The 57114-nt window shown below is 72.4% G+C and carries 50 protein-coding genes, 1 tRNA gene and 1 other RNA gene (1 of these 52 only partly in view); 21 read left to right on the top strand and 31 right to left on the bottom strand.

Annotated elements, in window-relative coordinates; all coding sequences use genetic code 11:
* The 5 genes in view from A6A06_RS11935 to A6A06_RS11915 are tightly spaced (at most 15 nt apart) and all read left to right on the top strand, a layout consistent with a single transcriptional unit that may run on beyond the window.
* A protein-coding gene (locus tag A6A06_RS11935; protein ID WP_073761201.1) for an Lrp/AsnC family transcriptional regulator crosses the window boundary here: on the top strand, window positions 1-405 show its 3' portion. The gene continues 63 nt to the left of window position 1, outside the view; 405 of the gene's 468 nt are visible here — the last part of the coding sequence; its start codon lies off the left edge, out of view; its stop codon occupies window positions 403-405.
* Window positions 406-420: 15 nt separating this feature from the next.
* Window positions 421-1068: an ABC transporter permease gene (locus A6A06_RS11930; protein WP_073761200.1), complete on the top strand. Its 648-nt coding sequence runs from the start codon at window positions 421-423 to the stop codon at window positions 1066-1068.
* Complete coding sequence (locus A6A06_RS11925) at window positions 1061-2314, top strand: betaine/proline/choline family ABC transporter ATP-binding protein (protein WP_073761199.1); 1254 nt, start codon at window positions 1061-1063, stop codon at window positions 2312-2314. The genes A6A06_RS11930 and A6A06_RS11925 overlap by 8 nt, the downstream gene beginning before the upstream one ends.
* A complete protein-coding gene (locus A6A06_RS11920) occupies window positions 2311-3207 on the top strand; it encodes an ABC transporter permease (RefSeq protein WP_073761198.1) in 897 nt (298 codons plus the stop codon). The genes A6A06_RS11925 and A6A06_RS11920 overlap by 4 nt, the downstream gene beginning before the upstream one ends.
* Entirely contained in the window at window positions 3204-4208 is a 1005-nt protein-coding gene (locus tag A6A06_RS11915; protein WP_073761197.1) for a glycine betaine ABC transporter substrate-binding protein, read from the top strand. Before A6A06_RS11920 ends, A6A06_RS11915 begins: the two co-directional genes overlap by 4 nt.
* Window positions 4209-4274: 66 nt before the next feature.
* Here A6A06_RS11915 and A6A06_RS11910 read toward each other — a convergent pair whose 3' ends face one another.
* The 4 genes from A6A06_RS11910 to A6A06_RS11895 all read right to left on the bottom strand — a co-directional run bounded on the left by A6A06_RS11910 (window position 4275) and on the right by A6A06_RS11895 (window position 9531).
* A complete protein-coding gene (locus A6A06_RS11910; protein ID WP_073761196.1) occupies window positions 4275-5054 on the bottom strand; it encodes a S16 family serine protease in 780 nt (259 codons plus the stop codon).
* 89 nt (window positions 5055-5143) lie between these two features.
* On the bottom strand, window positions 5144-5785 hold the full coding sequence (locus A6A06_RS11905) for an IclR family transcriptional regulator (RefSeq protein WP_073761195.1): 642 nt from the start codon (window positions 5783-5785) through the stop codon (window positions 5144-5146).
* A 374-nt stretch (window positions 5786-6159) separates the two neighbouring features.
* Window positions 6160-7956, bottom strand: coding sequence for a DEAD/DEAH box helicase (locus tag A6A06_RS11900; RefSeq protein ID WP_073761194.1), 1797 nt, complete (start codon window positions 7954-7956; stop codon window positions 6160-6162).
* Window positions 7957-7998: 42 nt separating this feature from the next.
* The gene (locus tag A6A06_RS11895; protein ID WP_073761193.1) at window positions 7999-9531 is read right to left on the bottom strand and encodes an MFS transporter; all 1533 of its coding nucleotides are present in this window, start codon (window positions 9529-9531) and stop codon (window positions 7999-8001) included.
* A 142-nt stretch (window positions 9532-9673) separates the two neighbouring features.
* On the opposite strand from A6A06_RS11895, the gene A6A06_RS11890 reads away from it, so the two are divergent.
* The 4 genes from A6A06_RS11890 to A6A06_RS11875 all read left to right on the top strand — a co-directional run bounded on the left by A6A06_RS11890 (window position 9674) and on the right by A6A06_RS11875 (window position 12709).
* Window positions 9674-10537, top strand: coding sequence for an alpha/beta fold hydrolase (locus A6A06_RS11890; protein WP_073761192.1), 864 nt, complete (start codon window positions 9674-9676; stop codon window positions 10535-10537).
* Between the two features lie 133 nt (window positions 10538-10670).
* Window positions 10671-10745 (top strand) — tRNA-Cys (locus A6A06_RS11885).
* Between the two features lie 732 nt (window positions 10746-11477).
* Entirely contained in the window at window positions 11478-12218 is a 741-nt protein-coding gene (locus tag A6A06_RS11880; RefSeq protein ID WP_073761191.1) for a helix-turn-helix domain-containing protein, read from the top strand.
* Entirely contained in the window at window positions 12215-12709 is a 495-nt protein-coding gene (locus A6A06_RS11875) for an NUDIX domain-containing protein (protein WP_073761190.1), read from the top strand. The genes A6A06_RS11880 and A6A06_RS11875 overlap by 4 nt, the downstream gene beginning before the upstream one ends.
* A 70-nt stretch (window positions 12710-12779) precedes the next feature.
* Here the strand turns inward: A6A06_RS11875 and A6A06_RS11870 are convergent, their stop codons facing one another.
* From A6A06_RS11870 to A6A06_RS11840, 7 genes are all read right to left on the bottom strand, one after another.
* Window positions 12780-15104: a xanthine dehydrogenase family protein molybdopterin-binding subunit gene (locus tag A6A06_RS11870; protein WP_073761189.1), complete on the bottom strand. Its 2325-nt coding sequence runs from the start codon at window positions 15102-15104 to the stop codon at window positions 12780-12782.
* Entirely contained in the window at window positions 15101-17506 is a 2406-nt protein-coding gene (locus A6A06_RS43505) for a 2Fe-2S iron-sulfur cluster-binding protein (protein WP_274535877.1), read from the bottom strand. Before A6A06_RS43505 ends, A6A06_RS11870 begins: the two co-directional genes overlap by 4 nt.
* Window positions 17503-18399: an FAD binding domain-containing protein gene (locus tag A6A06_RS11860; protein WP_073761188.1), complete on the bottom strand. Its 897-nt coding sequence runs from the start codon at window positions 18397-18399 to the stop codon at window positions 17503-17505. The genes A6A06_RS43505 and A6A06_RS11860 overlap by 4 nt, the downstream gene beginning before the upstream one ends.
* A gap of 469 nt (window positions 18400-18868) precedes the next feature.
* The gene (locus A6A06_RS11855) at window positions 18869-20548 is read right to left on the bottom strand and encodes a beta-N-acetylhexosaminidase (RefSeq protein ID WP_073761187.1); all 1680 of its coding nucleotides are present in this window, start codon (window positions 20546-20548) and stop codon (window positions 18869-18871) included.
* Between the two features lie 108 nt (window positions 20549-20656).
* A complete protein-coding gene (locus A6A06_RS11850) occupies window positions 20657-21508 on the bottom strand; it encodes a carbohydrate ABC transporter permease (protein WP_073761186.1) in 852 nt (283 codons plus the stop codon).
* Window positions 21509-21534: 26 nt separating this feature from the next.
* Entirely contained in the window at window positions 21535-22494 is a 960-nt protein-coding gene (locus A6A06_RS11845) for a carbohydrate ABC transporter permease (protein ID WP_073761185.1), read from the bottom strand.
* Window positions 22491-23789, bottom strand: a complete 1299-nt coding sequence (locus A6A06_RS11840; RefSeq protein WP_073761184.1) for an extracellular solute-binding protein — start codon at window positions 23787-23789, stop codon at window positions 22491-22493. Before A6A06_RS11840 ends, A6A06_RS11845 begins: the two co-directional genes overlap by 4 nt.
* Window positions 23790-24088: 299 nt before the next feature.
* Here A6A06_RS11840 and A6A06_RS40820 point away from each other — a divergent pair, with 299 nt between their 5' ends.
* Window positions 24089-24514: an SSI family serine proteinase inhibitor gene (locus A6A06_RS40820; RefSeq protein WP_199930839.1), complete on the top strand. Its 426-nt coding sequence runs from the start codon at window positions 24089-24091 to the stop codon at window positions 24512-24514.
* Window positions 24515-24703: 189 nt separating this feature from the next.
* Here A6A06_RS40820 and A6A06_RS11830 read toward each other — a convergent pair whose 3' ends face one another.
* Both A6A06_RS11830 and A6A06_RS11825 read right to left on the bottom strand, forming a co-directional pair.
* A complete protein-coding gene (locus A6A06_RS11830) occupies window positions 24704-24997 on the bottom strand; it encodes a DUF3039 domain-containing protein (RefSeq protein WP_073761183.1) in 294 nt (97 codons plus the stop codon).
* Window positions 24984-26165 carry an MFS transporter gene (locus tag A6A06_RS11825; RefSeq protein ID WP_073762084.1) on the bottom strand — a complete coding sequence of 394 codons (1182 nt, stop codon included), beginning with the start codon at window positions 26163-26165 and terminating at the stop codon, window positions 24984-24986. The genes A6A06_RS11830 and A6A06_RS11825 overlap by 14 nt, the downstream gene beginning before the upstream one ends.
* Window positions 26166-26379: 214 nt before the next feature.
* Between A6A06_RS11825 and A6A06_RS11820 the strand changes: the two genes are divergently transcribed.
* Together A6A06_RS11820 and A6A06_RS11815 are read left to right on the top strand one after the other, a co-directional pair.
* Window positions 26380-26745: a hypothetical protein gene (locus A6A06_RS11820; RefSeq protein ID WP_073761182.1), complete on the top strand. Its 366-nt coding sequence runs from the start codon at window positions 26380-26382 to the stop codon at window positions 26743-26745.
* A gap of 173 nt (window positions 26746-26918) precedes the next feature.
* Window positions 26919-27893 carry a LysR family transcriptional regulator gene (locus A6A06_RS11815; RefSeq protein ID WP_242440696.1) on the top strand — a complete coding sequence of 325 codons (975 nt, stop codon included), beginning with the start codon at window positions 26919-26921 and terminating at the stop codon, window positions 27891-27893.
* Window positions 27894-28284: 391 nt separating this feature from the next.
* On the opposite strand, the gene A6A06_RS11810 is transcribed toward A6A06_RS11815, so the two are convergent.
* Window positions 28285-28875 (bottom strand): YqgE/AlgH family protein, encoded by a 591-nt coding sequence (locus A6A06_RS11810; protein WP_073761181.1) that lies wholly within the window; start codon window positions 28873-28875, stop codon window positions 28285-28287.
* Between the two features lie 298 nt (window positions 28876-29173).
* On the opposite strand from A6A06_RS11810, the gene murA reads away from it, so the two are divergent.
* Window positions 29174-30520 carry a UDP-N-acetylglucosamine 1-carboxyvinyltransferase gene (murA, locus tag A6A06_RS11805; protein ID WP_073761180.1) on the top strand — a complete coding sequence of 449 codons (1347 nt, stop codon included), beginning with the start codon at window positions 29174-29176 and terminating at the stop codon, window positions 30518-30520.
* 490 nt (window positions 30521-31010) lie between these two features.
* Here murA and A6A06_RS11800 read toward each other — a convergent pair whose 3' ends face one another.
* The 5 genes from A6A06_RS11800 to A6A06_RS11780 form a co-directional block, all read right to left on the bottom strand.
* Entirely contained in the window at window positions 31011-31292 is a 282-nt protein-coding gene (locus tag A6A06_RS11800) for an HU family DNA-binding protein (RefSeq protein ID WP_004571953.1), read from the bottom strand.
* 306 nt (window positions 31293-31598) lie between these two features.
* Window positions 31599-33032 carry an NAD-dependent malic enzyme gene (locus A6A06_RS11795; RefSeq protein WP_199930838.1) on the bottom strand — a complete coding sequence of 478 codons (1434 nt, stop codon included), beginning with the start codon at window positions 33030-33032 and terminating at the stop codon, window positions 31599-31601.
* A 457-nt stretch (window positions 33033-33489) separates the two neighbouring features.
* Window positions 33490-35913 carry a HelD family protein gene (locus tag A6A06_RS11790; protein ID WP_079193964.1) on the bottom strand — a complete coding sequence of 808 codons (2424 nt, stop codon included), beginning with the start codon at window positions 35911-35913 and terminating at the stop codon, window positions 33490-33492.
* A gap of 317 nt (window positions 35914-36230) precedes the next feature.
* Complete coding sequence (locus A6A06_RS11785) at window positions 36231-36968, bottom strand: zf-HC2 domain-containing protein (protein WP_073761179.1); 738 nt, start codon at window positions 36966-36968, stop codon at window positions 36231-36233.
* The gene (locus tag A6A06_RS11780) at window positions 36968-37507 is read right to left on the bottom strand and encodes a sigma-70 family RNA polymerase sigma factor (protein WP_443333733.1); all 540 of its coding nucleotides are present in this window, start codon (window positions 37505-37507) and stop codon (window positions 36968-36970) included. The genes A6A06_RS11785 and A6A06_RS11780 overlap by 1 nt, the downstream gene beginning before the upstream one ends.
* A gap of 468 nt (window positions 37508-37975) precedes the next feature.
* Between A6A06_RS11780 and A6A06_RS11775 the strand changes: the two genes are divergently transcribed.
* Window positions 37976-38926, top strand: a complete 951-nt coding sequence (locus tag A6A06_RS11775; protein ID WP_079193963.1) for a DUF3455 domain-containing protein — start codon at window positions 37976-37978, stop codon at window positions 38924-38926.
* Here A6A06_RS11775 and A6A06_RS11770 read toward each other — a convergent pair.
* Window positions 38875-39507 (bottom strand): CGNR zinc finger domain-containing protein, encoded by a 633-nt coding sequence (locus A6A06_RS11770; RefSeq protein WP_073761177.1) that lies wholly within the window; start codon window positions 39505-39507, stop codon window positions 38875-38877. The genes A6A06_RS11775 and A6A06_RS11770 overlap by 52 nt on opposite strands.
* Before the next feature lie 142 nt (window positions 39508-39649).
* On the opposite strand from A6A06_RS11770, the gene A6A06_RS11765 reads away from it, so the two are divergent.
* Window positions 39650-40426 carry a class I SAM-dependent methyltransferase gene (locus A6A06_RS11765; RefSeq protein ID WP_073761176.1) on the top strand — a complete coding sequence of 259 codons (777 nt, stop codon included), beginning with the start codon at window positions 39650-39652 and terminating at the stop codon, window positions 40424-40426.
* Between the two features lie 63 nt (window positions 40427-40489).
* Here the strand turns inward: A6A06_RS11765 and A6A06_RS11760 are convergent, their stop codons facing one another.
* Both A6A06_RS11760 and A6A06_RS11755 read right to left on the bottom strand, forming a co-directional pair.
* The gene (locus A6A06_RS11760; RefSeq protein WP_073761175.1) at window positions 40490-41770 is read right to left on the bottom strand and encodes a uroporphyrinogen-III synthase; all 1281 of its coding nucleotides are present in this window, start codon (window positions 41768-41770) and stop codon (window positions 40490-40492) included.
* 140 nt (window positions 41771-41910) lie between these two features.
* The gene (locus A6A06_RS11755) at window positions 41911-43311 is read right to left on the bottom strand and encodes a nitrate/nitrite transporter (protein ID WP_073761174.1); all 1401 of its coding nucleotides are present in this window, start codon (window positions 43309-43311) and stop codon (window positions 41911-41913) included.
* A 318-nt stretch (window positions 43312-43629) separates the two neighbouring features.
* Here A6A06_RS11755 and A6A06_RS11750 point away from each other — a divergent pair, with 318 nt between their 5' ends.
* From A6A06_RS11750 to A6A06_RS11735, 4 genes are all read left to right on the top strand, one after another.
* Window positions 43630-43773, top strand: a complete 144-nt coding sequence (locus tag A6A06_RS11750; protein ID WP_199930836.1) for a lasso RiPP family leader peptide-containing protein — start codon at window positions 43630-43632, stop codon at window positions 43771-43773.
* 397 nt (window positions 43774-44170) lie between these two features.
* Window positions 44171-46042, top strand: a complete 1872-nt coding sequence (locus tag A6A06_RS11745) for an asparagine synthase-related protein (RefSeq protein WP_073761172.1) — start codon at window positions 44171-44173, stop codon at window positions 46040-46042.
* A 5-nt stretch (window positions 46043-46047) separates the two neighbouring features.
* Window positions 46048-46305, top strand: coding sequence for a lasso peptide biosynthesis PqqD family chaperone (locus A6A06_RS11740; RefSeq protein WP_073761171.1), 258 nt, complete (start codon window positions 46048-46050; stop codon window positions 46303-46305).
* Window positions 46302-46709, top strand: a complete 408-nt coding sequence (locus A6A06_RS11735; RefSeq protein WP_073761170.1) for a lasso peptide biosynthesis B2 protein — start codon at window positions 46302-46304, stop codon at window positions 46707-46709. Before A6A06_RS11740 ends, A6A06_RS11735 begins: the two co-directional genes overlap by 4 nt.
* 60 nt (window positions 46710-46769) lie before the next feature.
* Here the strand turns inward: A6A06_RS11735 and A6A06_RS11730 are convergent, their stop codons facing one another.
* Together A6A06_RS11730 and A6A06_RS11725 are read right to left on the bottom strand one after the other, a co-directional pair.
* A complete protein-coding gene (locus A6A06_RS11730) occupies window positions 46770-47291 on the bottom strand; it encodes a DUF4232 domain-containing protein (RefSeq protein ID WP_242440695.1) in 522 nt (173 codons plus the stop codon).
* A gap of 90 nt (window positions 47292-47381) precedes the next feature.
* On the bottom strand, window positions 47382-48353 hold the full coding sequence (locus tag A6A06_RS11725; protein WP_073762078.1) for a LysR family transcriptional regulator: 972 nt from the start codon (window positions 48351-48353) through the stop codon (window positions 47382-47384).
* 124 nt (window positions 48354-48477) lie between these two features.
* Here A6A06_RS11725 and A6A06_RS11720 point away from each other — a divergent pair, with 124 nt between their 5' ends.
* Window positions 48478-49779, top strand: a complete 1302-nt coding sequence (locus A6A06_RS11720; protein ID WP_073761169.1) for an MFS transporter — start codon at window positions 48478-48480, stop codon at window positions 49777-49779.
* A gap of 97 nt (window positions 49780-49876) precedes the next feature.
* On the opposite strand, the gene ssrA is transcribed toward A6A06_RS11720, so the two are convergent.
* The 5 genes from ssrA to ftsE all read right to left on the bottom strand — a co-directional run bounded on the left by ssrA (window position 49877) and on the right by ftsE (window position 53830).
* Window positions 49877-50246, bottom strand: a transfer-messenger RNA (tmRNA) gene (gene ssrA / locus A6A06_RS11715).
* Window positions 50247-50401: 155 nt separating this feature from the next.
* Window positions 50402-50911 (bottom strand): SsrA-binding protein SmpB, encoded by a 510-nt coding sequence (smpB, locus tag A6A06_RS11710; protein ID WP_073761168.1) that lies wholly within the window; start codon window positions 50909-50911, stop codon window positions 50402-50404.
* An 18-nt stretch (window positions 50912-50929) separates the two neighbouring features.
* The gene (locus A6A06_RS11705) at window positions 50930-52129 is read right to left on the bottom strand and encodes a S41 family peptidase (protein ID WP_073761167.1); all 1200 of its coding nucleotides are present in this window, start codon (window positions 52127-52129) and stop codon (window positions 50930-50932) included.
* Between the two features lie 67 nt (window positions 52130-52196).
* Window positions 52197-53108, bottom strand: coding sequence for a permease-like cell division protein FtsX (gene ftsX, locus A6A06_RS11700; RefSeq protein WP_073761166.1), 912 nt, complete (start codon window positions 53106-53108; stop codon window positions 52197-52199).
* Between the two features lie 32 nt (window positions 53109-53140).
* Complete coding sequence (ftsE, locus tag A6A06_RS11695; protein WP_073761165.1) at window positions 53141-53830, bottom strand: cell division ATP-binding protein FtsE; 690 nt, start codon at window positions 53828-53830, stop codon at window positions 53141-53143.
* A gap of 295 nt (window positions 53831-54125) precedes the next feature.
* Between ftsE and A6A06_RS11690 the strand changes: the two genes are divergently transcribed.
* On the top strand, window positions 54126-54314 hold the full coding sequence (locus A6A06_RS11690) for a hypothetical protein (protein ID WP_073761164.1): 189 nt from the start codon (window positions 54126-54128) through the stop codon (window positions 54312-54314).
* A gap of 156 nt (window positions 54315-54470) precedes the next feature.
* Here A6A06_RS11690 and A6A06_RS11685 read toward each other — a convergent pair whose 3' ends face one another.
* Both A6A06_RS11685 and prfB read right to left on the bottom strand, forming a co-directional pair.
* The gene (locus A6A06_RS11685; RefSeq protein ID WP_073761163.1) at window positions 54471-55337 is read right to left on the bottom strand and encodes a hypothetical protein; all 867 of its coding nucleotides are present in this window, start codon (window positions 55335-55337) and stop codon (window positions 54471-54473) included.
* Window positions 55338-55711: 374 nt separating this feature from the next.
* Window positions 55712-56824, bottom strand: coding sequence for a peptide chain release factor 2 (gene prfB, locus A6A06_RS11680; protein WP_073761162.1), 1113 nt, complete (start codon window positions 56822-56824; stop codon window positions 55712-55714).
* Window positions 56825-57114: the final 290 nt, after the last annotated feature.

The raw sequence follows: 57114 nt of genomic DNA, 5'->3' as shown, positions 1-57114 counted from the left end.
GTGCTGGAGGCGTCGCGCCGGCTCGGGGTGGCGCGCGGTACGGCGCAGGCGCGCCTGGACCGGCTTCAGTCGAACGGAGTGATCCGGGGATTCGGTCCGGACGTGGACCCCGCGGCGCTGGGCTATCCGGTCACCGCATTCGCGACGCTGGAGATCAAACAGGGTCAAGGGGCGGACGTCCGGGCGCACTTGGCGTCCGTACCGGAAGTGCTGGAGCTGCATACAACGACGGGACATGGGGACATGCTGTGCAGACTCGTTGCCCGTTCCAATGCCGACCTGCAACGGGTGATCGACCGTGTTGTGGGCTTTGATGGCATCATGCGGGCTTCCACCGCGATTGTCATGGAAAATCCGGTTCCATTGCGCATCATCCCCCTGGTGAAGCAAGCCTCGGGGGACTGACCGAGGAGAGCGCGTGTGAGCTTCTGGGAGTACGTCGGCAACCGGCACGCCCAGCTGCTGACGGATACGTTTCAGCACGCCAGCGCCGTCTTCCAGTGCATGGTGCTCGCCACCGTGCTCGGAGTGCTGCTCGGCGTCGCCACCTACCGCAGTGAATGGGCCGGCAACCTGGCCACCGCCTCGACCGCGACGATCCTGACGGTGCCCTCGCTGGCCATGATCGGCCTGCTCATCCCGGTCGTCGGCCTCGGCGTGGCGCCCACCGTCATCGCCCTGACCCTGTACGGGCTGCTGCCGGTCGTCCGCAACGCCGTCGTCGGCCTGCGCGGCGTCGACCCCTCGCTGATCGACGCCGCCAAGGGCATCGGGATGTCCCGCACGGCCCGGCTGCTGCGCGTGGAGCTGCCGCTGGCCTGGCCGCCCATCCTCACCGGCATCCGGGTCTCCACCCAGATGCTGATGGGCATCGCGGCCATCGCCGCCTACGCGTCCGGCCCCGGCCTCGGCAACGAGATCTTCCGCGGCATCTCCTCCCTGGGCAGCGCCAACGCACTCAACCAGGTGCTGTCCGGGACGCTCGGGATCGTCGTCCTCGCCCTGCTCTTCGACGCCGCGTACGTCCTGATCGGACGTCTGACCATTCCCAGGGGGATCCGTGCCTGAGACCACCGCATCCGGCGCCGGTATCGCGCTGGAGAACCTCACCAAGCGGTACCCGGGCAACCCGACGCCCGCGGTCGACAACGTGAGCATGGACATCAAGCCCGGCGAGACGGTGATCCTCGTCGGGCCCTCGGGGTGCGGCAAGTCCACCACCCTGAAGATGATCAACCGGCTGATCGAGCCCACCTCCGGGCGGATCATGATCGGCGACGAGGACGTCACCGGCATCGACCCGGTCCGGCTGCGCCGCAAGGTCGGCTACGCCATCCAGTCGTCCGGCCTCTTCCCCCACATGACCGTCGCCCAGAACATCGCGCTCGTCCCGAAGATGACCGGCTGGCCGAAGGCGAAGGTCGGCAGCCGCGTCGAGGAGATGCTCGACCTGGTCGGCCTGGACCCGCGCGAGTTCCACGGCCGCTACCCGCGGCAGCTGTCCGGCGGGCAGCAGCAGCGCGTCGGCGTGGCGCGGGCGCTGGCCGCCGACCCGCCCGTACTGCTCATGGACGAGCCGTTCGGCGCGGTCGACCCGATCACCCGCGACCACCTCCAGGACGAGCTGATCCGCCTCCAGCACGAACTGCGCAAGACGATCGTCTTCGTCACCCACGACTTCGACGAGGCGATCAAGCTGGGCGACCGCATCGCGGTGCTGCGCGAGCGCTCGCACATCGCGCAGTTCGACACGCCCGAGGCCATCCTCACCAACCCCTCCGACGACTTCGTCTCCGGGTTCGTGGGCGCGGGCGCCGCCCTCAAACGGCTCAACCTCACCCGCGTACGGGACGTCGGCGTCGTCGACTTCCCCACCGCGTCCGTGGACGACCCGCTGCAGTCCATCTTCGACCTGCTGCGCTCCGGCACCACCAACGAGATCCTGCTGCTGGACCGGCACCGGCGCCCCTACAAGTGGCTGCGCCGCGGCGACCTGATGCGCGCCAAGGGCTCGCTGGCCCGCGCCGGCACGCTCGTGCACGACACGGTCACCCGCGACGCGACACTGCGGGACGCGCTGGAGGCGGTGCTCACCGACAACGCGGGCCGGGTCGCGGTGACCGGGCGGCGCGGCGAGTACATCGGCGTGGTGGACATGGAGACGCTGATGAACAACGTCCACGAGCTGCTGGAGGAGGACCGGCTGGACGCCGTCGAGCACCGCCACGCGCTGGAGGAACAGCGCGCGCGGCAGACGCGCCTGGCCCAGGAGGGCATCGGCCCGGCGGGCGGCGCGCACGGGGCGAAGGCGTGAGCCCCCGGGGACGCCGCCGGCCGCCGAAGGGCGAACGGCCGCCGGGCGAGCACGAGGTACGCGGAGTGCCCTTCCGCGACGAGCCGGAGGCCGCGGACCGCGGACCGGTGCTGACGGCGCGGCCGGAGCCCGCGGCGCCGGACGCCCGGCCGCCGCGCCGGATCACCTGGAAGAAGGCGGCCGTGCTGCCGGCCGTACTGGCGGCGGTGCTGCTCGCCACGTGGCTGTGGTTCCGGGGCGCGCGGCTGGACTCGATCGCACACCAGGCGGTGGACGGCGGCAAGGTGTGGCTGGCGCTGCGCCAGCACATCCAGCTCACCGCCGTGTCGACCTTCTTCGTCCTGATCATCGCCATTCCCCTGGGCATCGCGCTGACCCGCGCCCGGCTGCGCAGGGCCTCGCCGTTCGCCGTGGCGGCGGCCAACCTCGGGCAGGCGGTGCCCGCCCTGGGCCTGCTGGTGCTGCTGGTCATCTGGCTCGGCATCGGGGCCGAGGCGGCCGTCATCGGCATGGTGCTCTACGCGGTGCTGCCGGTGCTGGCCAACACCATCGCGGGCCTGAAGGCCATCGACCCGACGCTGACCGAGGCCGCCCGCGGGATCGGCATGTCGGCGGCCGGGGTGCTGGGCAAGGTCGAACTGCCGCTGGCCGTCCCGCTGATCCTGGCCGGTGTGCGCACCGCGCTCGTCCTGAACGTCGGCACCGCCACCCTGGCCACCTTCGGCGGGGGCGGCGGGCTCGGCGACCTGATCTCGGCGGGCATCATCACCCAGCGGATGCCGGTGCTGGTGCTCGGTTCCGTCCTGACGGTGGTGCTGGCGCTTTTCGTCGACTGGCTGGCGTCGCTCGTGGAGATGCTGCTGCGCCCGCGTGGCCTGGAGGTGGGGGAATGAGGACCGCCGGAACGCGGCGACACCGCCGGACCGTACCGGCCGCCGCCGGCTGTCTGCTGCTGGCAGCGGCCGGGCTGAGCGGCTGCGGGCTGGTCAGCGGCAGCCCGATGAGCGACGACGTGCGGCCCGGCACGATCGGCCGGGGACAGCCGCTCAAGGGCGCCGAACTGACCGTGACGTCGAAGGAGTTCACCGAGAACATCATCCTGGGCCAGATCATGGGCCTGGCCTTCAAGGCGGCCGGCGCCTCGGTCGTCGACAAGACCAACATCCAGGGCACGATCGGCGCCCGCGAGGCGGTCAAGTCCGGTACGGCGGACGGGATGTACGAGTACACCGGCACCGGCTGGATCACCCACCTCGGCCACGAGCGGCCCATCGTGGACCCGCAGAAGCAGTGGGAGGCGGTGCGCGACGGCGACCGGGCCAACGGCCTGGAGTGGCTGCCGCAGTCCAAGCTCAACAACACCTACGCGCTGGCGCTGAACGCCGCGCAGTACAAGCGGCTGGGCGTCGAGACGCTCTCGGACGTCGCCGAGCTGTCCCGTAAGGACCCGCGTGCGGTCACGCTGTGCGCGGAGGCCGAGTTCTCCGCCCGTAACGACGGCCTGCCGGGCATGGCCAAGGCGTACGACATGAAGATCCCGCCCGGCAACATCAAGAAGATGACCAGCGGCGTCGTCTACACGCAGGTGGCGGAGGGCCGGGCCTGCACCTTCGGCGAGGTCTACACGACCGACGGCCGGATCAAGGCGATGGGCCTGAAGACCGTCAAGGACGACCGGCACTTCTTCCCGAACTACAACGCGGCGCCCGAGATGAACGCGGCGACGATGAAGAAGTACCCGCAGATCGCGGAGCTCCTCGCGCCGGTCACCAAGGCGCTGGACAACACCGTCGCGCAGAGTCTGAACGGGAAGGTGGACGTGGACGGGCGGGACCCGCACGAGGTCGCCAAGGAGTGGATGATCGAGAAGGGGTTCATCAAGGACGGCGGCTGACCGCGCCGGGGCGCGGCCGGCGGCCGGAACGCCGGGGCTGGGGGCTCGACAGCCCTCAGCGGCCTTTCAGCAGCTGGGGACCTCGCCGCCCGACTTCAGCGCCTTGAGCGCGTCCACGGTGCCGGAGAGCGTGGTGATGGGGATCAGCCGCATCCCCTCCGGCAGCTCGGCCTGCGCGTCCTTGCACTCCGACTTCGGTACGAGGAAGGCCGTGGCGCCGTCCCGGCCCGCGGCCTGCGTCTTCAGCGAGACGCCGCCGACGGCGCCGACCGTGCCGTCGGCCTCGATCGTGCCGGTGCCGGCGATCTTCTGCCCGCCGGTCAGGTCGCCGCCCTTGCCGTCCCCGGCGATCTTGTCGATGATGCCGAGCGAGAACAGCAGGCCCGCGCTGGGCCCGCCGATCGTGCCCAGGTCCAGCTTGACCCGGACGTCCTTGTCGCTCTTGTGCAGGTAGTTCAGGGCCGCCCGGGTGGCGACGTCCTGGGAGGAGCGCATGTCCTTCAGGTTGTGCTCCACGGCCTTCTCCGCCGTGTCACCGACCGGGTAGACCGACTCGACCGGCATCACGGCCTGGTCCGTACGGAACCAGCCCTTGACGATGTCCGTCAGCCGCACCGGCGCGTCCGGGCCGGTCGCCACGATCGCCGCCATCCGCAGCTGGCCGCTGGTCTCGCGGGTCGGCGCACCGCTGATCGTGATCACCTGTTTGCCCTTGTGCTTGCCGAGCACGTCCGCCGTGTCGCCCGGGAAGGCGACCGAGAACGGCAGCGGCGCGAAGGCGACGGTGGCGAGGAGCGCGATGACCAGGGCGGCGCAGATCCCGAGGGCGCGAGTGCGAGAAGACACCCCGCCACCCTAGATGACCTGTGCGCCCGCCCTCTCACCACGGGGCGGCACGGCGTACGCGCACCCCTCGGTTCCCCCGCCCCTGGCCCTCACCGCAGCGCCTCGGACACCTCGCGGGCCGCCTCGACCACCCGTGCCCCGACCCGTTCGGGCACCGTGTCGGCGAGCATCACGACCCCGACGCTGCCCTCGATGCCGCTGACCCCGAGCAGCGGGGCCGCCGCGCCGCTCGCGCCCGCCTCCAACTCGCCGTGCGTCAGCGCCAGTCCGGCGTCCTCGATACGGCCCTGGCGGGCCTTGAGTATCGCCCGCCCGGCGGCGCCCCGGTCCAGCGGGTGCCGGAAGCCCGCGCGGTAGGCGACGTGGTAATCGGTCCAGGACGGCTCGACGACGGCCACGGCCAGCGCCTCCGTACCGTCCACGAGCGTCAGGTGGGCGGTCGCCCCGATGTCCTCGGCCAGGGCCCGCAGGGCGGGCAGCGCCGCTTCGCGCACCAGCGGGTGCACCTGGCGTCCCAGGCGCAGCACACCCAGGCCCACCCGGGCCCGGCCGCCGATGTCACGGCGTACCAGGGCGTGCTGCTCCAGGGTGGCGAGCAGGCGGTAGACCACGGTCCGGTTGACCCCCAGCTTGGTGGACAGCTCGGTGACGGTCAGCCCGTGGTCGGTGTCGGCGAGCAATTTGAGGACGCGCAGTCCCCGGTCGAGCGTCTGGGAGGTCTCCGCGGTCACGACGCCCCCTCCTCGGGTGAGTGGCGGCTCGTCCGCGGGGTGCGCTGCCGGTCCCGGGGCAGCGCGCGCAAAGAGGCCGCCGGCCGCATGGCACCGGCTGCGCTCCGCGGCGGCGCTGCCACGGGGCGTGTGCGTGACCGGGACAGTAGCGAGCTGGTCCGGTGAGCGGAAGAGTCCGTCCAGAATCCGGTCTTCCGTGACCGCTTTGTCCCTGAACATCCGCAGGTTGTGACCGGTCGGCGGCACTCTTGGGCCTTTCGGCCTGGGATACAACACGAGCACATACGGGCACGTACGGACACGGCCCGCGGCCCGGAACACTGTCCGGACCGCGGGCCGTCGCCTCGGTTCCTACGGGTCGGTGCACGCGGATGTCACTGCATGCGGGTGGCCCACTCCCGTACCTTCTTGATCCGCTCGTTGAGCTGCCCGGCCGTGGCCTCGGCGCTCGGCGGGCCGCCGCACACCCGGCGCAGCTCGGTGTGGATCACGCCGTGCGGCTTGCCGCTCTGGTGGACGTACGCGCCGACCAGGGTGTTCAGCTGCTTGCGCAGCTCCAGCAGCTCCTTGTGCGTGACGACCGGGCGCCGGTCGGCGGGCATCTCCAGCAGATCGGCCTCGGAGTCGGGCTTCTTCTTGCTGTGCGCTATCTGCCGCGCCTGCCGCTTCTGGAGCAGCATCTGCACCTGGTCCGGTTCCAGCAGCCCGGGGATGCCGAGGTAGTCCTGCTCCTCCTCGCTGCCCGCGTGCGCCTGCATACCGAACTCGGCGCCGTCGTAGAGCACCCGGTCGAAGACCGCTTCGGACTCCAGCGCTTCGAAGGAGAACTGCTCCTGCTCGCCGGTGTCCTCGTCCTGCTCCTTGTTGGCCTCGTCCATCTCCTTCTCGGACTCGGCGTACGGGTCCTCGTCGCCGTCCTTCTTCGGCTTGTCCAGGACGTGGTCGCGCTCGACCTCCATCTCGTTGGCGAAGCCGAGGAGCGAGGGGACGGTGGGCAGGAAGACCGAGGCGGTCTCGCCGCGCTTGCGGGACCGTACGAAGCGGCCCACCGCCTGTGCGAAGAACAGCGGGGTGGAGATGGTCGTCGCGTACACGCCGACCGCGAGGCGCGGCACGTCGACGCCCTCGGACACCATCCGGACGGCGACCATCCACCGGTCGTCGGAGTGCGCGAAGTCGTCGATGCGCTGCGAGGCGCCGCTGTCGTCGGACAGCACGAGGGTGGCGCCCTGCCCCGTTATCTCGCGGATCAGCTTGGCGTACGCGCGGGCCTGCTCCTGGTCGGAGGCGATCACCAGGGCACCGGCGTCCGGTATGGCCTTGCGGACCTCGGTCAGCCGCTGGTCGGCGGCCTTGAGGACCTTGGGCATCCAGTCGCCGCGCGGGTCGAGCGCGGTGCGCCAGGCCTGGGAGACGGCGTCCTTGGTCATCGGCTCGCCGAGCCGCGCCGCGATCTCGTCGCCGGCCTTGGTGCGCCAGCGCATGCTGCCGCTGTACGACAGGAAGATCACCGGCCGGACGACGCCGTCGCCGAGCGCGTTGCCGTAGCCGTACGTGTAGTCGGCGGAGCTGCGCCGGATGCCGTCGTTGCCCTCCTCGTACGTCACGAAGGGGATCGGGTTGGTGTCGGAGCGGAACGGCGTACCGGTCAGCGCGAGCCGCCGGGTGGCCGGCTCGAACGCCTCCGAGCACGCCTCGCCCCAGGACTTGGAGTCACCGGCGTGGTGGATCTCGTCGAGGATGACCAGCGTCTTGCGCTGCTCGATCCGGTTGCGGTGCAGCATCGGACGTACGCCGACACCCGCGTACGTGATCGCGATGCCGTGGTACTCCTTGCTGAGCGGACCCGCGCTGTACTCCGGGTCCAGCTTGATGCCTATCCGTGCGGCGGCCTCCGCCCACTGCTTCTTCAGGTGCTCGGTCGGGGCGACCACGGTCACCTGCTGCACGACGTGGTGGTGCAGCAGCCAGGAGGCGAGGGTGAGCGCGAAGGTGGTCTTGCCCGCGCCGGGGGTCGCGACCGCGAGGAAGTCGCGCGGCTGCGTCTGGATGTACCGGTCCATCGCGGACTGCTGCCAGGCGCGCAGCTTGTTCGCGGTACCCCAGGGGGCCCGTCCGGGGAAGGCCGGGGACAGGTGATGGTTGTTGGTGGCGCTGGTGGTGGTAGTCACGGTCTCCGTCGGGCTGGCTCGGCGATCGGCAACCGCGTCAGCCTAACGCTCCGCGGGAGCGGACGGCGTTCGCGGGTGAGCCGCCGGTGCCGACTTCGCGCCACCGGACGGGGCCGGCGCGGGTCCGCCGCCGGCCGGCCTCAGCCGTGTGGCCACCCAGGATCCGGCGAAGGCGACCGCCGCCATGGTCACGAAGACCGCGGCGAAGGCGGCGGGCTGCCCGGATGCGGCGTTGGTCACGTCCGGCGTGGCGCCTTCGGCGGCAGCGGCGCCGCCGAAGGCGCTGAACAGCAGACCGCTGAGGCCGACGAAGGTGATGTTGCCGAGGGCGTCGGACACCTGGAGGGAGGCCGAATTGCTGCCCGCGTCCTCCGGGCGGGACAGCTTCAGCAGCAGCACGCTCCCACTGGAGATGTTCAGCCCCATACCGAACCCGGCCACCACCCACGCCGCCGCGACGATCCAGACGGGCACCCCGTCGAGCAGCACCAGCGGCACGGTCAGGATGGCCGCCGCCATCAGCAGCAGCCCGATGCCCATGATCCGCTCGCGGTACGGCTCCAGGCGCGGCCTGCTCTGGGTGTACGAGCCCAGGGCCCAGGTGAGGCCGCCGCCGGTCAGCGAGAGCCCGGCCAGCGTGGTGGACAGGCCGCGCTCGGTGACGAGCATCAGCGGAATGAAACTCTCGGCGGCGAGCAGCGAACCGGCGGCCAGGCCGCGGATCAGCACGACGGAGGGCAGACCACGCGCGGCCCGGAACGTCCCCGCGGGCAGCAGCCGGACGATGGCCGGCACCAGCAGTACGAGCCCGGCGACCGCGGGCACCGCAGCCACCCAGTCGCGCCGCTGGGCCGCGTACTGAAGCAGTCCGGCACCCGCCGCCACCGCCAGGGCGAGCAGAATGCGGCGCCGGTCCACCCCCTCGTCGCCCTTCCGGGACGGCAGCTTGCGCAGTGCGGGCAGCATGACCGCCAGCGGCAGCAGGACGAGCACCGGTATGGACAGGAAGACCCAGCGCCAGCCCAGGTGTTCGGTGACCGTCCCCGCGACGAGCGGGCCGACGATCACCGGCAGCACCCAGGCCGCCGAGAAGGCGGCGAGGACGGACGGCCGCAGCGCCTCCGGGTACGCGCGGCCGACCACCACGTACAGCGCGACGATGACCAGCCCCCCGCCGATCCCCTGCACCCCGCGCCCCGCCACGAACAGCCACATCTGCTGCGCCGACCCCGCGACGACCAGACCGGCGGCGAACGTGGCGATCCCGGTGAACAGCGGCACGAGCGGGCCGCCCCGGTCGCACCACTCCCCCGACAGCGCCATCGCGAACAGGCTCGCCGTGAAGTACGCGGAGAAGGCGAACGCGTACAGCTCGATCCCGTCCAGGGCGTGGCCGACGGCGGGCATCGCGGTGTTCACCGCGCTCGCCTCGAAGGCGATGAGCGAGACGACGGAGATGATGCCGAGGGTGAGCGCCCGGTACGTACGGCCGAGGACGCCTTCGGCGCGCGGCGCGGTCACCGGGCTCGCGGGGAGGCGGGATTCGGAGGCATCGCGCGGGTCCACGGCAGTCATGCGGTCAGCGTAAGAGGCGTCCTGGCCGTGCACCCCTGTCGCGAGACGGGGATCTTCTCCGCCGATGGAACTAGGGCGCCGGGCCGCGTCCGCCCCCGACCTCCCCCTCATCCTCCCCGCGCCCGTACGGCAAGCTGGCCCCATGCCGCACTTCACCAGCTACGACGACGCCGAACTGCACTACCGCGTACTCGGCCCGAACGGGCCCGGGGTTCCGCCTCTGGTGTGCCTGGCGGGCGGCCCGGGACGGGACGCCGCGTACCTGGGTGATCTGGGCGGCCTGTCGGAGCAACGGCACCTGGTGATCCCGGACAGCCGCGGCACGGGCGCCTCCCCGGCCGCCGCCGACCCGTCCCGCTACGCGTACCCGCACCTGGCCGAGGACCTGGAGGCACTCCGCACCCACCTGGGCCTGGAACGCTTCGCGCTGCTCGCGCACGACGCGGGGGCGGCGACCGCGCAGGCCTACGCGGCGGCATACCCGGACCGCCTGACCCGGCTGGTCCTGGTCTGCCCCGGCTCGCGCGTCCAGGGGGAACTCCCCGACGACGCACCGGAGATCTTCGCATCGCGCGCGGACGAGCCGTGGTGGCCGGAGGCGTCGGCGGCGCTACAGCGCCTGGCGGAGACGTCCGACCTGACGGAGGCACGCTCCCTGCTCCTGAGCGCGGCCCCGCTCGCGTACGGCCGCTGGGAGGCACCCCAGCGCGCCCACGCGGCCGCCGAGGCCGACCAGTTGAACCCCGTCCCGCGGGCCGGTTTCTGGCAGGGCGTGGACGAACCGGCCCGGCAGACACTCCTGGCGGGCCTGCGCGAGGTGCCGTGCCCCGTCCTGGTCGTGACCGGCGACCGGGACGCCGTGACAGGCGTACGGGCAGGCGAACTGGTCGCCGAGTCCTTCCCCGAAGGCCGGACACACCACCTCCACGAGACGGGCCACTACCCCTGGGTCGACGAACCGTCCCTGTTCAGCCAGGTGGTGGAAGAATTCCTACGAGCCGCCTGACCACCCCCGCGCCCCCTGAGAACCCCCGGCAAACCGGACGCATGAACACCACGTTGCAACCTCATGGCATCCCGCCGGAACCCTTGCCCCTCCCCCGGCCCCCCGGCCTAACCTCAATGCATCGCTCCATCCCGGCCGTGTGCCCGAGTGGTTGAGGGACCGGACTGCAAATCCGGTTACGTCGGTTCGATTCCGATCACGGCCTCCACGCGCGTGAGAAGGCGGTCCCATCTGACTGGGACCGCCTTCTCGTACGTGTGGGGGCTACATATGAGGCTTTCCGGTATCGACTCCGGCCGCCGCCTCCCGCAAGGGCTCACCTAGCGACTTCACTCGGTGTCTCGGGTGGTGCCCGATCTCGATCGCAGCGCAAGCCGCTACGGCCACGAATCCCGCGTCGAGGGCCTGCCTACGCTCTTCAGCTTTCTCCTGGCACACGGAGCAGCCTGCAACGGGCGACGGGTCCAGTTCGAACGGTTCCGAGAGGTGGACGGGTGGGGTGAGGTATCCGCCTGGCGTCATGGGGATCACCCCTGCGCCGTGTTCCCGAGGACAGCCAATCCGCGTTCGACCTCGGATGCCAGCCGGAGTCCGCAAGCCTGCGTCACCCAGCCGTTGCCTTCCGGGTCCACAAGCAGTACTCGGCCGCCGGTCTCCTGAAGCACTTTGCCAACACGACCGTTGCTCCGATCGAACACCCAGACGTCGCAGCGATACGTTGTCACGCAGCGCCCCCAGATGCGGGAGTGGGTGTACAGGTAGCGTCTTGCATGTCGAACCTGCTCTCTCAGATTGAGCCATGCCCTCGGTCCGTTCAGTGCGGTCGCGGGGGCGAACCTGGCCCATGCTCGCGGTGGCGGCGAGACAGCACATCGACACTGCCAGACATCTTCGGACATCTTCAGTACGCCAAGTAGTCCCGGGTGCCTATGCTGTTGAGATGGTCAACGAACGGCTCCGCCGTGCCATGCACCGAGCTGGACTCGACATCGCTTCTCTCGCCGATGCGTCGGAGGTATCGACCAAAACCGTGGAGCGATGGCTCAGCGGCAAGGTCCCTTACCCCCGCACTCGCTACCGCGTGGCCGCCGTCCTTCAGGAAGACGAGTCATATCTATGGCCCGAAGCTGCCAACGGGTCCTCCTTGGCGGGTGCGGAGATGGTTGCGACCTACCCACGCCGAAGTGACGTTCCACAGCACCTGTGGATGGAGTTACTGCGGGGTTCCGAACGAGAAATCGACCTCTTGGCTTTTGCCGGCCTCTTCCTCACCGAGGAACACCCCGACTGGCTGCCCACGCTGGCCGACAAGGCCAGGGACGGAGCATGTGTCCGGATTCTCCTGGGAGATCCGACAGGTGCCCAACTGGCTTCGAGGGATCGCGAATACCGTATCGGGGGTGGAGTATCGGGAAGAGTCAGTTCCGTTCTGAACTACTACGGCCAGCTCGCTCCTGACACGGTACAAATCCGGCTGCACGATACGCCGTTGTACAACTCGATCTACCGGTTCGATGACGAGATGATCGTGAATGTACACGCGTACGGAGTACTGGCGGCTTTCACTCCCGTCATGCACCTGCGCCGGATAGACGGTTCCTACTTCAGCACCTACGTGGAGTCGTACGAAAGGGTATGGGCTTCCGCTCGCCCCGCCGAAGACACGTTGGAGTCCCGATGACCAGGAAGACGCGCAGGATCGATTACTGGCAAGACCCCGAAGCGCCGGAACCGACGAGCCGCAAACCGTCCGCGTCCGTGTTCGTCCGCGATGACCAAGGGCGCCTCCTGCTTCTCAAGCGCGCGGACAATGACCTTTGGACGATCCCCACCGGAGGCGTGAAGAAGGGAGAGTCGGTCGGTCGGACCGGAGTGCGCGAATGCCATGAAGAGACCGGGTACCAGGTCGAGGTCATCGGACTGGTAGGAGTCTTCTCCTCCCCCGACCACGTGATCGTCTATATGCACGGAGACCGCGTCGACGAAGTACGCCAGCCGGTCAACGTATGCCTTCGTGCCCGCCTGATCGGCGGAGAGGCCCGCCCGGAGCCGTCCGAAGCCACCGAAGTCCGGTGGGTGGACCCGAAGCACTTGGACGACTACGAAATCCACCCGGCCATCCGCACACGGATCGATCACGGACTGAACTCTTCCGAACCGCAGATCCTCTGAAGCGGGACAGAACTGCGGAGCGGTCCCGTACGTACGTGTACGGAACCGCCCCCACATGCGTACCGGGCCGCTACTGCTGCTGCGCCACCGCCGCCTGCGGCCGGATCGGGAGGCGGCCTATCGGGCGGCCGGTGGCGGCGCGTACGGCGGAGGCTACGGCGGCCGGGGAGGTGACGACCGGGACGGCGCTGGCGGGTTTGGCGCCGAAGGGGGCCACTACGTCGCGTTCCTCGACGAGTTTGACGATGCGGATGTCGGGGGCGTCGAGGGCCGTGGGCATCGCGTAGCCGGTCAGGTCGGGGTGGCGGATCTGGCCGCGGGTGGTGCGCAGGTTCTCCATCAGGGCCGCGCCGAGGCCCTGCGTGACACCGGCCTCGATGCGGGCGCGGAGCTGGCGCGGGTTGAGGACGCGGCCGACGTCCTGGGCGACGGTCATTTCGACGACGCGGATGGTGCCGAGTTCGATGTCGACGTCCGCGACGCAGCGGATCGCGCAGAAGGCGAGGCCGACGAAGGCGTCGCCCTGGCCGCTCTCGTCGAGGGGCTCGGTGGGGTGCGGGCGGCACTGGGCGGTGGCCCAGAGTTCCTTGCCGTCCAGGGCTTCGGCGACGGTGGTGCTGAGCACGCCGTCGTACGACGTGATCTTGCCGTCGTCGATCTGGAGGAGTTCGGTGGACATGCCGAACTTGTGGGCGAGCGGCTGGAGGAGTTGCGTACGCACCATCTTGGCGGCGCGTTCGACGGCGCCGCCGGAGACCCAGGTGTGGCGGCCGTGGCAGGCGCGCCCGGCGGGCGGCTGGTCGGTGTCGACGCCCGCCACGTGCACCTCGTCGATGCCCAGGGTCTCCTGGACGATCTGGCGCGCGAGCGTCGAGAAGCCGGAGCCGGTCTCCACGGCGGCGCACAGCACGGTGGCGACCGAGCCGCTGACCTTGACCGTGGCGGTGGACACCTCGTCGGCGCCCTCCGCGCCGAGCATGTGGACCATGCCGAGCGCGTAGCCGACGCCGCGGCGTACCGCGGACGGCTCGCCGGCGCCCTCCAGGCCGCCGGGCAGCAGCCAGTCCTCCTCGGGGGTGTCCTTGGGGAGTTCGGGCAGCGGCTCGTCCTTGACGGCGCGCAGCAGTTCGGCGACCGGTGCCGGGCAGGTGACGGTCTGGCCGGTGGGCAGCAGGTCGCCGGTGGCCATGACGTTGCGCAGCCGCAGTTCGGCCGGGTCCATGCCCAGCTTGGCGGCCAGCTTGTCCATCTGGCCCTCGTACGCGGCGCACACCTGCATCGCGCCCTCGCCGCGCAGGTGCCCGGACGGCGGGTTGTTCGTCCGGACCGCCCAGCCCTCGATGAAGGCGTGCGGGACGACGTACGGGCCGCAGGCGAACGACACGGCGGCGGCGAGCGCTTCGGCGGAGGTGTCCGCGTACGCGCCCGCGTCCATCAGGATCTGCGCCTCGACCTTGACCAGCTTGCCGTCGGCGTCCGCGTGGTGGCGGTAGCGCAGCAGGGTGGGGTGGCGGTGGGCGTGGCCGAGGAAGGACTCCTCGCGGGTGGCGGCCAGCTTGACCGGGCAGCCGGTGCGCAGTGCGAGCAGTCCGAGGGAGAGCTGCATGCCCGGGTCCTCGCGGTCCGCGGTGGCGCCGGGCACTCCGGTGACGACGACGCGGACCCGCTCCGGTTCCAGCCCGAAGCAGGCGGCGGCCAGGTCGCGGTCGGTGTGCGGGTCGGTGGAGGCGGTGTAGATCTCCACGCCGCCGTCCGGGCGCGGCACCGCGAGCCCGGCCTCGGCGCCGATCGGCGCCGGGTCCTGGCGCCCGATGCGGTACAGGCCCTCGACGATGGTCTCGCCCACCACCTCCGGGTCGCCGAAGTGCAGCGGGATGTGCCGGATCAGGTTGCCGTCCGGGTGCAGCGGCTCGGCCTCGAAGGCCAGTTGCGGGTCGGTGACCGGCTCCAGGACCTCGTACTCGACCTCGATGGCGGCCGCGGCCAGCCGGGCCGTGTCGGGGTGGTCGGCGGCGACGGCGGCGATCGGCTCGCCGTGGTGGCGGACCGTGTCGTGGGCGAACACCGGGCGGTCGGGCGTGCCCCGGCCGTGCCCGGCGTCGCCCGGCACGTCCGCGTGTGTGACGACGGCCCGTACGCCCGGCATCTCCACGGCCTGCTTGGTGTCGATGGAGAGGATGCGGGCGCTCGGGTACGGGGAGCGCAGGATCGCGGCCCACAGGAGGCCCTCGGCCCACAGGTCGGAGGCGTACGGGAAGACGCCCTCGGTCTTGGCGGGCGCGTCCGCCGACGGGAGGGACACGCCGAGGCCGTGCGGCGGCTGTTCGGCGGGCCCGTCGGAACGGTCGCCCGCGGCAGGGGCCGCGGTGACGGCGCCCTCGGGTGTGCCGGTCATGCGGAGCCTCCGGACTGCGGATCTGCGCCCGGGCCGTGGGGGTGCGGCCCGTGGGGGTGGTGGCCGTGGGGAGCGGGGCCCTGCGGGTCGGCGGGGCCGGCCTGGTGGGGGATGCGGGGGGTGCCGGACTCCGCGGGGGCGGAGGCGGCGGCCTCTTCGGCGGCCGCCGCGGCGTCGGCCCGGCCGCGTACGACCTCGTTGACCGCGTCGAGCACGCCCCGGTAGCCCGAGCAGCGGCAGAGGTTGCCGCACAGAGCCTGCCGGGCCTCCAGCTCGGTGGGGGCGTGGTTGCCCTCCAGCAGGTCGTGGACGGTCATCGCCATGCCGGGGATGCAGAAGCCGCACTGGACGGCGCCCGATTCGGCCAGGGCGCACTGCACGTCGGAGGGCGCGCCGTTCTGCGCCAGGCCCTCGACCGTACGGATCTCGCTGCCCGCCGTGGTCGCGGCGGGCACCAGGCACGACGCCACGAGCCGTCCGTCGACCTGGACGGAACAGGCCCCGCACTCGCCCTGCGAACAGCCGTCCTTGGCCCCGGCGAGGCCCAGCCGCTCACGCAGTACGTACAGCAGCGACTCGCCGATCCAGGCCTCGGTGACGGGGCGGTCGGTGCCGTTGACGGTCAGCACGTAGGAGGTGTGCGGGTGTTCGTCGTGGGGGTCGGGGGTGAGAGCTGCGTCGGGGGCGGGGGCTTCCGCTGTGTCGGGCGCTGGGGACGGGGTCGCGGGCGGGGTCGGCTCCGGGGTCGATTCCGGGGACGGCTCCGGGGTCGGTTCCTCCACCGGAGCCGGTGCCGCTGCCGGTGCCGCTTCCGATTCCGGTGCCGCGGGGGGCTCTTCGGCCGCGGCGGGGTCCGCTGCCGCGGGCTCCGGGGCGGGTACGGGCTCCGCGAGCATGACGGGCGCGGTGGGCTCGGCCGGGGGCGCGGGGGCGTCCGTCACGGCGTCGGCGGGGGCCTGCTCCCCCTCCTCGGCCGGGGCGGGCGGAGTGCCGGTCCCGGGCTCCTCGGAGGCCTCGGACGCGGTGGGCTGTGCGTCGGCCGGGGGCGTGGCCGCCGTGACGTCATGGGCGTCATGGACGTCGGCTTCCGGGGCGGCGTCGGGCTCGGCGGTGACCGCCTCGTCCGTACCTGCTCCGACGGCGTGCGGCCCGGCCTCGTCCACGGTCGGTCCGGTAGCGGCCTCGGCCGGATCGGGGACGTCCACGGCCGGTCCGGCAGCGTCGGCGTCAGCCGGGCCGGTGGCGGCCGGCGCGTCGGCGACCGGCTCACCGGAGACCGGCACATCGGCGACCGGCGCATCGGCGACCGGCTCGGCCGCCGGTTCCGCGTCCTGGAGCGGCGACGCGTCACCGTGCACCGGCGCCTCGTCGCGTACCGGCACCTCGTCCTGCACCGGCGCCTCGCCGAGCGCCTGCGCCTCTCCGTGCGCCCGTGCCTCGTCCTGCGGCTCCGTGCGGGGCTCGTCATACGGTTCGGCGCGCGGCGGCCACTGCGCCAGCGCGTCGGCGGGCAGCGACCAGTTGCCCGCGCCGCCGCCCAGCGTGCCGCCCTGGGTCTCGCCGGCCGGGGGCACGCCGTGGCCGGGGTCGTAGCCGGGCGTCACCTGGTCGGCGGGCCGGTGCGGCTGCTGGTCGTACGGCAGGTGGCCGGTGCCCGTGTGCTGGTCGGTGGTGAAGTTCCACTGCCCGGTCGCCGCCGGGTCCGCCGGGGCGTGTCCGTGGCCGTGCCCGTGGTCGAAGTGGCCGTACGCGTTGCCGTACCCGGAGGCCGGGTGCGTACGGTCGTCGCCGAGCAGGTATTCGCCGGATTCCTCCAGCACCTCGTCCGGTGCGGTCGGGATCGCCCACTGGCCGGTGGTGCCGCTGGACCCGTCCGTGCCCGCCGCGGGCCAGAGTGCCTGCGACGCGTTGTCCGGTCCTTCGGCGTAGTGGCCTCCCGGTGCGCCGGCGTGCGGGCCGGCGTCCGGCATTCCGTGCGCGGCGAGGTCGGCGGCCGGGCCGTCCGCGAACGGCATCGTCCACTGCCCGGTGGCCGACGGGTCGGTCGTCGCACTCGGGGTGGGCGGCGCGAAGGAGGACGGCGGGGTGTAGCCGTGGCCGGGCGCGGCGAGCGGGTCGGCGGCGTATCCGCCGTGGTCGGCGCCGGGCCCGGCGCCGTGGCTGTCCGGCGCGCCGGTGCCGTACGCGTCCGGGTAGCCCTGGTAGCCGTAACCGCCCGGGTAGGGGCCGCTGGTGAAGCCCTCCGGGAGCTGGACGAAGGCGGTGGCCTCCGACTCGTACTCGTTGCCCTGGGGCAGCGGCTCCCACCGCTGCTGGGCCTGCGGCCGCACCACACGCAGCGGCTGGGTGTCCTCGGGGCCGAGGCGCCGGTCGGGACGGTCGGGGCTGTCGGCGTCGCTCACGAGAGCGCCCTCCCAAGTGCTCGGCGGGCCAGGGCCGCCACCGTACGACGCAGGTGCAGCGCGGCGGGCGGCAGGGTCTGCGGCTGCGTGCCGTCCTGCGGCGGGGGCGGGTCGGGGATGCAGGCGGCGGCCACGTAGTCGCCGAAGGCGGCCAGCGCCTCGGGTACCAGGGTCCGTTCACCGTCCCAGTCGATGATGGAGGCCACCCACTGCTCGGCCTCCAGGGGGCGCAGGGGCATGGCGGCCACCGCGCCGACCGCGCAGCGCACGCCGCGCCGGGCCGGGTCCAGGACGAGGGCCACCGAAGCGGTCGCGCGTCCGGGGCCGGTGCGGCCGGTGGCTTTGAGGAAGGTCTGCGGGGCGTGCAGCAGCGGCACCCGTACGTAGCCGACGAGTTCGCCGGGGCGCAGCATCTCGCGTCCGGCGAGCAGGTGGCTGACGGGGACCTCGCGGCGGGCGCCGCCGGGTCCGGCGACGACGAGGTTCGCTTCGAGGGCGGCGAGCACCGGCAGGGTGTCGCCGGTGGGCGCGGAGGTGACGATGTTGCCGCCGAGGGTGCCCGCGTTGCGGATCTGCGGGGGGCCGGCGGCGCGGGCGGCGGCGGCCAGGCCGGGGATGAGCGCGGCGAAGTCGGGGCGGCCCATGCGGGCGAGGGTCAGGCCCGCGCCGAGCAGGGCGTGGCCGTCCTGGTACTGCCAGCCGCGGATCTCGCTGATCCGGCCGAGGCCCACCAGTCCCGCGGGCCGCAGCAGCCCGGAGTTGACGGCGGCCATCAGGTCCGTACCGCCCGCGACGGGCACGGCGGCGGGCATGGCGGCGAGCGCCGCCACGGCCTCGTCGAGCGAGGCCGGCAACGTCACCGATTGCGAAGCCTGCGGTGCGTGCGTGGTCAACCCAGCTGCCCCTTCCCCGGTGTCCCGGCTGTTCCGCTCCGCCGTACGGTACGTGCTCACGGTCCGGACGTGGCAACTCTGGCACATCTTTGCAGGCCCGCGGTGCTAGGGCCCGGCTTCGAGGCGCCCTCGCCCGGCAGGGGGCGCTTCGCGTACGGGACATGGCCGGTGTTCGGGGCGTTCGGGACGTTCGGGGCGTGCGCGGGCGGGGGGTGCCGCCGCGTGGGAGGGGGACGGCGGCCGGGGTGCGGGCCGGGGTGCGGCGGACCAGGCGTGACGTGCGGGGCGGCCGTGGCGCGCGGGACGGCGCCCCGGCCGGAGCCGGGGGCCATGGGGCGCGCCGACGGGCACCCTCGGGGGCACGTGGTGCGACTTACCGGACATACATCACCTTGGCTGCGTCGAGTGCGTTCCGCGGGAACCACCGTCCCAGCAACCGGCCGCTCCGGCCGCCCGCATCCGCCCCGGCTCACACGTTTGGGGGCGACCCCTCGATCGGACGTCCGAGCAACCCGGGGCGCCGCTGCCGCGGGAGGGGGCCGCCGGGCGGCCGGTAGTCGACGCCGAGCGCGTCCAGGCGGTCGTAGTGGGCGGCCATCCGGCGGGTGAACCCGGCGTGGTCGCGCTCTTCGGGGGGCGGCAGCTGCGACCAGGCCACCTCGGCGAAGGCGGCGAGCCGCGGGAAGACCTGGTAGTCCAGCCGCTGCTGGTTCTCCATCACCTCGGTCCAGACGTTGGCCTGGGTGCCGAGCACGTGGGCGGCCTGTTCCGGCGTCAGTTGCGGCGGTACCGGCTCGAAGCGGTAGACGTCCTCCAGGGTCCGTACGTAACCGATCGGTACGGGTTCGTCGGGGCCGTCGTGCTGCCGGTGGTCCAGGTAGACCTGCTGCTCGGGGCACATGACGACGTCGTGGCCCGCGCGGGCGGCGGCGATGCCACCCGCGTAGCCGCGCCAGGACGACACCGCGGCGCCGGGCGCGAGGCCGCCCTCCAGGATCTCGTCCCAGCCGATCAGGCGGCGGCCGCGGTCGGCCAGCCACCGGTCGAAGTGCCGGATGAACCAGCTCTGCAGCTCGTCCTCGTCGGCCAGGCCCAGCTCCTTGATGCGGGCCTGGGCGTTCGGCGAGGCCCGCCACTGGTCCTTGGGGCACTCGTCGCCGCCGATGTGCACGAATTGGGAGGGGAAGAGGTCGAGGACCTCTTCCAGCACCCCTTCGTAGAAACGCAGGGTGTTGTCAGTGGGGGCCAATATATTCGGGTTGACGCCCCACGTGTCCCAGGGCTTGAGGGAGTTGGTGTCGATGACGTCGGTGTTGCCCAGTTCCGGGTATGCCGAGATGGCGGCCTGCGAGTGGCCCGGGATCTCGATCTCCGGGACGACGGTGATATGCCGCGCGTCGGCGTAGGCGACGATCTCGCGGATGTCGTCCTGGGTGTAGTGGCCGCCGTGCGGACGCTCGTCCCACAGGGGGGAGGCCCGGTGGCCCAGCTTGGTGCGCTCGCGCCAGGCGCCGTCCTCGGTGAGCCGGGGGTGGCGCTTGATCTCGATCCGCCAGCCCTGGTCGTCGGTGAGGTGGAAGTGCAGGACGTTGAGCTTGTGCGCGGCGAGCAGGTCGATGTAGCGCAGCACGCCGTCCTTGGGCAGGAAGTGGCGGGCGACGTCGAGCATCATGCCGCGCCAGGCGAAGCGGGGCGCGTCCTCGACCCGTACGGCCGGTACGGACCAGCGCTGTCCGGGGCGCAGGGGCGCGCGGCGGTGCGCGGCGGGGCCGAGCAGCTGCCGCAGTGTCTGCGCTCCCCAGAACGTGCCGGCCGCGCCGCCGCCGAGGAGGGTGACGCCGCTGCTGTCGGCGGTCAGCCGGTAGCCCTCGGGGCCGAGCGCTTCGGCGGTGTCGGCGTCGATGCGCAGGCGGAGCACGCCGCTGCCGTCGGTGGTGCCGTCTCCCGTGGTGCCCGACGGGAGCGGCAGACCGGTCGCGGCGCCGACGGTGCCGCGCAGCCAGGCCGCGGTGGCCTCCGTACCGGGGCCCGCGTCCAGTACGGTCCCCGGCCCGAGGAGGAACGCGCCGTCCTCCGGCCGGGTGTCGCGCGGCTGCGGTATCAGGGCGGCCTCCGTCCGGGGGCCGTCCGCCGTCACTGCGTCGTCCATGTGCTGACCCTTCTGTCGCTGGGCTAAAGGGGGAGGTGAGGAAAGGGGAGGTAAGGAAGGGGGAGGTAAGGGTGGCCGGGAAGGTTCACGGGAGGGGCGTGGGCGTCGTCAGTCCTTCACCGCGCCGCCCATGCCCGACACCAGCCTGCGCTGGACGAGCACGAAGAAGACGAGTACGGGCACGGTCATCACGGTCGAGGCCGCCATGATGCCGCCCCAGTCGTTCTCGTCCGGCTTGAAGAAGACCAGCAGGGCCATCGGGAGGGTGGAGTTCTCCGTCGCGCTGATGATGAAGGACTTGGCGAAGAGGAAGTCGTTCCAGGTGGTGATGAAGGAGAAGACGCTGGTCGCGACGAGACCGGGGAAGACGAGCGGGAAGAGGATCTGCCACAGGAAGCGGGAGCGGGACGCGCCGTCCAGGTAGGCGGCCTCCTCCAGGGCCTGCGGTACGGCCTTGACGAAGCCGCGCAGCATCCAGATCGCGAAGGGCAGGGAGAAGGCGAGGTGCGGCAGGATCAGTGAGCCGAGGGTGTTCAGGCCGATACCGGGTACGGCGTCGCCGACGTCCCGCATCAGGAAGAACAGCGGGATGGTCAGCGCCTCGACCGGCACCATCTGCGCGACCAGGAACATGATCAGCAGCGTCGTACGGAACCGGAAGCGGAAGCGGGTGACGGCCGTCGCCGCGAGGAAGGCGATCAGCGCGGAGACGATGACGACGACGCCCGCCACGAACAGGCTGTTCAGGAAGTAGCGGCCGAAGTCCTGCTGCTGGAAGACCCGCCGGAAGGCGTCCAGCGAGGGGTGCAGTGTCCAGGGCAGCGGCTCGGTGGACTGGATCTCGCCCGCCGGTTTGAAGGCGGACAGCACCATCCAGTAGAGGGGGAAGGCCACGGCGGCGGCGATCAGCAGCGCGCCCGTCTCGGCGGCCAGCCGACCGGGCCGCCGTATCCGCGGCATACGGACCACACCCACTTTTCCCCCACTCACTGTTCTTCCCCTTGTCGGCGCAGCAGGCGCAGGTAGACGAGCGTGACGGCCAGCAGGATCAGCAGCATCACGATGCCGATCGCCGAGCCCAGGCTGTACTGGGACGAGGCGAACGCCTTCTGGTAGGCGTACACGTTCAGTACGAGGTTCTGCCCGGCGATGCCGCCGCCGTTGGTCATGACGTAGATCTGGGTGAAGACCTTGAAGTCCCAGATGACCGACTGGATCGTGACGACGACGAGGATCGGCCGCAGCATCGGCGCCATGACCGAGCGCCAGATCCGCCACTGCGACGCGCCGTCCATGGCGGCGGCCTCCAGCACCTCGCCGGGGATCGCCCGGATGCCCGCGTAGACGGTCACCATCACGAACGGGAACGAGCACCAGACCACTTCCAGCAGGACCAGCGCGAAGGCGCTGTAGCGCCCGTAGGTCCAGGAGAAGTCGCCGAGGCCCAGCACCCGGTTCACCGGCCCGAAGTCCGGGTCGAAGAGGAAGACCCAGACGGTGGAGCCGGTGATGGCCGGGGTGGCCCAGGCGCCGAGCGCGGCGAGCATCAGGGCCAGCCGCGGCACCGCCCGGATCCGGGTGAGCAGGACGGCGAACGAGCAGCCGACGGCCAGTGTGCTCAGGACGCAGGCCGCGGCGAACACCACCGTCGCCAGCAGCACCTGCCAGAACTGGCCGTCCCCGAACAGTTCGGCGTAGTTCGCCAGCCCCTTGAAGGTGGTCGGTTCGCCGCCGCTGACCTGGGCCTGGGTGTATTCGAGGAACGAGATCAGGCCGAGCTGGTAGATCGGGTAGACGAGCAGACCGCCCAGTACGACCAGGGCGGGGGCGAGGTAGAGCCACGGCGTCCAGCGGCTCCCGTGCCGGGACGGCGGCCGTACGCGGCGGCCGGCGGCGCGCGGCGTACGGCCGCCACCGGCGCGTGCTTCCTTGACCGTGAGCGTCACTTCTTGAACGCCTCGTTCATCTTCTTCGCGGCGTCACCGGACGCCGCGGCGACGTCCTTGCGGCCGCTGACGATCTCCTGGTACATCGTCGGCAGCACCAGCGAGGAGTCGATGGTGCCCCAGGCCGGGGAGGCCGGCACGAACTTGGCGCCCGCCTCCAGCGTCCGCACGAAGGGCTGGACGAACGGCTGCTTCTTCGCCGCCTCGGCCCGTACGTCGGCGTACGTCGGCAGGAAGCCCATCGCGTCGAACAGCCGCCGCTGGCTGTCCTTGCCGGCCAGCGACTTCATCAGGTCGACGGCCAGTGTGCGGTGCGAACTGCTCTTGAGGACACCGATGTTGTTGCCGCCCGCGAAGGCCGGGGCGATCGAGCCCTTCGCGGTGCCGGGCAGCGGCACGACCGCGTACTTGCCCTTGACCTTGCCGTCCTCCATGGCCTGGTGGCTGAAGTCGCCGCCGATCGTCATGCCCGCCTTGCCCGCGGCGAACGCGGCGACGGCGTCGTTGCCGCCCATCTCGGCGCACTTGGCGGCCGGGCAGTTGGTGTCGCCGAAGAGGTCCGCGTACGCCTTGATGCCCGCCTGCGCCTTCGGGCTGTCCAGGGCGGCGGTGTACGCCTCGCCCTTGCCGGTCGCCAACTCGCCGCCGTGCGCCCACAGGTAGGGCAGCGCTCCGTAGGTGTACGCGCCGCCGACGGCGATCCCGTACAGCTCCGGCCGCTCCTTGCGGATCTTACGGGCGGCCGTGGCGATCTCGTCCTGGGTCGTGGGGACGGCGATGCCCAGGTCCTTGAACACATCGGTGCGGTAGTACAGCGCCCTGACGCCGACGAACAGCGGAGCGCCGTAGACCTTGCCGTCCACGGTCACCGACTCCTTGGCCGTCGGGTCGGTGTCCTTGGCGTCCTGCCAGGCGGCGAACTCCTTGCCGACGTCGGCCAGTCCGCCGTCCTTGACGTACCCGGCGGTGTCGGTGTTCCCGTACTCGATGACGTCGGGGGCGCTCTTGGGGTCGTTGAAGGCGGCCTTGATGCGCTGGGCGCGGGTGTCGACCGGGATGTAGTCGACATCGACCTTGGCGCCCCGGTGTGCGGCCTCGAAGTCCGCGACCGCCTTGCGGACGACGTCTTCCTTGGGCTTGTTGTTGACCTCCTGGAAGAGCCAGACCCGCAGCGTGCCGGTCTTGCTGTCCTCCTTGGCGCCGCCGCCCGTGGTGGACGGCGCGCAGCCGGCGGCGGTGACGACGGCCAGGACAAGTGCCGCCGTGCGGGCGGCGGTTCGGGCGGAGAGCTGCATTGAGGACCCCCTGAAGGAACGTTGCAACATACGCAACGGGCGTTTCGCCATGCACAATCCTCAGGAGGCTAAGCGCGCCGACGCTCCCCCACAAGAGCCGATCGGGCAACGGCACGGGCGACACGCCACCTCTGGCCCACATTCGCCGCCAATCCGTCCCGGTACGTCTATCTATGAATCAGATGTCCCTCCTCGGCTCCCAGAAGCAGCCCCGGACCCCGTCCGCGCGGACCGGCCCCCGGCAGCAGCCCCTGGAAGCAGCTCCCAGCCGCACCACACGCAAAGGACCGACCGAACCCATGCGCGCAAAACCCGTACGCACCACCCTGCTGGCCGTCGCCGCCCTGGGGCTGCTGCCCTTCGCCGCCACCCCCGCCGCCGCGGAGACCCCGCCGGAGACCGGCGGCCGCCAGCACATCGCCGTCCACCAGGGCACCGACCCCTCCGGGCCCCTCCTCGCCGCCGCCTACCTGCGGTGCTTCCCGACCAGCGGCAGCCACCCGGCACCCGAGGCGTCCTGCCTCAAGCTGGCCTTCGCCAACGGCGACTACACCCGCGTCCCGCACGCGCAGCGCCCCTGCCCGAAGATCTACCAGCCCGTCACGGTCGTCGCCCACGGCACCTGGCACGGCAAGACGACCGCGTACAAGCACACCTATCCGAACCAGTGCGTCGCCAACGTCGAGAGCGGCGACATCTTCAACCTCAACCCCTGGCGCGACTGACACACCCGGCGCACCGGACCGGCACACCCGGCCCGCCTACGCCGGAGGCCCGGCTCCCTGTCTTCCGTTCGAGGGGGCCGGGCCTCTGCGTGCGGCGCAACACGCGTGCGGCCCGCTCCTCGTACGGGAACGGGCCGGACACGCGCAGGACGGACAGGGAGCCGGGCGGCGGAGCACCGGCCCCGGCGGCTACTTCTTGCCGCCGTCCTTGCCGCCCTTGTCCTTGTCGCCGCCGGCGTTCATGGACTCGTAGATCTCCTTGCACATGGGGCAGACCGGGTACTTCTTGGGGTCACGGCCCGGGACCCACACCTTGCCGCAGAGGGCGACGACGGGGGTGCCGTCGAGCGCGCTCGCCATGATCTTGTCCTTCTGGACATAGTGGGCGTAGCGCTCGTGGTCGCCGTCACCGTGCGACGTCTGCGGCGTCGGCTCTACGAGGGTCCCCGTACCTGCCCCGCGCTCGGGCTCAACAGTGCTCATAACCGCCAAGGGTACCGACGCGCGCGACGTGCCGGGAGCGGCGGCCCGCCCGCAGGTGGAGGGCGAGCCCCAGGGCCGCGACACCGGCCGCCGCCCACGGCAGCACGTACGCCTCGGCCCCCGCCGCGAGGGCGAGCCCGCCCAGCGCGGAGCCGACCGCGCTGCCCAGATAGAGAGCCGAATTGTTCAGCGCGAGGGCGACCGTGCCCCGGTCGTCGCGCAACGCGAGCAGCCGGTGCTGCTGCGGCACCTGGAGCGCCCAGCCCGCCGCACCCCAGAGCACCAGGGCCACGGCCGCGCCCGGCAGCGCGGCCGACGCCAGCAGCGGCAGCAGCGCCTGGGCGGCGACCACCGTCACCAGCACTCCGCCGACCAGAGCCTTGACCTTGCCCGTACGGTCCACCAGCGGCCCGGCCACCAGGCTCCCCAGCACGCCGCCGATCCCCCACGCCCACAGGTACGGAGTGACCTCCCGCACGCCGCCCGCCGAGGCCAGCACCGGCGCCAGATAGGTGTACAGCCCCAGACTCGCCACGGCCGCCAGGAACGAGACACCGACGACCGGCGCCACCTCGCGGTCCGCGACAGCGGCCAGCCGGGCCCGGACCGGCACCGGCGGATCAGCCGGCACCGACGGCAGCAGCACCGCCAGCCCCACCAGCGCCAGCCCGCCCAACCCCGTCACCAGCCACATCGTCGACCGCCAGCCCGCGCGCTCGGCCAGCAGCACCCCCACCGGCACACCGAGCACCGTGCCCGTACTCATCCCGCCCATGACCAGCGCCAACGCCCGCCCGCGCCGCTCGGCCGGCACCAGCGCCGAGGCAGCCGCCGTCGACAGGGCCGCGTACACACCCGCCCCGGCCCCCGCGACGACCCGGGCGGCCAGCAGCGCACCCAGCGCGGGAGCAAGCGCCGTAGCGGCATTGCCCACCGTGAAAACGGCGAGCGCGACCAGAAGGAGCGACCGCGGCCGCACCCCCGCCATCAGCCCCGCGACCAGCGGCGCGGCAATCGCGTACGCCAGCGTGAAGACCGTGACCATCTGCCCCGCCAGGGACACCGTCGTACCGACATCCCGCGCGACGACGGGCAACAGCCCCGCCATCACATAAGCATCCAGCCCCAGGCCGAACGCCCCCACCACCAGCAACCAGACCTTGCGCACCGTCGCCAACTCCCCTGTCTCCGTCCGTCCGTGCACACCGACCGGGGAAACGTAGGCGGGCTCCGGATGGCGGGGGAAATGCCGGGACGGGGGGATTTATGCGTGGGGGGAATGGGTAGGTCCGGTCGGCGCCGGAAGGGCGCGCCGGTCCAGCCGGATTCATTCGGCGGACCGTCGCACACGCGATACGAGACACGAGACGAGAGGGGTCGGGATGCCGGAGACGGAAGGCGCACGGGTGTTCCGGGAAGCCTGGATCGCGGGCGTACGGCGGCACTTCCCCGGAGAGCCCAAAGCCGGCTACGTCACCCCGTGGGAGGACACCCCGCAGTGGGAGCGCGACGCCGCAGGGGCCGTGTACGACCAGGTACGGCAGTTCGTCGAAATCAGCGGTGGGCAGACGTCGAAACTGTCCCGCGAGCAGAAGAGCCGGTTCGTCGCGACGTGCTGGACGGCGCAGATGTTCCGGCACTTCGAGGACCCGAAGCCCGGCTACGTGGCCGACTGGCCCGGTCTTCCTCCCTGGCAGCAGGAGACCGACGCGGACATCTTTGAAGCCATTGAGGAGGCGCTGGGCTGATCCCCCGGCTCGCCCCGGCACGCGAAGCGGTCTGGGGACGGCCCGGGAAACGGCCTGGGAAGCGCAGCCGCTCTCCGGGTGTTCGGGGAGGTGCCCGCACGGAGCGACGCATGCCCGGCGGGGGCACGTACGGATGGGTGCGGAAACGTTCCAGCGGAGGGTGGGAGCACATCGTGGACGAGACGGTGGGCGGCACGGGCGTAACGGCGGGCGGCACGGACGTACCGGCGGGCGCGGGGTCCGTTCCGGCCGGGGTGCGCGGGGCCGATGGGCTCGACGGTGTCGAACTGCGGCATCTGCGCGCGTTCATGGCCGTTGCCGAGGAGCGGAGCTTCACCCACGCGGCCGACCGGCTCCGCGTCGGGCAGCCCGCGCTGACCAGGACCGTACGGGCCTTGGAGGAGACCCTCGCCACCCGGCTGCTGGACCGCACCACCCGGCGCGTCGAGCCGACCGAGGACGGCCGCCGCCTCTACGCCGAACTCGCGCCCCTGCTCCCCCGGCTGGCCGCCGCGCTGCGCGCTCACGGCGGGCAGCCCGTACTGCGGCTCGGCTTCACCTCGCTGCTGCCCGGCGCCTGCGCCGCACTGAACGCGGAGTTCGAGGCGGCGACCGGGGCCGGGGTGCGGCTGGTGCGCCGGGACACGCCGCTGGCGGGGCTGGACACCGGCGAGTCGGACATCGCCGTACTGCGCGGGGACGCCCTGCCGGACGCCGACGTCCGCACCCGGGTCCTGCTGCGCGAACCACGGGTCGCCGCCGTCGGCCGGTCCGCCGCGGCCGGGGCCCTGGCGCGCCGCCGCGTGCTGGACTGGGCCGAGCTGGCGGACCACCCGCTCGTGGTGAACACGGTCACCGGCAGCACCCGTCCCGAACTGTGGCCCGCCGACCGGCGCCCGCGCCTCGCCTGCACGGCGGACAACTTCGACGAGTGGCTGGAGGCGGTGGCCGCCGGGCACGGGGTGGGCGTGGCGCCGCAGGAGGTGGCCGAGCGGCACACGCACCCGGGCATCCGGTTCGTACGCCTGAAGAACGCCCCGCCGGTGACCGTCCGCCTCGCCCTGCCCACCCGCGGCGCCCATCCACTGGCGGAACGATTCTTCGGGTGGGGCGGGACGGGTGGGGCAGAGGGGCGGGGTGGGGGCTGAGCCGTGGGGTGGGGTGGGCGGGGTGGGGACTGGGCCATCAGGTGAGGTGGGAGGGGCGGGGACTCAGCCGTCGGGCGGGGTGCGCGGGTGGAGCCGGGACGTCTCCGCCAGGTCGGGTGGCGGGTGGAGCCGGGGCTGAGCCGCCAGGCGGGGCGGGTGGAGTGGAGCCCGGGCCGAGCCATCGGGCGGGGCGGGCGGAATGGAGCCCGGGCCGGGGCGGGCGGGCGCGGGCCGGGCGCGGGCGCGGGCCGGGTCGCTGCCCTACAGGGGCAATCGAACGCTTGCATCCCCCCGACGGGGGCTTACCCAAGGGGACGCGGCGCGGAACCCCGCCCCGCCACTGTCCCCGTCCCCGTCCCTGCCCCCGCCCCGCCCCAGGCCAGCCGCTTCCTCAGTTCAGGGACGGGTCGTCCGGATACGTCGCCACCATCGCCAGTTCGTTGCGCTGGCGTCGTAGGACCGCTCGCCAGAGTTGTTCCGGGTCGGGGGAGGACACGTCGCCCGGTTCGGACTCGACGACGTACCAGGCGCCCTCGACCAGTTCGTCCTCCAGCTGGCCGGGGCCCCAGCCCGCGTAACCGGCGAAGATCCGCAGGCTGCCGAGCACGGTGGAGAGGAGTTCGGGCGGGGCTTCCAGGTCCACCAGCCCTATCGCGCCGTGCACCCGGCGCCAGCCCAGCGGCCCGTCGCCGACCAGTGCGCTCTCCGGCGTCTCCGGGCCGCCCGGTACGACGGCCACCCCGAGGGCGGAGTCCAGCGAGACCGGGCCGCCCTGGAAGACCACGCCGGGCTCGCCCGCCAGGGACGCCCACGCCTGGAGGATGTCGCCGACGCCCACGGGTGTCGGACGGTTGAGGACCACGCCGAGGGACCCCTCCTCGTCGTGGTCGAGCAGGAGCACCACCGCGCGGTCGAAGTTCGGGTCGGCGAGCGCCGGTGTGGCGACGAGCAGCCGGCCGGTGAGCGAGGACACCTCGGTCATGGGGACATGATCCCGCACATCGGACCGCGGCGGGGAGTCAACAGCGGTACCCGGGCGAGAGCAGCGCAGGGCGTACGACGGCAGGCCCGGCGCACGGATGCGCCGTACGGACGACATAGCTGGGCATAGTTGAGCAGACCTTGCCAAATGTCGATTACAGAACAAAGGCGGACCGTAGCGGAGGGTGTTGTGACAAAGCCATTACATGCCCCGAACCCGCTCCGGCCTACGGGCACCCCCTCCACCGCCCTTACCATTTCCCCTTGGCCCCCTGTCCGTCTCCAGGAACGCGAGATCCATGACCGTCTCTACCGACGACGTACTGCTTGTCCACGGCGGCACCCCGCTGGAGGGCGAGATCCGGGTTCGCGGCGCGAAGAACCTCGTGCCCAAGGCCATGGTCGCCGCGCTCCTCGGCAGCAGCCCGAGCAGACTGCGCAATGTGCCCGACATCCGCGACGTACGCGTCGTACGCGGCCTGCTGCAACTGCACGGCGTCACGGTGCGCCCGGGCGACGAAGCGGGTGAGCTCATCCTCGACCCGTCGCACGTGGAGAGCGCCAATGTCGCCGACATCGACGCCCACGCCGGGTCCTCGCGCATCCCGATCCTCTTCTGCGGCCCGCTGCTGCACCGCCTCGGCCACGCCTTCATCCCGGGCCTGGGCGGCTGCGACATCGGCGGCCGGCCGGTCGACTTCCACTTCGACGTGCTGCGCCAGTTCGGCGCGACCATCGAGAAGCGCGACGACGGCCAGTACCTGGAGGCGCCGCAGCGGCTGCGCGGCTGCAAGATCCGCCTGCCGTACCCGTCCGTCGGCTCGACCGAGCAGGTGCTGCTGACCGCCGTTCTGGCGGAGGGCGTCACCGAGCTGTCGAACGCGGCCGTGGAGCCGGAGATCGAAGACCTGATCTGCGTCCTGCAGAAGATGGGCGCGATCATCTCCATGGACACCGACCGGACCATCCGGATCACCGGTGTCGAGAAGCTGGGCGGCTACAACCACCGCGCCCTCCCGGACCGCCTGGAGGCGGCCTCCTGGGCGTCCGCGGCGCTGGCCACCGAGGGCAACATCTACGTGCGCGGCGCGCAGCAGCGCTCGATGATGACCTTCCTGAACACCTACCGCAAGGTCGGCGGCGCCTTCGAGATCGACGACGAGGGCATCCGCTTCTGGCACCCGGGTGGTTCGCTGGACGCCATCGCGCTGGAGACCGACGTGCACCCCGGTTTCCAGACCGACTGGCAGCAGCCGCTGGTGGTCGCCCTGACGCAGGCGTCCGGCCTGTCCATCGTCCACGAGACGGTGTACGAGTCCCGGCTCGGCTTCACATCGGCGCTCAACCAGATGGGCGCGCACATCCAGCTCTACCGCGAGTGCCTGGGCGGCAGCGCCTGCCGCTTCGGGCAGCGCAACTTCCTGCACTCGGCGGTGGTGTCCGGGCCGACCAAGCTGCAGGGCGCCGACCTGGTCATCCCGGACCTGCGGGGCGGCTTCTCGTACCTGATCGCCGCCCTCGCGGCGCAGGGCACCTCGCGTGTGCACGGCATCGACCTGATCAACCGTGGCTACGAGAACTTCATGGAGAAGCTGGTGAGCCTGGGAGCCCAGGTGGAGCTGCCGAACGGGGCGCTGAGCGCCTGACCGGCGCGGCGGGCGCCTCGGCCCGCGCGCCACGGCATGCATGACGGAAGGGGCGGTCACCCGGGCGGGTGACCGCCCCTTCTGCCGTGTGGCCGACCGGCAGCATCGGCGTGGCCGCCGACCGATGACTACCGCCCGGTCGGCCGACGCCCCCGAACCGCCCGAATTCGCGTTCGCTAATGGTTGAATCCGCCCCTTGTGGTCGTGTGCCGCCAGCGGGTCGCGGCCGCGCGGATTGCGGGTGCGACGCATTCGCGGGGCGGTGCGGCAGCGGCCGGGACGGACGGGGAACCCTGTACGCCCCGCTGCGGCCCCTGGACGGCCTCTACGCCTCTGTAGAGCAACAGGAGCCACAAGGGCCCCACAGGCCCCATCAGCGGGCCCTGTGGGGCCCTTGCCGGGCGCCGGGCGCACAAAGGAGGGCGGCCGCCCCCCGAAGGGGACGGCCGCCCTCACGCCTTGTCACCGGGGCCGTCGGGCCCCGGGTGGCTTACTTGCCCTTGGCGGCTTCCTTGAGCTTGGAGCCCGCGGAGACCTTCACGCTGTAGCCGGCCGGGATCTGGATCGGGTCGCCGGTCTGCGGGTTGCGCGCGGTGCGAGCGGCACGGTGGGTGCGCTCGAAGGTCAGGAAGCCGGGGATGGTGACCTTCTCGTCGCCCTTGGCGACGACCTCGCCGACGGTCTCGGCGAGCGCGGCCAGAACGGCGTCGGCGTCCTTGCGGGTCACCTCGGCGCGGTCGGCCAGAGCGGCCACCAGCTCACTGCGGTTCATGTTTGTACTCCCGTGTTCTTCTTGCCAATGAGGCGTGAGATCGAAGCCGATGCTGCCAGGGCCCTCGGACAGTCCCCGGACCCGGGTCTGCTGACAGACCCTCGCGCCCGGATACGCATCCTGCCCCCACCTGCGGCGGTAAAGCCAATCCGGCACCCAGGAGGGTCACACGAAAAGCGCCACTGCCTCATAGTGGTGACGTCCGCACCGTGCCGCTCCGGGCCGGCCCCGCCAGGGCGGCGGCCGTCTGCTGCCCGCCACCCTATGGGGGTGCCGCGGGCCCCGTGCCACGCGACGCGCCGGGCGTCAGACCGTGGTGGCGGCCGTCACAGCCTCCCCAGCGGCCTTCGCGGCTTCCTTCACCGCGTCGGCCACCGCGCCCGCGACCTTGTCGTTGAAGACGCTGGGGATGATGTAGTTCGCGTTGCGCTCGTCGTCCAGGACGACGTCCGCCAGCGCGCCGGCCGCGGCCAGCATCATTTCCGTGTTCACCGTACGGGACTGGGCGTCCAGCAGGCCGCGGAAGACACCCGGGAAGACCAGCACGTTGTTGATCTGGTTCGGGAAGTCGGAGCGGCCGGTGGCCACGACGGAGGCGGTCTGCCGCGCCACGGCGGGGTCCACCTCGGGGTCGGGGTTGGCGAGTGCGAACACGATCGCGCCCTTGGCCATCTTGGCCACGTCGTCGCCGTCCAGGACGTTGGGCGCGGAGACGCCGATGAACACGTCGGCGCCGACGATGGCCTCCTTGAGGGTGCCGGTCTCGCCCTCCGGGTTGGTGTTGTCGGCGATCCAGCGCAGCGGCGAGTCGGGGTCGGCGTCGACCAGGTCCGCGCGGCCCGCGTGCACCACGCCGTTGATGTCGGCGACGACGGCGTGCTGGACGCCGGCCGCCATCAGCAGCTTGAGGATGGCCGTGCCGGCGGCGCCCGCGCCGGACATCACGACCCGTACGTCCTCGGTCTTCTTGCCGACCACGCGCAGCGCGTTGGTCAGCGCCGCGAGCACCACGATGGCGGTGCCGTGCTGGTCGTCGTGGAAGACCGGGATGTCCAGGGCCTCGCGCAGCCGGGCCTCGATCTCGAAGCAGCGCGGCGCGGAGATGTCCTCCAGGTTGATGCCCGCGAAGCCGGGGGCGATGGCCTTGACGATCTCCACGATGGCGTCGGTGTCCTGGGTGTCCAGGCACAGCGGCCAGGCGTCGATGCCGGCGAAGCGCTTGAAGAGGGCCGCCTTGCCCTCCATGACGGGCAGCGCGGCCTTGGGGCCGATGTTGCCCAGGCCCAGGACGGCGGAGCCGTCGGTGACGACCGCGACGCTGTTGCGCTTGATGGTCAGGCGCCGGGCGTCCTCGGGGTTGTCGGCGATGGCCTGGCAGACCCGGGCGACGCCGGGGGTGTAGACCATCGACAGGTCGTCACGGCTGCGGATGGGGTGCTTCGACTGCATCTCGATCTTGCCGCCGAGGTGCATCAGGAACGTACGGTCGGAGACCTTGCCGAGTGAGACGCCCTCGATGCCGCGGAGCTTCTCGACGATCTCGTCCGCGTGCGCGGTGGAGGTCGCGGCGATGGTGACGTCGATACGGAGCTTTTCGTGGCCGGAGGCGGTCACATCGAGGCCGGTGACGGAGCCGCCGGAGGACTCCACGGCCGTGGTGAGCTGGCTGACCGCCGTACCGCTCGCGGGAACCTCCAGCCGCACCGTCATCGAATACGAGACGCTGGGCGCCGTTGCCATGGCCGACTTCCTCTGCTTTCCCTTGTTTCTCTCTGCGCGCCGCTCCGGGGGTCCGCGGGAGGGGCCGGGCCGGAGCGCGAAGACCGATCGTCCCACCTACCAGCCGGTACAGGGTAACCAGCCGCTTATTCCGGAAAGACTTTTCCACCATACGAGAGGATGCGGGCGAGCGGAAGACCCGGCCGCCAACCGCCGGTGAACAGTGCGCGAACGGCGACGGGCGCCTCCCGGATTGCTCCGGAAGACGCCCGTCGTGTGGTTCAGTGACACCGACCCGCCATGCTCGCCTCGCGGCAAGTGGTCGCTCGTAGCGACTATGGTTGGGCCCGGGGGCTTGGATCGGGCCGGTGCCACCACCAAGGCTAACAAACCATCTCTCGAAGCGAATCCCGTCCCGCGACCTTCTTTCCCGGCGGTCGCCGGACACCTGCGCGCGACCCGGCCGGCCGCTCGTGGATCAGTCCCTGAGCAGGTCCGGAACCCCCTGGTCGTCGGGCTCGTCGCGGGCCCCGGACAGGACGGTCAGCTGCTGGGTGGCCCGGGTCAGCGCCACGTACAGCACCCGCAGCCCGGCCGGCGACTCGTCCGCGATCTCGGCGGGCGAGACCACCAGCGTCGCGTCGTACTCCAGGCCCTTGGCCTCCAGCGAACCCAGCGCCACCACCCGGTCCCCCAGCCCCGCCAGCCAGCGGCGGGCCTGCGCGCGGCGCTCCATCGCCACCACGACACCGACGGTGCCGTCCACCTCGTCCAGCAGCAGCCGGGCCGCGTCCCGTACGGAACCGCCCAGGTCGGCGTCGTCGGCGACCACGAAACGCGGCGTCAGGCCCGTCGAACGGACCGCCGTCGGCGCCTCCATGCCCGGCATCGCCAGCGCCAGCACCCGGGCCGCCAGCTCCGCGATCTCCGCCGGGTTGCGGTAGTTGACGGTGAGGGTGAAGCGGCGGCGCGGGCGGGTGCCCAGCGCCTCGTCGCGGGCGACGGCCGCCTCGTCCGGATCGGACCAGGACGACTGCGCCGGGTCGCCGACGACCGTCCACGTCGCGTGCCGGCCGCGGCGGCCGACCATCCGCCACTGCATGGGCGTCAGGTCCTGCGCCTCGTCGACGATGACGTGGGCGTAGTCCGTACGCTCCTCCTCCAGGCGGTCGCGTCTGCCGCGGCCGCCGCCGGACATGCGCTCGCCGTAGGTGCTCAGCTCCTCCAGACCGGTGAGCTGGTCCAGCGGATCGGCCTCGCGGGGCCTGGCGGGCCGGGGCGGCGCGCCGAGGATCAGCTGCAGCTCGTCCAGCAGCGCCACGTCGTGGACCGACAGCGGGCCCTGCCCCTTGGCGTCCAGACGGCTCAGGGAGCGGGCCAGTCTGCGCACTTCGCGCTGGTTGAGCACGCGGCGCGCCCAGCGGCCCAGCCGTCGCTCGTCGGCCATCGCGGCCAGCACGCCGCGCGGCGTCAGCTCCGGCCACCAGGCGTCGAGGAAGTCCTGGAAGTCCGGCTCGGTGGTGATGTCCTCGTCGAACGCCTGGCGCGCCTCGGCGGCCAGTTCGGGATCCGTGTAGCGCTTGGCGGAGCCGGACCGGGACCACAGGGCGTCCAGGACGAGGCGGCGGGCGCGCGGGCGCAGCAGGTTGACCGGTGCGGTGCCGCCGAGGGCGGACTGCCGGACGCGGTGCAGGTCGCGGGCGTCCAGTTCGACGCGGGCGCCGAAGACGACCACCCGCAGGCGGTCCGGCGGTCCGGTGGGGGCCGCCGTCTCCTCGTCGTCCTCGCCGAAGGCGAGCTGGCCGTCGGCGGGCGCGGGGGCGGCGGCCCCGGCGGGCGCCGCCGCGGCCATTTCCAGGGCTCCGCGGGCCGCCTTGCGCAGCAGTTTCTGCATGCGGCTGGAGCCCTTGATCCGGGCGACGGCCGGGGAGTCGTAAGCGGTGGCCTCTGCACCGTCCACAAGAGACCCCAAAGCGCGGATGGCGACCTGGCCCTCCTCGCCGAGGGACGGCAGGACGCCTTCGGTGTACGCGACGAGCAGCGGCGTCGGGGAGACGATGAGGATGCCGCCCGCGTAGCGGCGGCGGTCCTGGTAGAGGAGGTAGGCGGCGCGGTGCAGCGCCACCGCGGTCTTGCCGGTGCCGGGGCCGCCCTCGACCTCCGTGACGGAGGCGGCGGGGGCCCGGATGACCATGTCCTGCTCGGCCTGGATGGAGGCGACGATGTCGCGCATCGAGTGGCTGCGGGCCCGGCCCAGGGCGGCCATCAGCGCGCCGTCGCCGACCGCGGGCAGTTCCTCGCCGTCGAGTGTCGCGCTGATCTCCGGGCGCATCAGGTCGTCCTCGACGCCCAGGACGCGGCGGCCCTTGGAGCGGATGACCCGGCGGCGTACGACGCGGCCCGGCGCGACCGGGGTGGCCCGGTAGAAGGGGGCGGCGGCGGGCGCGCGCCAGTCGATGACCAGCGGGCTGTAGTCGGCGTCCAGGACGCCGAGGCGGCCGATGTGCAGGGTCTCGGCGATCTCGGCGCGGCCGTCGGTGACGGCGCCGTCGGCGGGGTCGACGGAGGTGTACGCGCCGTCCGGGCCCTTCTTGCCGTCCTTGCCCGGCAGCAGGTCGATGCGGCCGAAGAGGAAGTCCTCGTACTCGGAGTTGAGCCGGTTCAGGTGGGCGCCGGCCTGGAAGACCTGGGCGTCCCGCTCGGCGAGGGCGCCGGGCGTGCCGACCTGGCCGCGTTTGGCGGCGTCGTCCATGAGGAACTCGGCCTCGTGGATCTTCTCCTCTAGACGCTGGTAGACACGGTCGAGATGCTCCTGTTCGGATGAGATCTCGCGTTCGCGTGTGCTGTCCGGCTGTGCGTCGTCGACGGAGTCCGGCGCGTGCGTGGCATTCTGCGCGGCCACCCAGGCCCCCTTCTTCTGTGCGTAGGGCAGCCGTCAACCGTACGCGAACCAGGCACCGGGCGCACCTGACCCGAAGGACGAAATCACCACCGGGTGGGACCAAACCGGGCAACATGAGCGGGCGGATTGTGCGGAATCAGCGGTTCCTCTTCATCTGGCGGCGCTGGAGGCTTCATCTGGCGGCACTGAAGGCTTCACCAGGGGGGCGCCGAAGGGTTCACCGGGGCGCCGGAGGCTTCACCGGGAGCGCCGCGGAATCATCGGGAGCGCCGAGGCTTCACCGGAGGCGCTTCCCGCCGGGCCCCGCCGCCGTCCGGTCAGACCTTGATCTCGGCCAGCCGCCTGCCGTCGAGCGTGCGGACCTCGAAGCGGTCGATGGTGGAACGGTTCATGGCCGCGCCGCCGTGCGTGTAGAGGGGTTCCTTGTTCCACTTGGTGGCGCCGTCCTTGAGGCCGTAGCCGCCCGCGGGCACCGCCCAGGTCGTCACGGTCTGCTCCGCGCCGTTCTTGCCGATCGCGACCAGATCGCAGGTGAGCGGGCCCTTGACGTTGCCCAGCTTGAGGGCGACGTGGGTGCCCCAGGGCTTGCGTTCCATGGAGACGCTGGCGGCGACCTTGGTCACCGGGTCGACCGTGCCGGCCTTCTCGCCGTGCTCGTACATCGTGCGGGCGTAGCTCGCCAGGTGTTCCGGGGTCTCGTCGGTGTCCCCCGCGGTCAGCGCGTACGTGGTGAGCGGGCCGCCGGCGACCAGCACCGCGGCGGCGGCCACCAGGTACAGGCGGCGCCTGCGGCGGGTGCGGCGCACCGCGCCGACCTCGGCCAGGAGGCCGTCCAGCAGGCCCGGCCCGGGGACCGGGGTGACCGCCTCCGGGTCGGGTGCCGCCTCCCTGGCGTCGGCGAGCAGGGGCGGCAGACCCATCAGGTCGTCGAGTTCGGCGGCGCACCGGTCGCAGCCGGCCAGGTGCTCCTCGAAGCGTGCCGCCTCGGCGGCGTCCAGGACGCCCAGCGCGTAGGCGCCGACGTCGGTGTGTTCTACGGGCTCCGTGGGCCGCATCACGCCGTCACTCCTCGTTCTTCAAGCGAGAGCTTCAGGGAGCGCAGGGCGTAGAAGACCCGGGACCGGACGGTTCCGGCCGGCACCCGGAGCACTTCGGCCGCCTCGCTGACCGTACGCCCCTTGAAGTAGGTCTCAATCAACGCCTCTCGGTGGGCCGCACTGAGGTCGCCGAGCGCTTCGGTGATCGTCATCAGGCGCAGGGCCCGGTCGATCTCGTCGGCGGCCGGCATCGATTCCAAGGGGGCGGCGTCGACCTCCTGGGGCCGCGCCTGACGGCTGCGGTGGCTGTCGATGACGATCCGCCGGGCGACGGTGACCAGCCAGGGGCGGACGGAGCCGGTCGCGCGCTGCAACTGGCCGGCGTTGCGCCAGGCCCGCAGCAGGGTCTCCTGCACCACGTCCTCCGCCCGGTGCCGGTCCCCGGCGACCAGGCGCAGCACGAAGGCGAGCAGCGGGCCCGCGTGCTCCTCGTAGAGGGCCCGCATCAGCTCCTCGTCCGGCGACGTACTGTCTGCCACGACGGCATCCTCGCGCACGCCAACTCCCGGGTCGATAGCACGGATCGGACATTCGCTGCGCACGGGTCTCAGCGCTCTCGCGCGTCGCCGGTGTCGCTGCCGTCACCGTCCGTACCGCCGGTGGTCCCGGTCTGCCGTCCGCGTCCGGGCTCGCGCATGTCCGCCCCCTCGTCTCGAATTCCGGGCCCATTCACGCCCCTTCAGCCAGCAGTACGGGTCCGGGTGCGCCGCGGCTCAGCACCCGCGGGGTGAATTCCCGGCGCGGTGGCGGGGTTACCCGTGCGGGTGGGCGGGCGTTTCCCGCGCGCCGGTGCGCGTGCCTCCCGGTGCGCCCGCGCGGGCGTCACGGTTTTCTCCTTCCGGGCGTTCGGCCCGGCCGCCGTGACGCTGCCCCCCTTTCCCGGTGAACGGCCGCGGCGGGCGCCCCGTACAGCAGCCCGACGAGCCCGGCGCGAAGGCCGGGCTCCGGTGGCAGGGAGGTACACCGTGAGTCGTGACAGGGCCATCGCCGCTGCCTGCGCCGCGGCCGCCGTCGCTGTGGCGCTCATGGCGCCGCCCGCGCACGCAGCGCAGACAGCGCAGGCCGGGGGCGGCGGAGCGGTCTCCTTCGTGAGCAGTCTGAGCGCGGAGAACGAGGCGTCCGGGACGGGCGACCGGGACGGGCGGGGGCTGGCCTTCCTCCGTCTGCGGGGCGGCCGGCTCTCCTTCGCGCTGTCCTTCCGGGGCGTCGCCACGCCCGTCGCGGCCGTCCTCCGGGAAGCGGGGAAAGGCGCCGGAGGGCCCGTACGCATTCCTCTGTTCACGGGGCGGCTTTCCGCCGGGAAGACCTCGGTGAGCGGCACGGTCGAGATCTCCGGCCGACGTGTCCTGGACGCTCTGCGGAGACAGCCGAATAGTTTCTCTTTCAATCTCCTTACGGAGCGATTCCCGCACGGCGCGATACGCGGACGGCTCCACGCATTGGCGGAACCTGTCGACGCGGACCGGGCCCTGCGGCACAGCGTGCGGGCTCCGGTGGTCCACGGCGCGCAGATCTACGCCTGCACCCGGCAGGGCGACGGGAGTTACGCTTATACGCAGCGCGACGTACGCGCTCTCCTCGAAGGCGGCATCGCACACTTCTTCGCCGCGCCCGGCCCCAAGGGGCCGCCCGTATGGGTGGCACCGGACCGCTCCGCCGTCACCGGCACGGTCCGCTCGAAGACCCCGAACGGCGCGGGCAACATCCCCGAACTCGCCCTGGACGCCCGCCGGTCGGGGCCGCCGGACGGCCGGCTCGGCCAGGTCGGCGAGATCCTCCGGCTGAACACGGCGGGCGGCGTCGCCCCCGGCGGCGCCTGCGACCCGGCCGCGCACCCGGAGGCCGCGGTGCCCTACCGGGCCGACTACGTCTTCGTCGGCACCGTGCGCACGGCCGGGCGTACGACAGGCGGCTGACCCGAAAGCTCCCGGCGGGTGGCCCGCCGCCGGTGGCGCGCCACCCGCTCCCGGTTCCCGCACACCTCGCTGGAGCACCACCGGCGCCGCCGTCCGCGCGAGGTGTCCAGGTACACCAACGAGCAGCTCTCGCCCTCGCACTGCCGCAGCTGGCCGCGCGTCACCGCGTCGGTCAGCATCGCTATCGCGTCCCGTGCCACCGCGGCGAGCAGTCCGGCGCAGTCGGGCGGCCCGGCGAACGCCCGGACCAGGCCGCCGTCGTCGGTCCGTACGGCGCGGGCGGGCGGTACGGGGGCCGCGGCCGCCGCCGCGTTGAGCAGGCGCAGGTCGCCGTCGGCGGCCCGGCCGCGCAGTTCGTCGTGGATGACGCGGCGCAGCAGTTCGCGCAGCATCCGGAAGCGTACGACCCAGCCGCGGTCGACGGCGCCGAGCTGGGTGCTGCCGGGGACGACGCCCGAGCCCACCAGCCAGGCCGCCAGATGTTCGGGGCCGGCCAGGCGTTCGGCGGTCCGGCCGGTCGTGGCCATCAGGTCCAGGCAGATCCGCCCGCAGTCGAACCGCAGGTCAAAAGGCGCCGCCATGTGCCCGTCACTCCTTAGGAGACAGCTTCTGCCCTATCAGAGTGCCCGGCAGGGCCCCGGGCCGTAACCCTCGGCACCGCCGCGTACCGCGCCGCCCGCTCTGTATACATCGCATGTATACCTCTGATGTATAGTCCGGGCCATGTCGGCCAAGACCCTGCTCAAGAACCGCTCCAGCCTGACGCACAAGGTCCGTTACGCGGTCAGCAATCCGGCGCGCATCGCGCCCTACCTCCGGCGCACCGCCCGGGACAGCTGGCTGCGCCTCAAGCACCCCGACCACGTCGCGTACTACCGCGCCGTGATGGCCTCCGACACCAGCCGCAACCCGGAGGCCGCGGTCGGCAGCCGCAGCCACGAACGGTGGCTGGCGCTGGGCGACATGCAGTTCACCTATCTGAAGGAACACGGGCTGCGGCCGGACACGCGGATGCTGGACATCGGCTGCGGCAACCTGCGGGCCGGCTGGCGCTTCATCGCCCACCTCGACACCGGCAACTACTACGGCATCGACATCTCCCCGGACATCCTCATATCCGCCAAGAAGACGCTGGCCACCTACGAACTCCAGGACAAACTGCCGCACCTGACCATCACCCAGGACCTGACCTTCGACTTCCTGCCGGACGCGCACTTCGACGTGGTGCACGCGCACAGCGTCTTCTCGCACTCGCCGCTGTCCGTGATCGACCAGAGCTTCCGGCACGTCGGCCGCATCCTGGCACCCGGCGGATTCTTCGACTTCACCTTCGACCGCACCGAGGGCGCCGAGCACCAGGTACTGCGCGAGGACTTCTACTACCGCACCGGAACGCTGCTGGCGCTGGCCCGCAAGCACGGGCTGGAGGCCCGGTTCATGGAGGACTGGGAGACCCGCCCGCACGGCCAGTCCAAGATACGGGTGACCAACCCCACTTAGCGGCGGCCCGGAAGGTCCGGCCAGCCCGGCCGGTACCCGGGCGCAGCCGCAGGACGGGGTACGTCACTCGTCGCCGTACTTGGCCCCCAGCCGCGGGTCGAGCGCCAGCCGGTACCCCCGCTTGACCACCGTCTGGATCAGCTTGGGCGCGCCCAGCGCCCCCCGCAGCCGGGCCATCGCGGTCTCCACCGCATGCTCGTCGCGCCCCGCGCCCGGCAGCGCGCGCAGCAGGTCGGCGCGGGAGACCACCCACCCGGGCCTGCGGGCCAGCGCGCGCAGCAGCGCCATTCCCGCCGGGGGTACGGGCCGCAGGTTCCCGTCGACCAGGACGGCCTGCCCCCGGATCTCCACCCGCCGCCCGGCCACCGTCAACGGCCGTACCCTGCCCGGCAGTTCCTGGCACAGCAGCTGGACGAGCGGGCCGAGCCGGAAGCGTTCGGGCTGGTACGTGGTCACCTCGTGCGCTTCCAGGGGCAGCGCGGTGACCGGCCCGACGCAGGCGGGCAGCACGTCGTGCCGCAGCGCGCGCAGCAGCCCGTCCCGCATCCCGCGCTCCTCGGCGCGGCGCAGCAGCGAGGCGGCGGCCGGCGCGCTGGTGAACGTGATCGCGTCCAGGCCGCGGGTGACCGCCGCGTCCAGCAGCCGGTCGACGGGCCCGATGTCGGCGGGCGGCATCCAGCGGTAGACCGGTACGCCGACCACCTCGGCGCCGCCCGCCCGCAGCGACTCCACGAAGCCGGGCAGCGGTTCGCCGTGCAGCTGGATGACGACCCGCCGCCCGTGTACGCCCTCCTCCAGGAGGCGGTCGAGCACCTCCGCCAGCGACTCGGACACCGGCGACCACTTCTCGGTCAGCCCGGCCGCGCGGATGGCGCCCTTGACCTTCGGGCCGCGGGCCAGCAGTTCGACGGCGCCGAGCCGGGCGAGCAGCGCCTCCCCGAGCCCCCAGCCCTCGGCGGCCTCGATCCAGCCGCGGAAGCCGATCGCGGTGGTCGCGATCACCACGTCCGGCGCCCGGTCGATCAGGTCCTTGGTGGCGGCGAGGAGTTCCGCGTCGTCGGGCAGCGGCACGATGCGCAGCGCGGGGGCGTGCACGACCTGGGCGCCGCGCCGTTCGAGGAGGGCGCCCAGCTCCTCGGCGCGGCGGGCGGCGGTCACCCCGACCGTGAAGCCGTCCAGGGGCCGTACGTCCGTGGCCGCCGCGGTGCGTCCGCGGTCGCCGTCCCCCGGCCCGTCCCCCTGGCCGGCGGCGCCGTGGTCCGCGGCGCCGCGGCCGTCGTGCTGCCGCCCGCCGCGCCCCGTGCCGCCGTCGTCCCGGCGCTCGTCCTGTTCGCCCTCGTGCATGGTCCGTCCCTGGCTTGTCCTGACTCCGGTGCCACCGGGCACCGGTGAAGGTCCGAGCCTGCCAACCGCCGGTGACGGGCTCGCTCCCGCAGTATTTCCCAGCTGTTACGGACCGCCGCGGGCGCCCGCCGCCCCGCGCGTCACACCTCCGCGAGCGCGGGCTCCGCCGCCTCCCGGTCCCGTACGGCCACGGTGGCCGCCGTACGCCTCAGGTATACGGCCCAGGTCACCGCGGAGCACAGCGCGTAGCAGCCGAGGAAGGCCACGAACGCCGGGGTGCCCGTGCCGGCCGACTGGAAGGACTGGCGGAAGGCGAGGTTGACGCCCAGTCCGCCGAGCGCGCCGACCGCGCCGGTCAGTCCCATCACCGCGCCGGACAGCCGCCTCCCGTGGGCCGCGACCGCCTCGCCCGTCAGGCCCTTCGCCAGCGCCTTGGCCTGGAAGATGCCGGGGATCATCTTGTACGTGGAGCCGTTGCCGAGGCCGGAGAGCACGAACAGGACGACGAATCCGGCGAGGAAGACCTCCAGCGAGTGCCGCGCCGACGCCAGGATCACCACGCCCGTGGCCAGCGCCATCGCCGCGAAGTTCGCCAGGGTGATCCGGGCGCCGCCGTACCGGTCCGCCAGCCGGCCGCCCACCGGCCGCACCAGGGACCCGAGCAGCGGCCCGATGAAGGTCAGGGACGCCGCCTGGAGGGGCGTGCGCGCGAACTGGGTCTGCAGGACCAGGCCGAAGGCGAAGCTGTAGCCGATGAACGACCCGAACGTGCCGACGTAGAGGAGCGAGACGATCCAGGTGTGCGGGTCGCGGGCCGCTTCCCGGGCCGCCCCGGTGTCGTTGCGCACCGGCCGCAGGTTGTCCATGAAGAGCGCCGCCAGGACGGCGGCCACCACGATCAGCGGCAGATAGACGGCGAGGACGAGCCGTGGGCGGTCCGCGCCGGCCGTGGCGATGACGAGCAGTCCGAGCAGCTGGACCACGGGGACGCCGATGTTGCCGCCGCCCGCGTTCAGGCCGAGCGCCCAGCCCTTCTTCCGCAGCGGGTAGAAGGAGTTGATGTTCGTCATGGACGAGGCGAAGTTCCCGCCGCCGACCCCCGCCAGGGCCGCGACCAGCAGGAAGACGGTGTACGAGGTGCCCGGCCGCAGCGCGAACACCGCGGCAGCGGTGGGGACGAGCAGCAGCGCGACGCTGCACACCGTCCAGTTCCGCCCGCCGAACCGCGCGACCGCGAAGGTGTACGGCACCCGCAGCACCGCCCCCACCAGCGTCGGCACCGCCACCAGGAAGAACTTCCCGGCCGCGTCGATTCCGTACTGCGGCCCCATGAACAGGACCATGACCGACCACAGGCTCCACACGGAGAACCCGATGTGCTCGCAGACGATGGACAGCACGAGGTTGCGCCGGGCGATCCGCCGCCCGTGGTGCCGCCAGAAGGACTCGTCCTCCGGGTCCCACCGTTCGATCCAGCGGCCCGCTCCCCGTCCGGCGGTGCGGGCCGCCGCTTCCCCCGTGGCCGTTCCTGTGCCTGCCATCGCGTCTCCCAGCTCCCGGTTGCCGCCGTGTCCGCGACGCTAGGGAGGGCGCGTTTCCCCTCTGTGGCGGTGCGTGACCGTCGCGAAACCTTGCGCTCACCGCGTCCGGGAGCGCGCGGTGAGCGGAGAACGCGCTGGCGGCGCACAACCGCCGGAGGTTACGCCAATGCACCCCGTGCGCCCCCGGCATCACTCGTTAGGGGCAATGGCAGGGGCCGTGGAGACTGGCAACATCTTCCCTGGACGCGCTGAGTAATCGCGCGAGCACAGCCTGTGTTCAAGAGCGGCTCGGTACTTCTGAGGGAAGGCGACACACTCATGCCGGACATCCAGGAACAACCCGAATCGGTCGAGTACGAGGCGCCGGAGCTGGCCGAGGCCGGTGACTTCGCCGAGCTGACGCTCGGCTTCCACGGCCACCACTGGGACACCTTCGGCGGGCGCGGTCACGGCTGGTGGTGACCCCGGAGCCGTGCGGGCCCCACCGGACCGTGCCGCGCCCCCGCGCGGTCCGCTGCCCTCCGGCCTGACGGGACGTCGCCCACACGCCCCCAGTCCGGCGGTCCCTGCCCGGGCGCGCACCGCCCGCCCCGGCAGGGGCCGCCCCCACCGACGCGGCCGGACAGCCGGTGGCGCCGCGGGCCCAGCCGCCCCGCGGCGCACCGGCTCCGGAGGTACGGCGCCCACCCCTACCCGGCACCCACCCGCACCTGCCCTCCCCCGCACCCGCACCTGCACCTGCACCTGCCCCCGACCGTACGGAGCCCACCCGTACGGCGTCCGCACCACCTGCCCGCATCCGACCGGAACCGACCTCCCGCCACACGCCCGCACCGCACGCCAGGGGTGGTAAGCCATCGTGGACTTCGTCGTCTTCCCCGACCATCCCGCGACCGGTCCGCTGTGCCTGTCCCTCAGACGCGATCCCACCGTGCGGACGGTGCCCCACCCCTCCGGACGCGCCTGGGTCATGGGGCACTGGACCGACGACGAGGCCGTCGCGGCCGGTTCGGGCCCGGACCGGCTGCTGCTGCTCGGTACGGCCTCCGCCGACTCCGGGACCCTGGACCGGCTGCTGCGCCGGCTGCGCCGCCTCGACGACCTGGACAGCCGGATCCGCGAACTGCCCGGCAGCTTCTTCCTGCTGGCCGCGATGGGCCCCCGCATACGGTGCCAGGGCAGCCTGTCGACGATCCGGCAGCTCCACCACGCGGGCATCAACGGCGTCACGGTCGCGGCCAGCCGCCCGCAGGACCTGGCGGCGCTGGCCCGCGAGGCGGCCGCCGCCGGCCTGCCCACCGGCGCGCCGGGCCTCGGCTCCGTCGACGAGGAGAGTCTGGCGCTGCGGCTGCTCGCCCCGTTCGCGCCGTTCCCGCTCGCCCAGCGCCCCGCCTGGCGTGCGGTGCACGCCGTACCGCCCGGCCACTGCCTGACCCTGGGCGCCGACGGACGGCACGGCACGGTGCGCTGGTGGCGGCCTCCCGAGCCGGACCGGTGGCTGGAGGACGCCGCCGAATCCGTACGGGACGCGCTGACCGAAGCGGTTCGGGTCCGCACCCGCGGCCCGGCGGTCAGCGCCGACCTCTCCGGCGGCATGGACTCCACCAGCCTGTGCTTCCTCGCCGCCCGCGACGCCCCCCGGCTGATCACCACGGCCTGGGGATGCCGGGACGAGGCCAACGACGACACCGTGTGGAGCGACCGCGGCGCGGCCCTGCTCCGCACGGCCGAACACCTCCCGCTCCCGTACGCCGACGCGCCCACCTGGTACACCCCGCCGCAGCCCGGTCTCGGCGACCCGGCAGGCCCGCTCTCCGTGGTCCGGGAGAGCGCCCGCCTGGCCCACCAGGCCGCGATCGTCGCCGCCCGCGGCTCGCGCCGCCATCTGGTCGGCGTCGGCGGCGACGAACTGTTCAGCCCGCGCCCGGTGGCGCTGAACTCGCTGGCCCGTACGGACTTCCGCTCCGCCGCCCGGCGCGCGTGCGCGGCCCGCCGCCTCGGCCGCTGGACGCTGGTCGACACCCTGCGCACCCTGTTCGGCGGCGTCCCGTACCCGCAGTGGCTGGAGTCCTGCGCCGACCGGATCGTGCCCGGCGTGCGGTCCGGCGACAGCGGCGCCGACTGGGAGGTGGTCCCGGCCATGCCGCCGTGGGCGCATCCGGACGCGGTGGCCACCGTCCGCCGCCTGGTGCGCGACGCCGCCGCCGGAGCCCCGGAGCCCTTCGCGCCGCTGCGCTGCCAGCACGAGACGCTGCGGGCCGCCGCCCGCGCCGGGGAGATCGTGCGCGGCGCCGACGCCCTGACCGCACCGCACGGCGTGACCTTCGAGGCCCCGTTCCTCGACGACAACGTCATCGAGGCCGCGCTGACCGTGCGGCTCGTGGACCAGGTCGCGGTCGGCTCGTACAAGCCCCTGCTCAGCGCGGCCATGCGCGGAATCCTGCCGGACGCGCTGCGGGCCCGGGGCACCAAGGGCGAGCACAGCGCCGAGGTCTACGCGGGCCTGCGCCGCCACCGCCGGGCCCTGTCCGCGCTCTGCGACGACTCGCGCCTGGCCGGTCTGGGCCTGATCCGGCCCGAGGCGCTGCGGACGGCCCTCACCTCGCTGCAGCCCCGCTCCCACACCCTGCACCCCCTCGACCCCACCCTGGCGGCCGAGTACTGGCTGCGCTCCCTCCAGGAGTCGCAGGCCCCCGCCCGCCCCACCGTTCCCGCCGCGGAAGGAGCCTGAACCCGATGGCGTTCGCCCTAGCCCCCCACGTCAGCAGTGTGCGCACCCCCGGAGGGATGGTGCTGCTCAACGCCCGTACGGGCCGCTACTGGCAGATGAACAACACCGGCGCGTTCGTCCTGGAACACCTCCTGGCCGGCGGCACCTGCGCGTCGGCCGCCGACGAGCTGCGCTACCGCCATCCCTCGGCGGCCGACCGGGTGGCCGCGGACGCCGTCGCGCTGCTGGAGTCGCTCCAGTCGGCGAAGCTGGTGACCTCGTGAGCTACCCCGTCTCCACCGGCGCCCCCGCGCGCCTGTCCTTCGCGGAGCGCTGCGCCGCTCTGGGCTGCGTCGCCGCGGCCCGCCTCCTGACGTGCTGCTCCCCGCGCACGCTGTGCCGCGCGCTGGAGTCCGTACGGCGCGGCGCCGGTCCCGCCACCGCCCCGGAGGCGGCGCGCGCCCGGCACGCCGTCGTCACGGTCAGCGTGCGCTGTGCGGGCAACGGGTGCCTGCAACGCTCCGTGGCGACCGCGCTGTTGTGCCGGCTGCGCGGGCGGTGGCCGCAGTGGTGCACGGGAGTGCGTACGGAGCCGTTCCGCGCCCACGCCTGGGTAGCGGTGGACGGGCACCCCGTAGGCGAACCCGATGACACCCGGCTGTACCACCCGCTGCTGTCGGTGCCCTGACCGCGGGGCTCTGGCCGTGGGGCTCTGACCGCTGGGCTCTGGCCGTGGGGCCCGCCCCCGTCAGGCCTTTCGCGGCGGCTCCATGCGGATGACGTTGTCGCACACGTCCAGCCGGGCCCGCCGGCCGCTCTCGTCCCACGCCCGCACCAGCGTGCCCTGCGTGTCGCGGGGCGCCGTCACCTCGGCGGAACCGTTGCCGACCAGGCAGTCGGCCGGGGCGGGGTGCCCGCGTTCGGCGTCCCGGTACCGCAGGTCGACCACGACGCCGGAGCCGGCGGGCAGACTGACCGCGCGGGCGCGGCCGTGTCCCACGCCGCCCGCCTCCGGCCCCTTGCCGACGCGTACGAGGAAGTCGGGGAAGCCGCGGAAGACGCACTCCCGCGCACCGGTGTTGACCGCCGAGAGCCGGCCTTCCCGGTGCGTACTGCGGGCTTTCTTCTTCAGCACCGTGACCTTCCACCTCAGGTCCTTGGTCGTACAGCTCGCGTGCAGCGCGTCGACACGCGGTTCGTCACAGGCGACCAGGCCACCGCTCAGCACGAGCACGGCCAGGGCCGCCACCATCAGCGGGCGCTTGCGCACGGTACCCCCAGATAGTCCGGCTATGGTTCCTGCCGTCCGTAGGAGGGATTCCAGGGCTCACAGGTTGCCCATACGGCAAAGATCCGGCCGTCAGCCGCCGTGCGCCATCAGGGCTGCGTCCTCTTCGGGCAGCCAGTCCGGGCCCGCCGGCCGCCGCAGCCAGCCGTGCCGGGCCGCCAGGCTCCGGCAGGCCGTGCGGAGCGCGTCCAGGCCCGCGTGGCGCAGCCCGCGCCGCCACACCAGGGATATCGGCGAGAGCGGCACGGGGTCGGTGACCGGCCGCAGCGCCATGCCCGGTACGTCGATGAACTCCACGCTGGCCAGCACCGACCAGCCCTGTTTGCGCACCACCCGCATGAACTCCGCCGATCCCTCGATCTCCGGGAACGGCGCCGCCATCGCGATGTCCCGCCCCGCGAAGAGGCGGGTGGCGAGGTCGGTCCACTCGGCGGTCTGCGCGTTGCCCGCCCCGGCGTAGAGCGTCTCGCCCGCGAGGGCGGACAGGGGCACTGCGGGGCGGGACGCCAGCGGGTGGCCCTCGTCCAGCAGGACGGCCATCGGCTCGAACCGTACGGGCCGGTGGTCCAGGCGGGCCCGTACGGCCGGGGGCAGCCCGGCGACGCGCCCGAAGGACACGTCCAGCCGCCCGGCGGCGAGTTCGGCCGCCGCGCCGGTCAGGCCGCTGTGGAAGCGCGCGACGAGTTCACAGGCGGGGGCCAGGCGGCGGGCCTCTTCCAGGACGGCGTGCGCCGTGCCGATGGGGACACCGACGTCGACCAGCAGAGGACGGTCGTCGGGGGCGTGGAAGGCGGCGGCCAGGTCGTCGTGGGCGGCCAGTACCCGGCGCGCGTACGGGAGCAGCCGGGCGCCGTCCTCGGTGAGGGCGACCCGGCGCGTCGTACGGTCGAAGAGGTCCGCGCCCACCTCCCGTTCCAGCCGCCGGATGTCGCGGCTCAGTGCCTGCTGGGCGACGTACAGCCGGGCGGCGGCGCGGGTGAAGTGCAGTTCGTCGGCGACGGCGGTGAAGGCGCGGAGCAGGCGCGGGTCGAGGTCTCGGGGCACGGGCACATCGTGCCACCGGGGCGTGCGGGTCCCGGACGCGTCTGCGTGATTGACAACGGGCGTGTGTGAATGGGGACGGAGCAGGTGTTGGACGCGGAACGGGCCGCGCGGCGACCGTGGTTGCGTGATCCTCTTCCTCGCCTCCCGGCCGGTGACCGCCCCGCCCGTCCCGCCCGTCCGCCGTCGGCGCCGCCGCTCCCCCGCCGCGCTCCGGCGCGTACTCGGGCCGTACGGACGGATCTTCACCGTGCCCGGCGCCCGTGCCTTCACCGCCGCCAACCTCCTCGCCCGGCTGCCCATGGGCATGTTCGGCGTCAGCGCGATCCTGATGATCGCCGGGTCGCGCGGCTCGTACGCGCTGGCCGGGGCCGTCACCGCGACGGGGCTGGCGGCGACGGCGGTCGCCGGGCCGTGGACGGCGCGGCTCGTCGACCGGTACGGACAGGCCAGGGTCGCCGTCCCCGCGACGGCACTGGCGGTCCTCGGATCACTCGCCCTGCTGCTGTGCGTCCACTTCGGTGCGCCGTCCTGGACGCTGTTCGCCGCGTACGCCTGCACCGCGACCACACCGAACACCGGCGGCATGGCACGCGCCCGCTGGGCCCACCTCCTCCGGAACGACGCGGCTGCGCTGCACACCGCCAACTCCTTCGAGCAGGCGGCCGACGAGGTGTGCTTCATGCTCGGCCCGGTGCTGGCGGCCTTCCTGTGCACCGGGCTGTTCCCGGAGGCGGGCACGCTGACCGGCGCGGTCCTGCTGCTGACGGGGGTGCTGCTGTTCGCCGCCCAGCGCCGTACGGAGCCGCCGGCCGCACCCGCGTCCGCGTCCGCCCGCCACGGCGCCGGGCCGCTCGTGACCTCGCTCCTGCCCCTCCTGCTGACCTTCCTCGCCACCGGGGCGGTCTTCGGCTCGCTGGAGGTCGTCACGATCGGCTTCACGGACGCCCACGGACAGCGCGCTGCGGCGGGCGCGCTGCTCGCCCTCCAGGCGGCCGGGTCCTGTGCGGCGGGGCTCCTGTACGGGGTGCTGCGCCCGGCCGGACCGGCGGGCCGCCGCTTCCTGTGGTGTGTCGCCGCCATGGCCGTACTGATGTGGCTGCCTTTCACGGCCGCGGGCGCGGGCGGCGGGGTCCTGCTGGGAGCGGCGCTGCTGCTCGCCGGGATGGCCACGGCGCCGACCATGGTCACCGGCATGGGGCTGATCCAGTCGAGGGTTCCGGCGGGCCGCCTGAACGAAGGCATGACGCTGGCCGTGACCGCGCTGCTGACCGGTATCGCGGCGGGCTCGGCGGGCGGCGGCTGGGCAGTGCAGCACCTGCCCCGGGGCGCCGCGGCGGGCTACACCGCACCGGCCGCTGCCGCCGCGCTGGCCCTGGCGGCGGCCGTGGCTGCCCACGCCGTACGGGCCGCCCGGCGGCCGGCCTGAGCAGCGGGAACGACGAAGGCCCCGCTGCCTGGGCAGCGGGGCCTTCGCCTCACATGGGGTGACGGGTCCGGGGGCCAGGGCCTCCGGTTTCTCCGTCGAGTGGAGATGGCGGGAATCGAACCCGCGTCCAACGGTGCGGAAACAGGGCTTCTCCGAGCGCAGTCCGCTGCGATTTTCTCAGCCCCGGAGATCTCGCGGACACGTCTCCGACGGGCTCAGTCACTGTTTGATTTCCTCCTGGGCCCCGTGACCGGACCCAGAAGTTTAGTCCCCTAGCTGATGCCAGGATCCGGGTCGGGAACAGCCCCGGGCTGACACTTCGCAAGTCGCTACTTAGGCAGCGAGGGCGAAGGAATCGCGCTTGGTGTTGGCGATTATTTTTTGCGACATAGGGTTTACGAGATCATTGCCGCTTCCTCGGCTCGCTTCCCCTGCTTCGACATCCGCTGTCGAAACCGATCATCCCCATGTTGTTTTTTCAAGGTGGTGCCTGCACCGGCGTGCGGTGCGTAGCCCATCGTACGTGACCAACGCGCGACGATGCCAGCGTATTCCTGCCCGTACGGCGGACGGCCGGCGCGCGGGCCACCCGGGCCGCTGGGGCCCTCAGGCCTTCAGGCCCTCAGGCCCGCTCGCGCCGCTTGACCGCCGAGATCACCCGGTCCGCCTCGCGGCGGTCCTGCTGCTCGCGCAGCGTCTGCCGCTTGTCGTACTCCTTCTTGCCCTTGGCGAGCGCGATCTCGACCTTCACACGGCCGTTCGTGAAGTACAGCGCCAGCGGCACGATCGTGTGGCTGGTCTCCTGCGACTTCGACTCCAGCCGGTCGATCTCCACGCGGTGCAGCAGCAGCTTGCGCTTGCGCCGCGCGCTGTGGTTGGTCCACGTGCCCTGGGCGTACTCCGGGATGTGCACGTTGTGCAGCCACGCCTCACCGCGGTCGATCTGCACGAAACCGTCCACCAGGGACGCCCGGCCCTGCCGCAGCGACTTGACCTCGGTGCCGGTCAGCACCAGCCCGCATTCGTACGTGTCCAGGATGAGGTAGTCGTGCCGCGCCTTCTTGTGCTGGGCGATGAGCTTGCGGCCGGTCCCGTCGTCCTTCTTGTTCTTCTTCTTGTTCGCCTTAGCCATAGTGGAGCCATTTTCGCACTACGCCCCGCCCCCCAAGCCACTCAATACCGTGCGGGCACGGGCCGGGGCGTCGTCCGCGGCGAGCAGGTCCGGGGTGATGCCGCGGTCGTCCACCCCGCGGCCCGACGGGGTGCGGTAGTGGCCGACGGTCAGCTCGGCGACCGAGCCGTCCGGCAGCTCGCTGGGCAGCTGCACCGAGCCCTTGCCGAAGGTCGGTGAGCCGACCAGGACCGCACGGCCGCGGTCCTGGAGCGCCCCGGCCAGCAGCTCGCCGGCGCTCATCGTGCCGCCGTCCACGAGCACCGCGAGGGGGATCTGCGTGTTGCCGCCGTCCTTCGCGTACAGGGCGCGCTGGCTGCCGCGGACGTCGTACGTGGCGACCAGGCCGCCGTCCAGGAAGGCGGAGGCCGCGGTGACCGCCTCGCGCACCAGGCCGCCGGTGTTGCCGCGCAGGTCCAGCAGCACGCCGCCGCGCGGGGAGGCCGCGCGCACCGCCCGGCGGACCTCCTCGCCCGTACCGCTGCTGAAGGCGCCGACCTTGATGCGGGTGGGGCCGTCCGGGCCGTCGGGGCGGTCGGTGATCACGTTCTGGTCGCGCAGGCGGGCCCGGCGCAGCGTCTCGGTCCACTGCCGCGTGCCGCGCCGCAGCTCCAGGGCGACGCCGCTCCCGGCGCCCGGCTCGGGGCCCCCGGCGGCCGGCCCGGCGCCGCCGCGCAGCCGCGCCACGACCTCGGTGACCTGGCTGCCCCGCGAGGGCACGCCGTCCACCGCGCGCAGGTCGTCGCCGGCGCGCAGACCGGCCGCCGCCGCGGGACTGCCGGGCCGTACCCGGGAGACCAGGGCGCGGCCGTCCGCCGCCTGCCGCAGCCACAGGCCGACGCCGACGTACTCGCCGTTCAGCTCCTGCTCGAAATCCTCGTACTCGCGGGCCGAGAAGGCGGTCGACCAGCGGTCGCCGCTGCGGCTGACGACGTCGTCCGCGGCGCCGGAGCCGTCCGTGTGCGGCCCCGCGGCGTGCCGGCCGGCGCGCTGCGTCCGGTGGACGCGGTCGGCTTCGGAGGCCGCACGCCCGGATATCCGCCGTTCGCCCGAGGGGGGTCCGCTCTCCTCCCAGGTGCCCGCCGCCGCACCGGTGGCCAGCACGCTGACGAAGACCAACGTCAGGGCCGCCCCGCGGCGGCTGCGGCGGGGCCGGGCGAACAAACACGGGCCCGTCATGCCGGTGAGTGTAGGCCAGAAAGAAGCGCCGTACGGGGAGTTGACCGTACGGCGCCCTTGGCACACATCACACCTTGAGGTACTTGCGGAGCGCGAAGAACGCGGCGAGCGCCGGCATCAACAAGCCGATCAGCAGCACCAGCGGCAGCACCGCCACGACCGAATCCCAGCCAATGAAGTTGATGACCTGGATGCGCGCGGCCAGCCAGTTGTTGATCAGGACCCACTTGCCGCCGACGATCAGCACGCAGGCGAACACCGCGCCCAGCAGGCCCGCGATGGCCGCCTCCAGGATGAACGGCATCTGGATGTAGAAACTGGAGGCGCCCACCAGGCGCATGATCCCGGTCTCCCGCCGCCGGCTGAACGCCGACACCCGCACGGTGTTGACGATCAGCATCAGCGCCACCACCAGCATCAGCGCCATCACCACCAGCGCGGCGATGTTCATGCCGTTGAGCAGGTTGAACAGCGGCTCGACGGTGTCCCGCTGGTCCTGCACCTCCTGGACGCCGGGCCGCTCGGAGAACGCCGATTTGATCACTTCGTACTTCGTCGGGTCCTTGAGCTTGACCCGGAAGGACTCCTGGAACTGGTCCGGCGTGACCAGGCCCGCGATGGGCGTGTCGCCGAACTGCTCCTTGTAGTGCTTGAACGCCTCGTCGCTGGTCTCGTGCGTCACGCTCTGCACGATCGGCAGGCGGTCCAGCTCGGCCTTGATGTCGTTCTTCTGCTGCTCGGTGGCCGCGCCCTTGGCGCAGTTGGCACCGGTCTCGGTGTCGTTCTTGTTGCAGAAGAAGACGGAGACGTTGACCTTGTCGTACCAATAGCCCTTCATCGTGCCGACCTGGTCGCGCATCAGCAGCGAGGCGCCGAACAGGCCGAGGGAGAGGGCTACGGAGACGATGACCGCGAAGGTCATCGTGAGGTTCCGGCGGAGACCGACGCCGATCTCCGACAGGACGAACTGGGCGCGCATGGCGTCCTTTCAGTGCTGGGGGCCGTACACGCTTAGTGCTGGTAGCCGTACACGCCGCGCGACTGGTCGCGCACGAGCCGGCCCTTTTCGAGTTCCATGACGCGCTTGCGCATCTGGTCGACGATCTGCTGGTCGTGGGTGGCCATGACCACCGTCGTACCGGTCCGGTTGATCCGGTCCAGCAGCTTCATGATGCCGACCGAGGTCTGCGGGTCGAGGTTGCCGGTGGGCTCGTCCGCGATGAGCAGCAGCGGTCGGTTGACGAACGCCCGCGCGATGGCGACGCGCTGCTGCTCACCACCGGACAGCTCGCCCGGCATCCGCTCGTCCTTGCCGCCGAGGCCGACGAGGTCGAGGACCTCGGGGACCGTCTTGCGGATCTGGCCGCGCGGCTTGCCGATGACTTCGAGGGCGAAGGCGACGTTCTGCCCCACCGTCTTGTTGGGGAGCAGCCGGAAGTCCTGGAAGACGGTGCCCACCTGGCGGCGCATCTGCGGCACCTTCCAGTTGGACAGCTTCGCGAGGTCCTTGCCCAGCACGTGCACGGCGCCATGGCTGGCGCGCTCCTCGCGCAGGAGCAGGCGCAGGAAGGTGGACTTGCCGGAGCCCGAGGAGCCCACCAGGAAGACGAACTCGCCGCGCTCGATCTCCAGGGAGACATCCCTGAGGGCGGGGCGGTTCTGCTTCGGGTAGGTCTTGGAGACGTTGTCGAATCGGATCACTGATGCACCACGGTCGACCTGGGTAGCGGCACGGGATGCCCCTGTTGTGGCTCCCGTCGGTGAGCGTGACCCTACGCGAGTCTCACGCGAAGGCGCAGTCGCCGTTCGGGGTTGGTGCGTTTATTCACGGCATCTACGGGGACAAAAGGAGCACATTCCGGCCCGTGGACCCGAGCGGTGCCGCCGAAAAGGCCGGAAGGTGACCGGGGCGCGCCGTTCAGCCGACAAGCTGGCACAGTGGTAGAGGGAACCATCGTGGTCCCTTGCGCGTTGCAGCGGTTGAGGAGGAGGTCGCATGACGTACGACCGGCTGGTGTGCGCCAATTGCGCGGCCCCTGTGAACGAGGGCCGCTGCCCCGTGTGCCGGGCCAGCAGGGAACGGCTGCAGGAGAGCGGGCTGTTCGGGCAGGTGACGCCCGCGGCCCTGGTGGCGCTGCTGGTGGCGCTGATCGCCCTCGCGGTGCTGGTGCACCAGGCCGCCTGAGGCGGCGCCCGGTGACGCAGCGCGTACGGAGCCTCGCTCCGCCTGGTGCGCCGACGGGCGCACACCGATGACGCAGGGACGCCGAAGGGCCCGGAGCGCCGCTCGCGCTCCGGGCCCTTCGTCATGCGCTGCCCCGGGTACGGGGCGGGCCTGGTGTCAGGCCGCGGCCGCGCCGCCACCGTTCTTGTTGATCAGGCGCGGCATCAGGCGGAAGCCGATGCCACCGGCGATCATCGTCGCCGCGCCGACGAGCAGGAAGGTGGTGCCGGAGGCACCGGTCTCCGCCAGCTCGCCACCCTTGGCCTGCTGCTGCGGCTGGCCGGGCGTGTTGACGATCTGCTCGTTGCCCTCGCCGGGCTGCTCGATCGGCTTGCTGCCCTCGTTGTCGGTGCCGGTGCCGGTGCCGTCGTCGCTGCCACCGGTGCTGCCGTTGGAGGTGCTGCCGGTGGAGCCGTCCGAACCGCCGGAGCCGTTGCCGCCGGTCTGGTTGCCACCGGTCTGGTTGCCACCGGTCTGGTTGCCACCGGTCTGGTTGCCGCTCTGACCGCCGGTCTGGTTGCCACCGGTCTGGTTGCCGCTCTGGCCACCGGTCTGGTTGCCACCGGTCTCGCTACCACCGGTCTGGTTGCCGGACTGGCCACCGGTCTGGTTGCCACCGGTCTCGCTACCACCGGTCTGGTTGCCGCTCTGACCGCCGGTCTCGCTGCCGCCAGTCTCACTACCGCCGGTCTCACTACCGCCGGTCTCGCTACCACCGGTCTCGCTACCACCGGTCTCACTGCCGCCGGTCTCGCTACCACCGGTCTCGCTGCCGCCGATTTCGCCACCGCCGCTGCCGCCGGTGTCGCCGCCGCCGAGGAGATCGTCGAGGATGGCACCCAGGCCGCCGCCCGAGCCGCCGGAGCCTGCCGTCTGCTCGGTGCCGACCGCCGAGGCGGCGCCTGCGGCGGTGAGCGACGCACCGGCCGCGATCACCGCGCCGGCCGCAATGCGCGCTACGCGCAGCCGCGTCTTCTTCGTCATGTGCCTGCTACCCCCAGTAGCTCTACTCGTCCATGGAGCATCGCTGTTCGGGGCAGCGGCCGACCCGGGTAGGCGAGTCGCCGTACCGCCCTGCGGCCGTTGCACTCAGTTCCCCGTTCACACGCACGCCCCAGACATACGTATGCCACGTACCACCATTCCCAGTTCTCACATCATCGTCAAGGTCAAATAAAGGTGCGATGACCGAATTGAGGTGAGTTGCGGGGTCCATGGACGTATGACTGTGACCAAACCGCCACCTCGTCCCACGACAACAAAAATCAACTGCCGCTCAAAAAGCGACAGTTGATTTCCCGGTGCATTTCCCGGCTGTTTTCCCGGCCTTTTCGGGCGGCCTTACGCCGGGCCGGATGTTACTTCTGCTGCTCCTGCTGCTTGCGCCAGCGGATACCCGCCTCCAGGAAGCCGTCGATGTCGCCGTCGAGCACGCCCTGCGGATTGCCGACCTCGAACTCGGTACGCAGGTCCTTGACCATCTGGTACGGGTGCAGAACGTACGACCGCATCTGGTTTCCCCAGGAATTGCCGCCGTCGCCCTTGAGCGCGTCCATCTTGGCCTGCTCCTCCTGGCGGCGGCGTTCGAGCAGCTTCGCCTGGAGGACGTTCATCGCGGTCGCCTTGTTCTGAATCTGCGAACGCTCGTTCTGACAGGAGACGACGATGCCGGTCGGGATGTGCGTCAGACGCACCGCGGAGTCGGTCGTGTTGACGCCCTGGCCGCCGGGGCCGGAGGAGCGGTACACGTCGACGCGCAGCTCGGACTCGTCGATCTCGATGTGGTCGGTCTGCTCGACCACCGGCAGCACCTCGACGCCCGCGAAGGACGTCTGGCGGCGGCCCTGGTTGTCGAAGGGCGAGATCCGCACGAGGCGGTGGGTGCCCTGCTCGACGGAGAGCGTGCCGTAGGCGTACGGCACCTGGATGGCGAAGGTGGTCGACTTGATGCCGGCCTCTTCGGCGTACGAGGTCTCGTACACCTCGGCCTTGTAGCCGTGCCGCTCGGCCCAGCGCAGGTACATGCGCTGGAGCTTCTCGGCGAAGTCGGCGGCGTCCACGCCACCGGCCTCGGCGCGGATGTTGACGACGGCCTCGCGGGAGTCGTACTCGCCCGAGAGCAGGGTGCGGACCTCCAGCTCGTCGACCGCCTTGCGGACGACGGCCAGCTCGCCCTCGGCCTCGGCGCGGGTCTCGTCGTCCCCCTCGGCCTCGGCGAGCTCGAAGAGCACACCGACGTCGTCGACCCGGCCGCGCAGTTCCTCGGCCCGGCGCAGCTGGCCCTGGAGATAGGACAGCCGACTGGTGATCTTCTGCGCGCTCTCCGGGTCGTCCCAGAGGGACGGCGCCGCGGCCTGCTCCTCAAGCGCGGCGATATCGGCCCTCATCTTGTCGAGGTCCAGTACGGCCTCGATCGACCCCATGGTCGAGGAGAGGGACTTCAGCTCTTCGGATACATCGACGACTGCCACGCACCCCAGCCTAACGGCTGCCGCCGTCCGCGTGCCCCGAGCCTCGCGCCGCTTCCGGGTCGGCGGCGCGAGGACGCAGGTGGGACGGGGTGCGGGACCGGCGGCACCGGCCCCGCGCCGGGCGGCGCGGGGCCGGTGCGCGGGCCGGTGCGCGGGCCGTGGGTCAGGGCGCGGGCCGCGGGGTCGTCGCGTCGGGCTGCTGGACGCCCGGCCGGGCGTCGCCGGAGTCGCCGTGCTGGGAGGCGAACCAGCCGCCGAGCCCGGCGGCGGCCACCACCGCCGCGGCGGCC

This window comes from Streptomyces sp. CB02923 (assembly GCF_001905005.1).
GTDB lineage: Bacteria > Actinomycetota > Actinomycetes > Streptomycetales > Streptomycetaceae > Streptomyces.
The sequence above is the reverse complement of the archived record's forward strand: the minus strand, read 5'-3'. Positions and strand labels throughout refer to the sequence as shown.

Excerpts from the sequence above, each read along its gene's own strand:
- A6A06_RS11840 (WP_073761184.1), bottom strand. The coding sequence starts at position 23,789 with ATGCAGCTCTCCGCCCGAACCGCCGCCCGCACGGCGGCACTTGTCCTG.
- A6A06_RS11690 (WP_073761164.1), top strand. The coding sequence starts at position 54,126 with ATGACGTACGACCGGCTGGTGTGCGCCAATTGCGCGGCCCCTGTGAAC.
- A6A06_RS11850 (WP_073761186.1), bottom strand. The coding sequence starts at position 21,508 with ATGCCGCGGATACGGCGGCCCGGTCGGCTGGCCGCCGAGACGGGCGCG.
- A6A06_RS11705 (WP_073761167.1), bottom strand. The coding sequence starts at position 52,129 with ATGACGGGCCCGTGTTTGTTCGCCCGGCCCCGCCGCAGCCGCCGCGGG.
- murA (WP_073761180.1), top strand. The coding sequence starts at position 29,174 with ATGACCGTCTCTACCGACGACGTACTGCTTGTCCACGGCGGCACCCCG.
- A6A06_RS11890 (WP_073761192.1), top strand. The coding sequence starts at position 9,674 with ATGCCGCACTTCACCAGCTACGACGACGCCGAACTGCACTACCGCGTA.
- A6A06_RS40820 (WP_199930839.1), top strand. The coding sequence starts at position 24,089 with ATGCGCGCAAAACCCGTACGCACCACCCTGCTGGCCGTCGCCGCCCTG.
- A6A06_RS11760 (WP_073761175.1), bottom strand. The coding sequence starts at position 41,770 with ATGCACGAGGGCGAACAGGACGAGCGCCGGGACGACGGCGGCACGGGG.
- A6A06_RS11820 (WP_073761182.1), top strand. The coding sequence starts at position 26,380 with ATGCCGGAGACGGAAGGCGCACGGGTGTTCCGGGAAGCCTGGATCGCG.
- ftsX (WP_073761166.1), bottom strand. The coding sequence starts at position 53,108 with ATGCGCGCCCAGTTCGTCCTGTCGGAGATCGGCGTCGGTCTCCGCCGG.
- A6A06_RS11685 (WP_073761163.1), bottom strand. The coding sequence starts at position 55,337 with ATGACGAAGAAGACGCGGCTGCGCGTAGCGCGCATTGCGGCCGGCGCG.
- A6A06_RS11895 (WP_073761193.1), bottom strand. The coding sequence starts at position 9,531 with ATGACTGCCGTGGACCCGCGCGATGCCTCCGAATCCCGCCTCCCCGCG.
- A6A06_RS11765 (WP_073761176.1), top strand. The coding sequence starts at position 39,650 with ATGTCGGCCAAGACCCTGCTCAAGAACCGCTCCAGCCTGACGCACAAG.
- A6A06_RS11755 (WP_073761174.1), bottom strand. The coding sequence starts at position 43,311 with ATGGCAGGCACAGGAACGGCCACGGGGGAAGCGGCGGCCCGCACCGCC.
- A6A06_RS11880 (WP_073761191.1), top strand. The coding sequence starts at position 11,478 with ATGGTCAACGAACGGCTCCGCCGTGCCATGCACCGAGCTGGACTCGAC.
- A6A06_RS11770 (WP_073761177.1), bottom strand. The coding sequence starts at position 39,507 with ATGGCGGCGCCTTTTGACCTGCGGTTCGACTGCGGGCGGATCTGCCTG.
- A6A06_RS11915 (WP_073761197.1), top strand. The coding sequence starts at position 3,204 with ATGAGGACCGCCGGAACGCGGCGACACCGCCGGACCGTACCGGCCGCC.
- A6A06_RS11740 (WP_073761171.1), top strand. The coding sequence starts at position 46,048 with ATGGCGTTCGCCCTAGCCCCCCACGTCAGCAGTGTGCGCACCCCCGGA.
- smpB (WP_073761168.1), bottom strand. The coding sequence starts at position 50,911 with ATGGCTAAGGCGAACAAGAAGAAGAACAAGAAGGACGACGGGACCGGC.
- A6A06_RS11800 (WP_004571953.1), bottom strand. The coding sequence starts at position 31,292 with ATGAACCGCAGTGAGCTGGTGGCCGCTCTGGCCGACCGCGCCGAGGTG.
- A6A06_RS11855 (WP_073761187.1), bottom strand. The coding sequence starts at position 20,548 with ATGGACGACGCAGTGACGGCGGACGGCCCCCGGACGGAGGCCGCCCTG.
- A6A06_RS11830 (WP_073761183.1), bottom strand. The coding sequence starts at position 24,997 with ATGAGCACTGTTGAGCCCGAGCGCGGGGCAGGTACGGGGACCCTCGTA.
- A6A06_RS11795 (WP_199930838.1), bottom strand. The coding sequence starts at position 33,032 with ATGGCAACGGCGCCCAGCGTCTCGTATTCGATGACGGTGCGGCTGGAG.
- A6A06_RS11785 (WP_073761179.1), bottom strand. The coding sequence starts at position 36,968 with ATGCGGCCCACGGAGCCCGTAGAACACACCGACGTCGGCGCCTACGCG.
- A6A06_RS11870 (WP_073761189.1), bottom strand. The coding sequence starts at position 15,104 with ATGACCGGCACACCCGAGGGCGCCGTCACCGCGGCCCCTGCCGCGGGC.
- A6A06_RS11875 (WP_073761190.1), top strand. The coding sequence starts at position 12,215 with ATGACCAGGAAGACGCGCAGGATCGATTACTGGCAAGACCCCGAAGCG.
- A6A06_RS11750 (WP_199930836.1), top strand. The coding sequence starts at position 43,630 with ATGCCGGACATCCAGGAACAACCCGAATCGGTCGAGTACGAGGCGCCG.
- A6A06_RS11810 (WP_073761181.1), bottom strand. The coding sequence starts at position 28,875 with ATGACCGAGGTGTCCTCGCTCACCGGCCGGCTGCTCGTCGCCACACCG.